Here is a 56000-nt window from a genome sequence, read left to right as displayed (position 1 = left end):
TGTCCGCTGGGTCCTGAAAGGGATGGGGCGGCCACGGCGCCATGACAGACGCATCCCCTCATTGCGCGCCCCGCTCCGACCGGCCCCGCTCCGACCGGCCCCGCTCCGACCGGCCCCGCTCCGACCGGCGCCGCTTCGGCCGGCGTGGCAATCACCGAAGAGGGGCGCACCAGTCCGGCGCACGGCCGAGAGTCGCCAGGATGGTCTCCAGTGGACCCGTGCAGTGGTCCGCGGACAGCCCCGGCCCAAAGGCGCTGCCCGGGGCCAGCCGGGAGTCGTCGTCCGGGACGGCGCGGGCGATCGGCTCCGCGGCCTGCAGGAGTTCGGCGTCGGGTGTGTACGTGAGACCCAGGGTGCGGGCGATATCCCAGCTGTGCACCACATGGTCGATGAGGTGGAAGCCGATCGCGCGGGCGGCGGGGAACGTCCGGGCGCGGCTGAATTCCGGGAGGGTGAACGCACGGTCGGGGCTTTCCACGGTCGCGAAGGCGGCGATGGCCTGTTCGGTCGCGGTGCGGTACTGCGCGACGGGGTCCTCGTCGAGCGGGCCGACCGACCAGTGCGACAGGTCCTGTCCGTGCCCGAGCGCTGCCGCCGCGAACCCGTTGTGCTGGGCCGTCATATGGGCGAGCAGATCGGCCAGCGTCCATGCCGAGCAGGGGGTCGGCCTGCGGAGGTCGCCGGGCGTCGTCCGGCGCATCAGGGCCACGCTGTCCCGTACCGCCCTGGCATTGAGGCGCCGGAGCCGTGCGAAGTCCGCATGCGGCGCGGGCGCATCCTCGCCGTCGATATTCATAGGCATGCGCTTACGATCTGAGTGAGCACATAATTTGTCAACGGGTATTTTCTTGGCCATGGCCGAGAGCGCAGCGGAAGACGCAGTCGAGAACGCAGCCGACAGCGGCACCGCATCCAGGGGGCGGCCGGCCCGTCCCGATCTGGCGGCGATGGTCGTGCCCCTGGGGCGCGCACTCATGGCCGCCGAGCAGCCGGTCCTCGACGCGCACGGTCTGACGATGTGGGCGTACTCGGTCCTGCTGCACCTCGACGAGACACCGATCCGCACCCAAGCGGCGCTGGCCGAGGCCATCCGGGCGGACAAGACCCGCATCATCGTCGTCCTCGACGACCTGGAGGCACGGGAGTTGATCCGCCGTCAGCCCGACCCCAAGGACCGTCGGGTGCGGCTGCTGTCGCTCACCCCCGAGGGCCGGCGGCTGCGGGACACGGTGCAGTCCGCGATCCGGCAAGGCGAGGAGCGACTGCTCGCCCGGCTGCCGGAGGCCGACCGCGCCGGCTTCCTCAAGGGGCTGCAGGCATTGTCGAACCTGCCGGAACTACGGCGTGGACGAGGCTCGTCGACCTCCTGACTTCCGACTTTCCAGCTTCCGACTTTCCAGCTTCGGACTTTCCGGCTCCGGCTTCCTGGCTTCCTCTTTCGGGCCCGGCACCGGCGGAACCCGGGCATCATGAGCGAATGATCATTGCTGCCGCGCAATTCCTTCCGGTACCCGGCGATATCGAGGCCAATGCGGCGCGGATGGCCGCGCTCCTCACCGAGGCCGCCGCACGGGGCGCGGGTTTGGTGGTGTTCTCCGAACTCGCGCTGACGCACTACGACCTGGACCTGATAGCCGCCGATCCATCGGGGATGACGGTCACGGAGGACGATGACCGGCTGGCACCCATACGCGAGGCGTGCCGGGCGACGGGAGTCGCGGCGGTGGTGAACGCAGCGGCGGTGAACGCGGCGGCGGTGAGTGCGGCGGCGGTGAGTGCGACGGGCCGCGCCGCCACTGACGGGGTCCGCCCGACGATCTCCTCGTTCGTCCTCGGACCGGACGGTGCGCTGATCACCCGTTACGACAAGGTCCAGCTGTTCGGGGGCGAAGGCGAGGGCGAGGGCGAGCGCGCGCTCTTCGCGCCGGGCACCGCCGACGGCCGCTTCACCCTGGGCGGGATCCGTTTCGCGCTCGCCACCTGCTACGACAACAGCTTCCCCGAGGTGCCGGCGCGGGCCGCGGCGGACGGCTGCCGGGTGTACCTCGCCAGCTCCTTCCACGACGCGGCGCAGCGGGTGGCGCAGTACGGGCAGCTGGCGCGCGAGCACGGGCTGCAGGTGCTGCTCGCCAACGGCACGGGGACCGGGCGCTCCGGCTCGGGGTGCGGCCTCAGCGGCGCCTGGCTGCCGTCCGGCGAGCGGGTGGCGGCGGCCGCCGAGTGGAGCGTGACGGTGCCGGGTGACGGTGCGGAGCTGGTGCTGAGCGATGTCCGCGACCGGATCACGCTGATGGGCGATCCGGCGGTGGCCGCGATCCCCGTCCAGGACTGCGGCGAGCCGCTGCTGGACGTGCGGACCGCGGCGCCCGGGCTGCTGGTGGCCGCGAACTGCCAGGACGCGCAGGGCGCCTTCGCCTGGCTGCGCGCGGGGGTGCTGCAGCGGCTGCTGACGGCACAGGAAGCGCTGCCGGACGGGCTGCGGCTGCAGATCGTCGAGGGCTACCGGCCGCCGGCACTGCAGCGCCGCTACTTCGAGGGGTACGCGGACGAACTGCGTGCCTCGTACCCCGACTGGGAGGCCGGGCGCATCCACCGGGCCGCCAGCCGCTATGTGTCACCGCCCGAGATCGCACCGCACAGCGCCGGCGGCGCGGTGGATCTCACCCTCGTCACCGCGGAGGGCGAAGAAGTCGACATGGGGACACCGATCGATGCCTCCCCTGAGGAGAGCAACGGTGCCTGCTACACGGGCGCCCCGGATCTGACGCCCGCCGCCCGCGCCCACCGGCGGGTGCTGAACTCCGCGCTGCACGCCGCCGGGCTGGTCAACTACCCGACCGAGTGGTGGCACTGGTCCTACGGTGACCGCTACTGGGCACTGGCGACCGGCGCGGACCACGCGCTGTACGGGCCGCGGGAGCCGGCCGAGCGGTGACGGCCGCCCGGATCACGGCCCGCCTCCCCCGCGCCTACAGCGGCAGCACCACGCGCATCATCAGGCCGCCGTTCTCGCGGGGCCGGGCCGTGATGGTGCCGTCGTGCGCGCGGACGACCGAGCGCACGATGGACAGCCCCAGGCCGACGCCCTTGTCGCTGCCCGTGCGCTCGGTGCGCAGCCGCCGGAACGGCTCGAAGAGGTTCTCCACCTCGTAGGCGGGGACCACCGGCCCGGTATTGGACACCACCAGCACCGCACAGCCCGGCTGCGGCTCCGTGGTGACCTCCACCCAGCCCTCCTCCGGCACGTTGTAGCGCACCGCGTTCTGCACCAGATTCAGCGCGATCCGCTCCAGCAGCACCCCGTTGCCCTGCACGAACACCTGCTGCCGCACCCCACGCAGCTCCACCCCCTTGGCCTGCGCCTCCCCACGGGCCTGGTCCACCGCCTGCGACGCCACCTCCGACAGATCCACCGGCTTCTTGTCCACGACCTTGTTCTCACTGCGCGCCAGCAACAACAGCCCCTCCACCAGCTGCTCACTGCGCTCATTGGTCGCCAGCAGCGTCTTGCCCAGCTGCGCCAGCTCCGGCGACGCCTCCGGATCCGCCAGCTGGACCTCCAGCAACGTACGGTTGATCGCCAACGGCGTCCGCAACTCGTGCGAGGCATTCGACACGAACCGCCGCTGCGACTCGAACGCCCGGTCCAGCCGGTCCAGCATCTCGTCAAAGGTGTCCGCAAGCTCCTTCAGCTCGTCATCGGGACCCCCCAGCTCGATCCGCCGGTGCAGATCCGAACCCGCCACCCGCTGAGCAGTCCGCGTAATCCGCCCCAACGGCGACAGCACCCGCCCCGCCATCGCATAACCGAAAGCGAACGCCACGACCGTCAGCCCCAGCAGAGCCAGCACGGAGCTGTTCAGGAAGGTGTGCAGGGCCCGTTCGCGCTGGTTGCGGAGGCAGCGGCCGATCGCCGAGTTGATCTCGTCGAGCGAGGCGACCGACGGCAGGTCGGGGCAGCTGATGTTGCCCAGCCTGACGTTGCTGCCGAACACCCTGAACTCCGGGGTGCCGTCCTTGAGGGTCTTGGCCGCCAGAAAGTAGATGATCGCGAGCAGCACGACCCCCGCCATCAGGAACATGCCGCCGTACAGCAGGGCGAGCCGTATCCGGATGGTCGGTCGCAACCACGGCGCCGGACGGTGGTGTGGCCGGGGAGGCCCGGCGGGCTGCGGAGGTGCGGCCACCGGTGCGGACGGCGGGGAGGACGGGGACCTCGGGGAGGACGGGGAAGAGATTGTCACGGTCATCAGCCCCGAGGGCCCGGTGACGCGGGCACGGTGACCGATACCGGGACGGGGGTTGGGCGCACTGCTGGTCCTTCCTCAGATCCCGTGAGGCACACGACAGTTGCCTCACAGCACCCATCCTGCCCAAAGGACCCATAAACCGGCAGTAAGCAACGGATCGCCTCCCGGTCCGGCCACCCGCGCCTGGCGGCCGGCCGTCCTCGACTGGCCCGCCTCGGCCGGCCCGCCCGAAGCCGGCTGTCCGGGGCCGGCCGTCCGGGGCCGGGTCTCAGCCCTGCGCCGCCTCGGGCGCCAGCGCCTCCAGCTCGGCCCGGGTGGGATAGGACGGCTGGGCGCCCGCCTTGGTGACGGCCGCGGCGCCGACCCGTACGGCAAAGCGCGCCGCCTCGGGCAGCGCGTCGCCACGGGCCAGCCGGGTGGCGAGGGCGCCCGTGAAGGCGTCGCCGGCACCGGTGGTGTCCACGGCCTTGACCCGTACGCCCGGGACGTCCGTGGCCCCCGAGGCATCCAGGACCAGTGCGCCGTCGCCGCCGAGGGTGACCACCACGGAGCGGGCGCCCCTCTCGCGCAGCGCCTGCGCCCAGGCGGCCGGCGTGCCGTCGGCGAGCCCGGAGAGCTGCCGTGCCTCGTGCTCGTTGACCACCAACGGGTCGGCCGCCGCGAGGAGTTCGGGGGCCAGCGCGGCCGCCTCGGGTGCCGGGGAGGGGTTGAGGACGACGCGGGTGCCGGCCTGCTCGGCGGCCGTGGCGGCGGCCCGTACGGATTCCATGGGGATCTCCAGCTGGAGGGAGACCACCGAGGCGGCGGCGATGGTGTCCTTCGCCGCCGCCACGTCCTGCGGGGTGAGGGCGGCGTTGGCGCCGGGCGAGACCACGATGCTGTTGTCGCCGTCCGGGTCGACGAGGATCATGGCGGTGCCGGTGCGGGCCGTGTCGTCCACGATCACCGGCGTGACATCGGTGCCCGCGTCGCGCTGGGCGCCCAGCAGCAGTTCACCGTAGGCATCGCCGCCGACCCGTGCCAGCAGCGCGGTGCGGCCGCCGATCCGGGCCGCGGCGGCCGCCTGGTTGGCGCCCTTGCCGCCGGCCGACTCGACCAGATCCGTGCCGGTCACGGTCTCGCCCGCGCCGGGCCGGCGCTCGACCCGTACCGTCAGATCCGCGTTGGCCGAGCCGACCACCAGGACGTCATACATGCGCCGCTCTCCCATTTCTCTCCTCCGTCATGGCCCGGCGGCCCGCCGGGCCGCACTCTCAGCCGTCGAACTTCGCGGCGTTCTTCGCCGTCACCAGCACCACCGGCACTCTGACCGACTGCGGCAGCTTCTCACCGCGGGAGGCCTTGAGCGCCCAGTCCACGGCCTGCTTGCCGAGGAGCTCCGGCTGCTGGGCGACGGTGGCGGTCAGCGTGCCGCGGCGGACCGCCTTGACGCCGTCCGGTGTGCCGTCGAACGCCACCACCTTCACGTCCTTGCCCGAGCGGCCGCCCAGCGCCTTGGACGCACCCAGCGCCATCTCGTCATTGGCGGCGAACACCCCGCCGATGTCGCGGTGCGCCTGCAGCATGTTGGTCATCACGTCCATGCCCTTGGTGCGGTCGAAGTCCGCGGGCTGCCGGGCGACGACCTTGATGCCGGGGTATTTCTTGATGCCTTCCTCGAAGCCCTGGCCGCGCTCGCGGGCGGCGGAGGTACCGGCCTGGCCCTCCAGGAAGGCCACCTTGCCCTTGCCGCCGAGCGATGCGGCCAGCGTCTTCGCGGCGAGCCGGCCGCCCGCGACATTGTCGGAGGCGATGGTCGAGCCGACCTTGCCGCCGTTGACGCCGCGGTCGATGGAGATGACCGGTACCTTCGCCCGGTTGGCGACGCCGACGGCCGGGACGGCGGCGTCCGAGTCCACCGGGTTGATGATGGCCGCCTTGACGTTCTGGCTGGTGAACGTCTCCATCTGGTTGATCTGCTGGGTGGGGTCGTTCTGCGCATCGGTGATGTTGAGGTGCAGCTGGCGGGCGTCCGCCTCGGCCTGGGCGCCCTTCTTGATGCCGACGAAGAACGGGTTGTTCATCGTGGACAGTGCCAGCCCCAGGTCGGTGTTGCCTCCGCGGTCGCAGCCGGCCAGCCCCAGGGCGACGGCCGCGGCCAGCCCGGCCGCCAGCGGCATCCTGAGCCGGGCGGCCCGCCGTGCGGTCCCGCGTGCCGTCCCTTGTGCCGTCCCGCGTGCCGTCCCTTGTGCCGTCCCGCGTGGTGCGGTCTGCCGGTCGCTCCTGCGGGCGTTCATCGCGCGCTCCGGCGGCGCAGCGTGTCCAGGAGCACCGCCAGCGCGATGACCAGTCCGGTGGCCACCTGCTGCCAGAACGCCGAAACGCTCAGCAGGTTGAGGCCGTTGCGCAGGACCGCGAGGATCAGCGCGCCGATGAGGGTGCCGGAGGCCTTGCCGGAGCCGCCGGAGAGGCTGGCCCCGCCGATGACGACCGCGGCGATCGCGTCCAGCTCGTAGCCGGTGGCGGCCTGCGGCTGGGCGGAGGTCAGCCGGGCGGCGAGCACGATGCCGGCGACCGCGGCGAACAGCCCGGACAGCGCATAGATGACGAGCTTGCGGCGCTTGACGTGGATGCCGGAGAGCCGGGCCGCCTCCTCGTTGCCGCCGATCGCGAACATCGCCCGGCCGGTGTACGTACGGGCCAGGACCAGCGCGGCGATCAGCCCCATGGCGATCATGACGAGGACGGGCACCGGCAGCCAGCCGCCGAGGGTGTCACCGAGCGCGCCGACCGAGCCGGGGAAGGCGATCGGCGTGCCGCCGGAGATGACCAGGGCCAGACCGCGGCCGACCGAGAGCATCGCCAGCGTGGCGATGAAGGCGGGCAGTTTGCCGTACGCGACCAGTGCGCCGGAGACCAGACCGGCCGCCGCGCCGACCGCCAGGCCGAGCAGCAGCGCCGTCCAGACGGGCAGGCCCTGGTTCGTGGCCGCCCAGGCGACGACGGTGGCGGAGAGCCCGGCGACCGAGCCGACGGACAGATCGATCCCGGCCGAGACGATCACAAAGGTGACGCCGAAGGCGAGGATCGCGGTGACCGACGCCTGGACGCCGACATTGAGGAGGTTCTGGCCGTTGAGGAAGTCCCTGGACAGCACCGCCATCACCACGACCAGGGCGATCAGCCCGCCGAGCGGGCCGTTCCTGAGCACCGCCCGGGAGAACCACGCTCCCGCGCCGTCCCGGTCCGGGGCCCGTCCCACCGCCTCGGCGGCGGCTCCCTTCTTCACCTCAGTGGACATCGGAGCCCTCCATCGCGCTCTCGTCGTTGTGCTTCGTGCTCGTACCGTGCGGGGACTGGAGCGCCAGCTCCATCACGGCGTCCTGGGTGGCCTCTTCGGCCGACAGCTCTCCGGCCAGCCGGCCCTGCGACATCACCAGCACCCGGTCGCTCATACCGAGCACCTCGGGCAGATCGCTGGAGATCATCAGCACCGCGCGGCCGGACGCCGTCAGTTCGTTGATGAGCTGGTAGATCTCGACCTTGGCCCCGACGTCGATACCGCGCGTCGGCTCGTCGAGGATCAGCAGCCTGGTGTCCGCCAGCAGCCACTTGCCGATGACGATCTTCTGCTGGTTACCGCCGGAGAGGGTGCGGGCGCTCTGCCCCAGCCCGCTCATCCGGACCTTCAACTGCCCGGCGACGGTGGCCGCTTCGCGCCGTTGCGCGCCCCGGTCCACCAGCCCGCCACGGGTGTCGCGGTCGAGGCGGGCGAGGGTGAGGTTGTCCTGGAGGGAGGCGTCCATGACCAGGCCCTGGCCCTTGCGGTCCTCCGGTACGAGACCGAGCCCGGCGCGCATGGCGGCGCGGACATCGCCGCGGGCCAGCTCCGTGCCGTCGATCTCGACCGTACCGGCGTCATAGCGGTCCACGCCGAAGATCGCCCGGACCACCTCGGTGCGGCCCGCGCCGACCAGCCCGGCGAGGCCCACGACCTCACCGGCCCGCACCTCGAAGTCGATGCCCTCGAAGACCGGCCCGGCGACGGCGCCGTGGCGGGTCAGACCGCGGACACGCAGCAGGGGCGCGCCCGGCTCCTCCGGGCGCTGCCGCGGATACTGCTCGGCGATGTCCCGGCCCACCATGAGGCGGATCAGCTCGTCCTCGTCCGTCGAGGCCGGCACCTCCTCGACGGAGCGGCCGTCGCGCAGGACGGTGACCCGGTCGCCGAGCGCGCCGATCTCGTCCAGGTGGTGGGTGATGAAGATGATGCCGACGCCGGAGTCGCGCAGCTCGCGGACGATCCCGAAGAGGGTCTCCACCTCCTCGGAGGTCAGGACCGCGGTCGGCTCGTCCATGATCAGGACGCGCGCTTCCAGGCTGAGCGCCTTGGCGATCTCGACCATCTGGAGGCGGGCGATGCCCAGTTCGGCGACCGGGGTGTTCGGGGAGACGTCGAGCCGTACGCGCCGGAGCAGCTCGGCGGCCCGGGCCCGCATCGTCTTGCGGTCGACCAGGCCGAGCGCGGTGCGCGGCTGGCGGCCCAGGAAGATGTTCTCGGCGACGGTCAGCCCGGGGACGAGGTTGAACTCCTGGTAGATGGTGGCGATGCCGTGCCGTTCGGCGTCCTGCGCCGAGCGGATGGTGACCTCGTCGCCGTCCACGAGGATGCGGCCCTCGTCGGGGCGGTGGGCGCCGGAGAGCATCTTGATGAGGGTGCTCTTGCCCGCGCCGTTCTCGCCGAGCAGGACATGCACCTCACCGGTGCGCAGGGTCAGGTCCACGCCGTCCAGCGCGCGGACGCCCGGGAACGACTTCGTCACCCCCTCCACGCGCAGCAGTTCGCGGCCGCCCGGTTCGTCGTCTTTGACGCCGGTCATGCGCTGCCCCTCTCTTCCTCGGGTGACTTGAGTGGTGACTGACTCGAGTGGCCTGTGAAGGCCGGCTCGGGTGGCCCGTCCGGCCGGGGGAGCCGGGACCGGAGTGCCGGTCCGGGCGCCGGGCGGGCCTGCTCAGGGGGTGGGCAGCTCGCCGCAGGAGCGGCGGGTGACCAGCCGGGCCGGCAGCAGCACCGAGTCGGCGGGCCGCCCCTCGATGCGCTCCAACAGGGTGTGGACGGCGGCGCGCCCCAGTCCGCGGGTGGGCTGGGCGATGGCGGTCAGCGGCGGATCGGTGTGGGTGAACCACGGCACGTCGTCATAGACCACCAGCGCCACATCATCGGGGACCCGCAGCCCGCGGGCGCGGAGTTCGTCCATCGCGCCCAGCGCCATCAGGTTGTCGGTGGCCAGCACCGCGTCCGGCGGCTCGGCGAGGTCGAGGAAGGCGCTCATCACCTGCCGGCCGCCGGTGTGCTGGAGGTCGGGGGTGGCGCCGACCCGCTCGTCGGGCAGTGCGATGCCGTGCCCGGCCAGCGCCGCCCGGAAGAGGGCGAGGCGCTCGTCGCCGGTGGGGGTGCCGGCCGGGGCGACGATGATCGCCGGCCGGCGGCGGCCGAGGGCGGCGAGGTGGGCGGCGAGTTCGGTGAGCGCGGCGCTGCCGTCGGCGCGTACGCAGGGGGCGTCGATGCCGGGGACGGTGCGGTCGAGCAGGACCAGCGGGGTGCCGGAGGCGACGACCTCGCGGAGCATCGCCGAGCCGGTGCCGGCCGAGCTGACCAGCAGGCCGTCGATCCGGCGGTCGAGCAGGGTGCGGATGTAGTCGTCCTGCTGTGCGGGGCGCTCGCCGGCGTTGCCGATGACCAGGCTGTAGCCGAGGCTGCGGGCCTCCTCCTCGACGGCGTCGGCCAGCTCGGTGAAGAAGGGGTTGGTGAGGTCGCTGATGATCAGACCGAGCGCGCCGGTCCGTGCGGTGCGCAGCGCACGGGCGACGTTGTTGGGGCGGTAGCCCAGCTCCCGTACGGCGGCGAGCACCCGCTCGCGGGTCTCCGCGACCGGGCTGTGGCCGTTGAGGACCCGGGAGACCGTGGCGACGGAGACCCCTGCCCGTTCTGCCACATCTTTGATGTTCGCCATGGCGCCGTTGCCGTTCTGTCCGTGCGAGCGCTTCCCGTGCGGGGAGCGGTTTCGCATGATCGATGTGTAATCGATTTCGTGAGGGATTCGCGGGGGCTACGAAATCGATTACACGGGGCGTGCGTCAAGACGGCGTGAATGTTGGCTGCGTCACATCACGGTGCGGGATGGTGCGGGAGGGGTGCGGGCAGACGCAGGAAGGCGCGGGAGGTGCGGGACTTGTCGAGCCCGGGCACTCCCCCGTTGGCCGTCCCGCCTCGACGACGGGCACCGGCCGTGTCCGGACCCACGGGGCCCCTCCGGCATTTACCGGGCGAACTGCCCCACACACGCGACGATCGCCACCAGCAGGCCCAGCACCCCGATGACCACCTGCCATCTGTCAGACGGCGCCCACCGGTCGCTCTCCTGCTCCGTGTCCTGATCGTCCATCGCTCCTCCTCGCTCCTCCGGACAGGCCCCGGAGACCAGGGCCCCCGCCGACCGACCGCCGACGGAGCTGTGGGGAGGAACGTGGTGAAGCCCCGCAAGAATAGCGTGAGTTGACGCCCCGTCGGCGGGAACCGGCAGACGCGCCAGGGGCCGCACCCCCGTTCACGGGATACGGCCCCTGGCCTCACTTCCGCGGCGGCGCCGGGTGTCAGACGACGGCCAGTGTGACCTCGATGTTGCCGCGGGTGGCGTGGGAGTACGGGCACACCTGGTGCGCCTTCTCCACGAGGTCGCGGGCGGTGGCCGCGTCCACGTTCGGGATCGCGGCGGAGATCTCGACCGTGAGGCCGAAGCCGCCGTCCGGGGTCTTGCCGATGCCGACCTTGGCGGTCACCCGGGAGCCGGAGACATCGGCGTTCTCCCGGCGGGCGACGACGCCGAGCGCGCCCTGGAAGCAGGCGCTGTAGCCGGCCGCGAACAGCTGCTCGGGGTTGGTGCCGGCGCCGCTGCCGCCCTGCTCCGTGGGCGGGTTGACGATCACGTCGAGCTTGCCGTCATCGCTGGCGACGCGGCCGTCACGGCCGTTCTCAGCGGTGGCGACGGCGGTGTAGACGACGTCGACGGGCTGGATGGACATACCGAATCCTCCTGTGGTTCGCCGCGACTCGCGCCCACGGATCGCGACGGCGTGCCGCCGAGCCTAACGGGCGGGACAAGGGGGCGGGGCGTGAGGCGGGCGGGATGGCGAGGCGGCGGGATGGCGAGGAGGGTGGGGTGGCGAGGAGGGTGCTCCTCGGGCTTCCCCCTCCCCTCCCCTCCCCGCCCACTCCCCCGGCTCTCCCCGGCCCTCGGGTCGTCGTCGAGTCGTCGTCAGCTGTCGAGGCTCACGATCATCTTCCCGGTGTTCTCGCCGCGCAGCAGTCCCAGGAACGCCTCGACGCCGTTCTCGATGCCGGCCACCTTGGTCTCGCTGTACTTGAGCTCGCCGGAACGGATCCAGGCGGAGACCTCCTCGACGAACTGCGGCTGCAGCGCGGCGTGGTCGCTGACCAGCAGGCCCTGCAGGCGCAGCCGCTTGCCGATCACCATCGCGAGGTTGCGCGGGGCGGGGCTCGGCTCCGTGGCGTTGTACATCGAGATCATGCCGCAGATGGCGGCGCGGCCGTGGACGTTGAGGGAGCTGATGGCCGCTTCGAGGTGGTCGCCGCCGACGTTGTCGAAGTAGACGTCGATGCCGTCCGGCGCGGCCGCCTTGAGCTGCCCCGCGACATCGCCGTTCTTGTAGTTGAAGGCGGCGTCGAAGCCGTACTCCTCGACCAGGAGCTTGACCTTGTCGTCGGAGCCGGCCGAGCCGATGACCCGGGAGGCGCCCTTGAGCTTGGCGATCTGGCCGACCTCGCTGCCCACCGCACCGGCCGCGCCGGACACGAAGACGGCGTCGCCCTTTTTGAAGGACGCGACCTCCAGCAGACCCGCATACGCGGTCAGGCCCGGCATACCCAGCACGCCGAGGTAGGCGGTGAGCGGAGCCAGCGACGGGTCCACCTTGGCGGCGCGCTTGGCGTCCAGCACCGCGTACTCACGCCAGCCGAGGCCGTGCAGGACGTGGTCGCCGACGGCGAGGGAAGCGTCGCGCGAGGCGATGACCTCGCCGACCGCGCCACCGTCCATCGGCTGGTCGAGCCGGAAGGGCGGGACGTAGGACTTCACATCGTTCATCCGGCCGCGCATGTACGGGTCGACGGAGAAGTGCTGCGTGCGGACGAGGATCTGGCCCTCGCCGAGCTCGGGCACCGCGGCCTCGCGCAGCGCGAAGTCCTCCGGAGTGGGCCAGCCGTGGGGGCGGGCGACGAGGTGCCATTCGCGGCCGGTCGTGGGCAGTGCGGACATAAGCGCGATCCTCCAAAAGCTTCAGGTACTGAAACAACCATGCTCCTCGATATTTCACGTTGTCAAGTAAATGGGTATCCTCGTGTGTATGACCCCCCGCGCAGACCCCCTGACCGTCGAGGTCGTCGACCTCATCGGCACCGTCGTCGCCCGCTACTACGAGGAGTACGAGCACGCCGCGGCCGAGCACTCCCTCACCGGCGCCCAGGCCCGGGTGCTCAGGCTGCTCTCCCTCGAGCCGCTGCCGATGCGCAAGATCGCCCAGAGCCTGAAGTGCGAGCCGTCGAACATCACCGGAATCGTGGACCGCCTGGAGTCCCGCGGCCTGGTCGAGCGCCGCCCCGACCCGTCCGACCGCCGCGTCAAGCTCGCCGCCCCGACCGACGAGGGCGCGCGCACGGCCGAGGCGCTGCGCACCTCGCTCCACTTCGCCCGCGAACCCCTCGGCCGCCTGACGGCCACCGAGCGGACGCTGCTGAAGGAGCTGCTCCAGCGGATGCTGGGCGCGGCGCCCGAGTAGGGCGGACGCGACACCAAGGGGGCAGGGAGGCGGCGCGGGAGTGGGCGGGGACACGGCGCCCGAGGGGGGCGGGACGCGACGCCCGAGGGGGGCGGGACACGACGCCGCATTGGCCCAGGATCACGGCGCAGGAATGTCCCGGGCGGCCGGTCCCGCGGCGTCCTAATCTCGGCTCCATGACGCACCCGAGCACCACCCGCCCCACCGTCGACTTCTACTTCGACCCCATCTGCCCGTTCGCCTGGATCTCCAGCCGCTGGATCCTGGAGGTCGAGCGCCACCGGGACCTGGAGCTGCGCTTCCGGGTGATGAGCCTGTCCGTGCTCAACGAGGGGCGCGAGGACCTTCCGGAGCAGTACCGCGAGCTGCTGGACGTCGGTTGGGGCCCCGTCCGGGTGTGCGTAGCGGCCGCCCAGGAGCACGGCGAGGGCGTGCTGCGCGATCTGTACACCGCACTCGGCACCCGCTTCCACAACGAGGGCCGCGAGGACACCGCCGCCGTCATCGCGGAGGCGCTGGCCGAGACCGGGCTGCCCGCCGCGCTGGCCGGCGCCGCCGGCAGCGACGCATACGACGAGGCGCTGCGCAAGAGCCACCACGAGGGCATGGACCCGGTCGGGGAGGACGTCGGGACGCCCACCATCCACCTCGACGGGGTCGCGTTCTTCGGCCCGGTCCTGATGGCCGTGCCGCGCGGCGAGGACGCGGTGCGGGTCTTCGAAGGCGCCCGCCTCCTCGCCGGATACGACAAGTTCTTCGAGCTCAAGCGGACCCGCACCGGAGAGTTCGACTTCAGCTGAGGGCCCGCGGAGACAGCACGTGGTGGTTTCCCTCCTCGCGAACTGCGGCGTCAAGGGCCGGAGTCGACAACCTGCTTCTCTGCGGGCCGTACGAGCTGTCCCGCAATCCTTGGCGGGGCAGCCCCCTGCCGACGTCAGTCGGTCCGGCGCCGGCGGAGCGGCCGCGGAGCCGCTCGGCCCCGGCGTCCAGGGGTTTCCCACGGCCCCCGCTACCCGGCCGGGTCCGTGCCGGCCATCGCCACCGCACCCCGCCGCGCTCCGACCGCGTCGGTGGCATCGGTGACATCGGTGACATCGGCGGCATCGGTGGCATCGGTGGCATCGGTGGCGTCGCCCGCCTCGGCACCCTGGGTCCGCAGCCCCCGCAGCAGCGTCAGCGCCGGCACCGCGGCAAAGACCATCACGCCCGCGGCACCCAGCACCGCAGTCTGCAGCCCGTCGGCGAACGCGGCCCGGGCCGCGGTCAGCAGCATCTCACCGGCCCGGCCCGGGAGTTCGCCGGCCACCGCGGCGGCGCCCGCCAGCGTCTCCCGTGCCGCGCCCGCCGCGTCCGCCGGAAGGCCGGGGGGCAGCGCGCCACCGATGTCAGCGCGGTAGACCGCGCTCCCGACACTGCCCAGGATCGCCATGCCCAGCGCGCCGCCCAGTTCGGTGCCGGACTCCAGCACGGCCGAGGCGGAGCCCGCCCGCCCGGGCGGCGCGAGGCCGATGGCCAGTTCGTTGCCGAGCGACATCACCATCACCAGACCCGAGGCGTAGACCGCCGAACCCACCAGGACGAACCACAGGGCCGAGCCCGGTTCCAGCCAGGACAGCCAGACGAAGCCACCGGCCGCGATGACACACCCCATGGCGATGACATAGGCCCGGTCCATCCGCTGGGCGAGCGCGGTGGCGGCCGGCGCCATCCCGCCCACCGCGAGGGTCGGCAGCAGATTCCACAGCGCCGCTTCCATGGGGCTCATGCCCCGTACGGACTGCAGGTACTGGGTGAAGAACACCGCGCAGCCGACCATCGCGAACATCGCCAGCAGGTTCATCAGCACCGAGACGCTGAACCCGCGGTGCCCGAACAGCTCCAGGTCGAGCATCGGATGGCGGGCGGTGCGCTGCCGGTACACGAAGGCCGCGGCTGCCGCCAGGCCGGCCACCAGGGCGAGGACGGGCGGCACCGCCAGGCCGTCGCGGGCGAGCTCCTTGACGCCGTAGACCAGCGGCAGCATGGCGAGCAGGGAGAGCAGCGCGCCGGGCAGATCGAAGCGCCCGGCCGCCGGGTTCTTGGACTCCGGCAGCAGCAGCGGACCGCAGGCCAGCAGCAGCACCATCGCCGGAACATTGACCAGGAACACCGAACCCCACCAGAAGTGCTCCAGCAGGACCCCGCTGAGCACCGGGCCGACCGCGATGCCACCGGTTATCGCGGCCGACCAGATCGCGACCGCCTTGCCGCGCTGCTTGGCGTCGTGGAAGAGGTTGCGGATCAGCGCAAGGGTGGACGGCATCAGGGTCGCACCGCCGATGCCGAGCAACGCCCGTGCGGCGATGAGCATTTCGGTGTTCTGCGCGTAGGCGGCGGCCCCGGAGGCGAGCCCGAAGAGGAGGGCGCCGGACAGCAGCAGCTTGCGGCGGCCGATGCGGTCGCCCAGCGCGCCCATGGTGATCAGCAGGCCGGCCAGGACGAACCCGTAGACGTCGAGGATCCACAGTTGCTGGACGCTGCTGGGCTCCAGCTCCGCGGTCAGGAACGGCACCGCGAAGTAGAGCACCGAGACGTCCATCGAGACGAGCAGACAGGGCAGCAGGAGGACGCCCAGGGCGGTCCACTCCCGGCGGCCGGCCACCGGCCTGGATGTGTACGGAGTAAACGACATGGGTGACACGGTAAGCAGGTTGCGCTTACGGTGCAAACAATAGCCCCGACAAGGGAGTTAGCGATGCATCACACTAGTGCACCAGTCCTGGTGCACTGCCCTGGTGGAGTACGCGTTGCTCCCCTCACGCCCCGCAGCGCTACCCTGAATTCCCCTGGTGCACTAGTACGGAGGTCCCCCGTGGAGCAGTCATCCCCACCGCCCTACCGCAAGATCGCCGACGCGATCCGGCGCCGTATCGCCACCGGCGAGCTGACGCCGGGCGACCGGGTGCCCTCGACCCGGCGGATCACCCAGGAGTGGGGGGTGGCGATGGCCACCGCCACCAAGGTGCTGACGACGCTGCGCCAGGAGGGACTCGTACGGGTCGTACCGGGGGTGGGCACGGTCGTGGCCGAGCCGCAGCGGACCGCCCGCAGCGGGCCCGCGCGGGAGCGGCGCCCGCGCGAGACGGACAGCGGGCTGAGCCGCGAGAGCGTCGTACGGGCCGGGATCAAGGTCGCCGATGCCGAGGGGCTGCGGGCGCTGTCGATGCGCCGGGTCGCCGCCGAGTTCGGGGTGTCCTCGATGGCGCTCTACCGTCATGTGGCCGGCAAGGACGAACTGGTGCTGCTGATGGCGGACGCCGCGTTCCACGACGTCGAGCTGCCCGAACCGGCGCCGGAGGACTGGCGCGCACGGATGGAGGCGGGCGCACGGCTGCAGTGGGAGCTCTACCGGCGCCACCCCTGGCTGGCGCAGTACCTGTCGATCACCCGGCCGCAGCCGATGCCGCGGGCGATGGCGCTCATCGAGTGGACCATGGCACGGGTCCGGGGGATGGACCCGGTGACGCTGATCCACATGGCGCTGACGCTGCTGGGCTTCGTGCTGTCCACCGCCGCCGGCTTCGAGGACGATCTGGAGGCCGAGCAGGAGACCGGCATGGACCAGGACCGGTGGATGGCCACGATGGAGCCGGCGTTCGAGGGGATCCTCGCCTCGGGCTCCTACCCCATGTACGCGGGGGCCTCGGCGATCGGCGAGGACGTGGTGAATCAGGACTCGCTCTTCGAGTTCGGGCTGGCCCGTCTGCTGGACGGCATGGCGGCGCTCGTCGACGGCCCCCGTCCCGGCGCCCCCGGATCGCCCGCCGTCCGCGACCATGGCCCTCATGAACGGCACCGCTGACACCGACCCGCCCGCCGGCTCCGGAGCCGCCTCCGGCCTGCCGGGACCGGTCGCCTTCCAGCTCGTCCTCCTGCGCCGGATGGCCGACCACCACCCCGGCCTGGTCGAGGACGCCCTGCGCACCCTGCGGGCCTCCCGGGCCGATCTGCGCGAGGCCAACCGCCGCTGGCAGGCACGGATGCACGCCCCGCGGGCGCGCGGCGGCGTCCAGCCGTATCGTGCGCTGCTCGGCACCCCCGAGACCGTCACCACCCGCCGTATCGGCGACCTGACCTGTGAGGCCCTGAACTGGACCGTTCCGCTGTGGCCCGATCTGCGCTTCGAGGTCCTCACCGGCACCCGGGGCGCCGTCTGGAACGCCTGGCTCGTCCGGGCGCCCGGCGCCACCACCCCTGACCTGCGGACGACCGACGATCTGACGCCCTGGTCGTGCACGGTCGACGAGGTCGCCCGCGCCTTCGCACCGGCCCGCCCGCGGGAGGGCAGCGCCCCCACCCGCTGGCAGCTGGCCTGTACCGCCCCCGGTCCCGACGGCACCCCCCGGGACATCGTCGCGGAATTCACCTGGGGGCTGTACCAGCGGCTGACCGGTTCGGCCCCCGCCACACCGGCGGACCGCCGCGACATCACTCCTTCGCCCTAACCGCCCCCGGTCCGTCCCCGGCCCGTCCCCCGAGCGGACCTTTCCAGCGGGCGGGCGGCCGCGCACGACCGGAGGATGGCGCACGAGCGGTCCCTGCGAACAGGCCGCACGAGCGCTTTCGTCCATACCGGCCCGTCGGGGAGGAATCATCCATGACCATCAGCCTCGCCCAATTGCGGCGGTGCTCGGCCGCCGTCGACCTCGGAGCGGCCCGGACCAGGGTGTATGTGAAGAACCAGGGGCTGGTCGTCGATGAACCGACCGTCGCCGCCATCAACACCCGTACCGGGGCACTGCTGGCCGTCGGCGCCCAGGCCGAGGTGATGGACGGGCGCACCCCCGACTACATCCGGGTGGTGCGCCCGGTCTCCCACGGCACCATCGTCGACATCGACATGGCCCAGCGGCTGCTGCGCACCCTGGTGGGCGACAAGCTGCGCAAGACCTGGCGGCGCCGCCCCACGACACGGGCCGCGGTCTGCCTCCCGTACGGCAGCGAGCCGCTGGCCCAGCGGGCGGCCGTGGAGACGCTGACGGGGCTGGGGGCACGGCGGGTGGAGCTGGTCGACACCCTGGTCGCCGCCGCGGTGGGATCCGGGCTGCCGGTGGAGCAGCCCGAGGCCACCATGATCGTGGTGTGCGGCGCGGGAACCACACAGGTCGCGGTGCTCTCGCTCGGTTCGATCGTGGCGGCGGAGACCGTTCCGGTGGGCGGAAACGCCATCGACCACGCGGTGATCCAGCATCTGCGGTTGCACCACGAGCTGATGCTGGCGGGCCAGGCGGTACGTCCGCTGCAGCTGATCCTCTCCGGCGGCGACGGTCTCACCCCCGGCTCCACCGAGGTGCACGGCCGGGATGTGGTCAGCGGGATGGCGCGCTCCGTGCACGTCGACACCGAGCGGGTCCGGGACGCCATCACCACCCCGCTGACCGCGATCCTCGACGCCATCGGGTCGGTGCTGCGCCGCTGCCCGCCGGATCTGGTGGCGGACCTCGGGGAGCGCGGCATCGTGCTCGCGGGCGGCAGCGCGCTGATCCCCGGACTGGAGCCGATGATCCATCAGGCCACGACCATGCCGGTGCACACCGCTGACCGCCCCGACACCTGTGCCGTCATGGGGCTCGGCGCCATGATCGAGGGCAAGGTGCAACCCCTGCACCTCGATCCGATGGATCCGTAAGGACGCGCACACGCCGGGCCGGGCCGGTCAGCCTGCCGCTCGGGGCGTCACAGACCCTGTCAGCCTGTCGACTCGGGACACCACAGACTCCGGGCGCTACAGGCTCCGGGCGCTACGGGCTCCGGGCACCACAGACCTCGGGTACTACAGACTCAAGGCGCTACAGACTCCGGGCGCTACAGACTCCGGGCGTTCCAGGCGACCATGGCGGGGCGGTCGTGCTCGGTGCCCAGGACACCCACCGCCCCGGTCTCGAACGTGAACAGCCCGCCGGCGCCGGGCGGCAGCCCGAGCCTGCGGGCGGCCAGCACCCGCAGGAAGTGGGCGTGCGCCACCAGCGCCACATCCCCCTCGTCGGCTGCCAGCTGCGGCACGATCCGCGCCAGCACCCGGTCGGCACGCGCCCCGACCTGCTCCGGTGACTCCCCGGGGTGCCCGTCGGGCCCCTCGGGGACACCGTCGGAGAACAGATACCAGCCGGGCCGGCTGCGGTGGATCTCGGCGGTGGCGATGCCCTCGTAGCCGCCGTAGTCCCATTCCCGCAGGTCGGCGTCGGTCTGCGGGCGGGCGAGGCCCGCCAGCTCGGCGGTGCGCAGCGCCCGCTCCATCGGGCTGGCGTACACCTGCCCGATCTTCCGGTCCGACAGCAGCGGCCGCAGTGCGCGGGCCTGCTCCTCACCGACCGCGGTCAGCGGCAGATCGGTCCAGCTGGTGTGCCTGCCGTCCCGACTCCACTCGGTCTCGCCGTGCCGGACCAGAAGGAGGTCGCTCACGAGCCCTGCGCCTGCTGCCCCTGCTCGGCGGCCTCGGCCTGCTCGCCCTGCTGGGCCTCGGTGACCGAGGCACGGACCTCGTCCATGTCCAGCGCGCGGGCCTGGCCGATGACGTCCTCCAGGGCCTCCGCGGGCAGCGCGCCCGGCTGGGCGAAGACCGCGATGTTCTCGCGGACGATCATCACGGTCGGGATGGACTGGATCTGGAGGGCCTGGGCCAGCTCGGGCTGCGCCTCCGTGTCGACCTTGGCGAAGACCAGGTCGTCATGCGTCTCGGACGACTTCTCGAAGACCGGGCCGAACTGCTTGCACGGCCCGCACCACTCGGCCCAGAAGTCGATGAGGACGAAATCGTTGCCGGAGACGATGTCGTCGAAGTTTTCCTTGGTGAGCTCGATGGTGCTCATGCGTGTTTCCCTGCTTCCGGTCTGTCGACGATTGCCAGTCGGTCTCCGGCTGCGGTAACGGGCACAACCCGTGACGTATTCCGCACGCCGGACCGTCCCGCACCCCTGCCCACCGATCGCGTTCCTAGACATCGCAATTCACGTGGCAAACCCCACGCCGCCCACCGGCCTCCGGCACGGCGCCGAGAGCGCCCCCGCCCCCCTTGATTCCGCTCCCGGCGCGCCCCCGGGAAGCGTCGCCCTCCACGTCGCCCTCCGCGTCGCCCTCCGCGTGATCCCCGAAGCGCTCCACGCCACCACCCGGTGAGACACCCCTGGCTCTCGCTGGCTCTCCCCGGCTCTCCCCGGCTCTCGCTGGCCCTTCCTAGCTCTTCGCCTTGGCGTAGTCGGTCGCCATACCGCCTGCGAAGTCGTACAGGATGACCTGTTCGTCCCCCACGACCCAGGCATCGTGACCGGGCGGACAGACGAACACATCGCCGGGGCCCACCTCGGACTCGGCGCCGTCGTTCATCCGCAGACGCATCCGGCCCTGGACCATGTAGCAGTTGTGGTGTACCTCGCAGCTGTCGGTTCCGACGATCGGCCCCACCGACTCCGTCCAGTGCCAGCCGGGCTCGAAGGTGGCCACGGCAAAGTCCAGTCCGGTGAGGTGCAGGGCTTCGAGGTGGCCCCGGGGAAAGTCGCGCCGTTCATCCGGCTTGTCGACCGTCTTGACTTCCATCATGAGGGCTTCCTCCATCCACCCCCCTGGCCATCCGGGCATACCCCCCGGTCCTTCCATGGTGCGCCGCGCCGGAGCACCCGGCCACCGGGTCCGGACCGGGAGGCGCACCGTGGCAGAACCGGCCCGCGCCCTCCCCGGCCGGCCCCTCCCCCGCGATGTCCCCCCGCACCCCGCAACCGGCACCCCGCAGGTACACGAGGTGTCCTTCGCGGCCCCGGGCCGGACGCGCACGGCGAGCAGCCCCCGGCCTGACGAGCACGACAACGGGCACGACAACGGGCACGACAACGGGCACGACCGGCGGGCCCCCGGGAAGGGCTCCGCCACTGCCGCCCGACGGGATGTCGCCGGGGAGGTGCCGTAGCACGCAGTCACCCCCCTGGGGGGCTAGCATCGCGAAAGGACTGCCAAGAACGGAGCATTCTTCTGTGCGTCATCTGCGCGTAGGCGTCGCCATCTTGACCATGGGAAACCGTCCCGCCGAACTGCAGGCGCTGCTGGATTCGGTCGCCAAGCAGGACCTCCCGCCGGCCCACATCGTGGTCATCGGAAACGGCTCGCCGCTCCCCCCGCTGCCGCACGGCGCCGTGGGCATCGAGCTGAGCGACAACCTGGGAGTCTCCGGCGGCCGGAACGTCGCCCTGGACGAGCTGCGCAAGCTCGGGGACCTCGACGTAGTGGTCGATCTGGACGACGACGGCCTGCTGATCAGCCCGGACGTGTTCAGCCGGCTGGCGGAACTGCACGCCCGGGACCCGAAGTTGGGGATCGCGAGCTTCCGCATCGCCGACGAGCGGGGCCGCACCCAGCGTCGGCACGTCCCCCGCCTGCGCGTCGGCGACCCGGCACGCGGCGGTCTGGTCACCACGTTCCTCGGTGGCGGACACTCCCTGTCCGTCCCGATGCTGGACAGAATCGGCGGCTGGCCGGACGAATTCTTCTACGCGCACGAGGAAACCGACCTGGCCTGGCGGGCCCTGGACGACGGCTGGCACATCCGCTACGCACCGGAGCTGGTGCTCCAGCACCCGTACACCTCGCCCACCCGGCACGCCGTCTACCACCGCATGGTCGCCAGAAACCGCGTCTGGCTGGCCAAGCGGCATCTCCCCGCGCTCCTGGTGCCGCTCTACCTCGGCGTATGGGCCGCGCTGACGGCCGTCCGCAGCCGCTCGGCGGCGGGCCTGCGCGCCTGGGCCGCAGGTTTCGCCGAGGGGGTACGGACCCCGTGCGGACGGCGGCGGCCGATGCGCTGGCGCACGGTATGGCGCATGACGAAGCTGGGCCGCCCCCCGGTCATCTAAGGGGCCCTTCCCGGCCCCGCTCAGGGCCCCCGGCACCACTCAGGGCCCCTCCTGGCTCCGCTCAGGGGTCCCCTCCTGGCTCCCTTAGGGCTCGCCCCTTAACGGAGCGTCCCTTAAGGGGTCGCCCCTCCTGCCTCCCCCTCCCTCCGCAGATACGGGTCCGTCACCCCGCCCGGGCAGGCGAGCCGTTCACGGTCCCATCCCGCACGGCGGGCCCCCGCCTGGTACGCGCTCTCGTAGAAACCGAGCACGGCGGCACGGGGATCGGCCGCGGCGCGGGCCTCGTCGTACGGCAGCACCGCCAAGTGGCTGCCGCCGCGGTCGGCCCACTGTGCCGCGGCAGGCTCCAGCGGCTCCTCGGCCAGCCCCGCGGGCTCCGGAGCGGTGTAGGAGTAGAACGCGGGCGCGGCGAAGGAGTCGTCGCCGAACCAGAAGCCGAAGCTGATGACCTCCCGGGAGTACGCCTCACGGGTCACCGAGTCGACCTGCCCGGGCTGGTCGACATGCCGGTCGGAGAACCGGGTGTGGGCGATGTCGAAGGTGTGCCAGAAGTGATGCACCGGGCTGACCTTCCCCGAATAGCCCGCGGCGAACTCCTCCAGTACCGAGGCCACCTGGCTGAGGACCTGCCAGTAGCGGGTGGCCTGCCCGGCGTCGTAGGTCGCATGCTCGGTGTCCTCGGCGAACGGCCGGGCGGCATCGGGCAGGTCGAACGGCCGGGGGATGTCCAGCTCCACCCGGACGCCCAGCGCGGCCAGCGACTCCATGACCGCGCCGTAAAAGGACGCCACGGACTGGCCGACGAGCGGAAAGGAGAACGCCCGGCCGTCCAGCGCCGTGACGACCAGCTGATGACCGACGAAGTCAAAATCGACCGTGAAGACCGGGTTACCGTCGACCTGCCCCATCGGCCGGCTGGTGATTCCGCGTCCGGTGAGGTGGAACGGCACGTTCCACCAGTGATTGCGCCGCGGACCGGCGGCCAGCCGGACCTTCCCCACGATCTGAGCGAAGCGATGCAGCGTCTCTTTGGTGTCCCGCCACTCGGCCAGCGGGATCGGCGGGAACAGCTCCACCGTCATCACCTTCCCCTTCCCGCCCCGCGCTCCTGACGGCCGGGCGGACTGGATGCCCATGATGGCCACGCGAGGGCACAACGGCATGCCGCCTCCCCGCAACACCTCTACACGGACGCACAACACCACCCGGCCAACCCAAAGCCACGACGCTACGCATGCGTCCGGCAGCGACGGCTACGGCTACGGCTACGGCTACGGCTACGGCTACGGCTACGGCTACAACTGGTACCGCGCAGAAGCAGCAATCAAGTGACTCGGAAAGCGACTCAGCCCTACCGTCGCGTCAGAACGCCAGGCCGCCGTTCGGCTCGACCGGACGGAGCCCGTCACTGCGCTCCGGCTGAGGAATGCTGAGGAATGCTGAGGAATATCAGCAGCGGCCCTCCCCGCGTCACCTCACGCACGCCCTTGCCGGCATCAGGCGCGCATACCGCCGTCGACGCGGAGGACCGTACCGGTGACGTAGGAGGAGCGGTCGCTGAGGAGCCAGGCGGCGGCCTGGGCGATCTCGTCCGGATCGGCGGCGCGGCCCAGCGGGGTCAGGGCGTTGAGCTGCTCGATGGTGCCCGGGGACTTCTCCTCCCACTCGTGCAGCATCTCGGTGAGTGTGGTGCCGGGCGCGATGGCGTTGACCCGGATCCCCTCCGGGCCGTAGGTGACGGACGCCGACGCGGTGAGACTGTTGACCGCCCTCTTCGCCGCGCCGTACGCGGGCAGCTGGGGGTTGCCCATCAGGCTGCCGACGCTGGAGGTGTTGACGATGGCCCCGCGCTTCGACGTGGCGCGAATGGCGGCGATCTCGGCGGTCATGGCCAGCCAAGGACCCTTGAGGTTGACGGCGCAGACGTGGTCGAAATCGGCCTCCGACAGCTGATCCATCGGGCCGGGCGGCTGGCCCGTCGCGCCGTTGTTGAAGGCCACGTCGAGCCGGCCGTACAGCTCCACGGCCCGGTCGACGGCGGCCCGGATGCTCGCCGCGTCGGCCAGGTCGCACACCACATGGTCTGCGGTACCGCCGGACGCCCGGATCTCCTCGGTCACCGTCTTGAGCTGGGCCTCCGTGCGGGCCGCGAGGAGCACCCTGGCCCCCTCCCGGGCGAACAGCCGGGCTGAAGCCGCGCCGATGCCGCGGCCGGCGCCGGTGATGAAGGCGACCTTGCCGGCGAGCAGGCCCGAGTTCGTGCTTGACGTGATCGGTGTGTTGTTCATGCCGACGAGCCTGTGTCCGGCCGCCCCGCTCATCCAGGCCCCGGGAGTACCTGGCTGGGACCTCGGCCCCCGCGCACACTGGGCAGGTGAATCGACGAGTACGACGAGAGCTGGGTGACTTCCTGCGCAGCAGACGCGAGCGCATCACCCCCGCAGACGTGGGGTGGCCCGCCGGGCCGCGCCGCCGCACCCCGGGACTGCGCCGCGAGGAGGTGGCGCAGCTGGCCTTCATCTCGACCGAGTACTACACGCGGCTGGAGCAGGCCCGCGCCCTCCATCCCTCCCGCGAGGTGCTGGCCCAACTTGCCCGCGCGCTGCGCCTGTCGGACACCGAGCGCGACCACCTCCACCACCTCGCCGGGGCCCCGCCCCTGCCTCCCCCCGGGCCTTCGCGGGAGGTACGGCAGAGCATCGTCGACCTGCTGCACCGGCTGCCGGGGGCCGCGGCGATCGTGATCTCGGCGACGTACGAGGTCATCGCCTGGAACGGCCTGGCCGCCGCCCTGATGGAGGACTTCTCCGTCCTGTCGCGCCGGGACCGCAATCTCCTCCGACGCGCCTTCCTCGGCCCGTACCGGCACGGCCGACGGCTGTACGGCGTCGCGGACGCGGACGCATTCACCCGGACCTCGGCCCAGCACCTGCGCGCCGCCGCGGCGCGTTACCCCACCGACCCGGAGCTGACCGGTCTGGTCAAGGAACTCCTGGCCGGCAGCGAAGAGTTCGCCCGCATCTGGGCAGCCCATGACGTGACCGCCCGGCCCACCCTCTGCAAGACCTTCGAGCACCCTCTCGTCGGCCCCGTCAGCGTCAACTGCGACATCCTGGACATCACCGACCGCGACCAGCGGGTCATCATCTACACCGCACCCCCCGGCTCCCCCTCGGAAGAGGCACTACAACTGCTGTCCGTCATCGGCACGCAGCGCATGGACGTACCCGGCTGACCTCCCCGGGCTGCCGTCCAGCTCGGGATCCGTCACTGCCTACGGGGCAGCGGATTCCGCTTCCCACGCGCAGAGGCTCCGCCCCGGGCCGGGCGGAGCCTCCGACAAATCCTGCGCCGTGGCGGCCGTCCCATCGGGCCCTACCTGTCGTCGCCCCTGTCCACTCGCCAGAGGCCTGCCACCGACTGGGCGTAGGCGATGCGGTGGTCGAGGTGTTTGCCGTAGACGCGGTAGGTGGGCTCTCCTATCCGTTGCTTCAGTGCCGTGCGTTTCCACAGTCCTCGGGTGGTTTTCCAGACGGTGCGGGTCGGGGGGTCGATGACGATGTCGCCGTCGGTGAGCAAATAGGAGATGAACTCGATAATGATGAGGGGAATGCAGAGCACCGACTTGATGATCGAGCCGATGGAGGCTCCGCGAGCCCGCAGAAGGGGCTGCTTCGGCCGCACGATCTCATGGACGCGGCGCCACTTCTGCTCGGGTGGTGGCAGTCGGAGCTCGGCCAGGACCTGGTGGTCGGGCGTCAGGACCGTGAAAAGTTCGCCCTGTGCGACGAGGACGACGACGGGCTCTGAGGTGTCCTTGGTGCGGTACAGGGTGTAGCGCGGTTCGGTGCCGGGAGGCAGTGCCCAGTTCGGGGGCGTGCCCGTGGCGGCGTAGGCGAATGGTTCGCCCCGAAAAGGTGCGACGACAAATTCGAGAGGGAAGGCGCATTCCCCGGGTTCGCTGTTCGAGGGGTTCCGAGCGTGGAACCAAACCTTCGTGGAGCTGTTCATGATCTTCTCCTAGCCGAACACCGAGCGGACATCGGTGGGTGTGCGGGACTCCTCATCGGGCTGCGCGGCGAGGCGGAAGGCGAAGGTTTCACCGATCTGCCGCAACCATCCGACGTAGCGGGGGAGTTCGGCGAAGCTGGGCGTGGAGAGGGAGAGGACGGCCAGCCACCCGGGCACGGAGGAGGGCACATACAGCTCCACATGGGCGAAGGCGAGCGAGGAGAGGACTGAGTCGCCGTCGAGTTCGGTGGAGTGGAAGGAGAGCACGGCGGGGCCGCACGGAAGGTCCACGTGATGAACGTCCCGGTGCTCCTGAAGTGCCAGTTCTTCCTGGACCGAGGCGGCGACGACGGCGGGTTCCTCCTCGTCGACGCTCTCCACACGGGCGATGAGGTTGGCGGTACTGACCTCCCCGTCCTCCGTTTCGAAGAGCCCCAGCGAGGCGTACATGACCCCGTCGGCCATCAAAGTGTCCGTGAGGTCTGCGTAGACCAGCGCGGTCGCCTCGCGCTGGAACTCGGTGCCCGCCGGCCAGATCTTCTCGGCCAGTTCCCACAGAGCGGCATCAAGGACTTCGGCAGGGAGGTGCAGCGGGAGTTCGTGAAAGATGTCGGGTGTCTCGAACTCGATCGACACCTCGGGGTTCAGGCCACTCATCACAGCCTCCCGGCGGCGGGCGTACCCGGAGAGGTGAGGGCGGTGTGGGCATCGATCGCGATGCCCGGCACCTGCTGGGCAACCTGCGGGCCCCTGCTCCACCACGATATGGGGTCGATGGAGCCGTCGGCGCGGAGGGCGGCGCCCAGGGAGTCCTTCACCGCTGTCGGAGTGAAACGACTCTCCATGGCCTTGGTCAGGCCCTTGCTGAGGCCCGCCTCCTTGATACTTGCGCCCACGGTGTCCTGTACGTGGCTGGTCCATGCGAGCTTGGCGCGATCGCCGAAGCTCAAGCCCTTGGCGGAGAATTTTTCGGTCCCCTCCACGATGGGGCGGCGCAGCAGGTTGGTTCCGCTCAGTCTTTCCCCCGTGAAGCCCGCGTTCTTGAGTGCTTCGATCTTCTTCACCTTGTCGATGGACTTGACCGCCTGTCCCTCGATGCGGGTCACCTTCATACCGACCTTCACCCCCTTCGTTGCCGCCGCGCCGAACTTCCCGACCGGGAGCACCCCGAGACCGTCGCCGACCAGGTCCATCACGCCCACGTCCGCCCCACCGAGCTTTGCCGCGCCGTGCGCGGCCAGCGCTCCCAGGGACATTGCGCCGCCGGCGAGCGCGAGGGCGCCGGAGAGCGGCGGGCACCAGAGCGTGAGGAGGGAGGCGACGCCGAGGATGCTGGAGGCGATGCTGAGCGCGTCGCCGATCGACTTGAGAAGGTCGGCGTGCTTGGTGCACCAGTTCTGGATGTTGTGGCCGATGCGGGTGAAAGCATCGCCGAGGCCCTCCCAGAATCCGGGGTCGGGAGCGCCTTCGGTGGCCTTGCGGATGCGGTCGGCTATGCCACGCGCCTCATCCTGGTGGTCGCCGAGGAGATCCTCCGCCTTCTTGATGATGGACTCCAGCTCGGCCGTCGCGGAGTCCAGTCGCTTCTGGGTGAGGTCGAGCGCGTTGTTCGCCTTGTCCAGGCGGTCGTTCGCCGCGTCGATCTTCGCCTGAGCGGAGTCCAGTTCCGCCTTGCTGGTGTAGTACTGCCCGGCGAGACTCAGGGCAGGATCGGAAGCGGCCCTGTTGTAGGCGGCCTCCGCGCGGCCGTGCTCCGCAGTGCGGGTTTTCTGCTCATTCTTGGCCGCGGCGGCGTCCGCCTCGTACTGGCGGCCCTTGTGCTGGTACGACGCCAGCGCGGTGTGCCAGGACTTGAGCTGGGTGGCGGCGTCGCGCATGGCGTCGCGACTGTCGCTCACGTACTTCGGCAGGTCTCCGACCTGTCCCGCAAAGGCGCGGGCAGCCTCGCCCTCCCACACTCCGGCTCCCCTGCCGAGGCGGTGCAGGACGGAGTGAGCCGAGCTCAGGGAACGCATCGCGGTATCGAGTTTGCCGGTGAGGTCGTCGACACTCTCCAGGTGGCCGGGAGCGGGGTTGAAGCCGAGCGCGGGGAAGTTCTGATTACTCATGAGACACCTGCCGAAGTGATCGCGGAAAGGAGCTGTGCGCCGAAGGAACGGCGAGAAGAGCGTGCGCGGCAGGGCTACTTGGAACCCTTGTGGAAGGCGTCGCGCAGGGCGTGTTCGACCGCCTCGTAGTTGCTCTTCGTCTGCTTCAGCTTCTCCTCGATGGCCTGGGTGCCGTCGGCGATCTTCTTGATGGCGTTGTCCCAGCTGTCGTGGAACTCGTCGCAGGCGTTGTCGAGTGTCTCCGCGCCGGTGCTCTTCGGCCCCACGTCCTTCAGGGCGCCGAGCGCCTTGCGCATGTTCTCCTGGCTGTCGTGCAGGTCTTTCAACAGACGACCGAGATCGTCAGCTTCGACCTTGAAGTACCCGCCCATGTATCCCCCGGACCCCGATTACAGTTCGTCAAAGGATTGTAAAGCGGCGAGTGGAGGTGCAAGGCACAAGGGCCAGGCCCCCGACCCGGCGGGCGTCGCGGGAGATAGTGGTCCCCGCGCAGGCGGGGTTGGCCCCGCGATTGTGGCGGCGGTCAGCAGCCAGGCGGGGTGGTCCCCGCGCAGGCGGGGTTGGCCCCCACGACGGCTGGGTGGACGGCAAGAAGGGCAAGTGGTCCCCGCACATGCGGGGTGGTCCCCAGTCCACCGCGCCAGCCTTGTCCAGCGCATCGTGGTCCCTGCTACCTCCCGGAGAAGCGGAGGCGTCGGCGCTCCTCCCCGCAGTCGCGGGGTTGGTCCCATGGACCAGCGGTCGTACGGCTTGTGGTTGACCTTGTACGACGCCCCGGGCGCCGCTCACGGCGAAATCGCGTCGCGGTAGCGGTCGAACACCGCATCCCGCTCCCGCTCCCAGGTCCAGTCCGGCTCCCGACGGCGGAACTCGGTAACGGCCAGCTCGAAGAATTGGCCGGACGGCTTCTTGCTGGATCCATTGACCACCAGTGCCGACAGCATCGGCTCGGGACCAGGGTCCCCTCCCCCAGGGGGGGCTCGCCGTCTCCGCACGGGCGGAGACGGCGGCAGGCGCTACAGGGAAGCGGAAACCGATGCACCTGGTGACTCGTCTTGGGGAGCGGGGGCGAGCGGATGGGAAGCCAGGTGGAGCGGGCGGACAGCGGTGTGACGTCGACGGTGAAGGCAGCAGTGGGCCGGTGCGCGCAGCGCCGGGCTGGGCGGTGGGTTCCGGGCAAAGGCGCGAAGGGGGGTGGGAGGGGGCGGTCGGTCTGGACGCGGGGGCGGGTGCTCGCAGCGTTCGCGGTGCTGACGGCCGGGCTGCTGGCGTTCCACGGGGCAGTGCCCAACTCCGCCGGGCGCCTGGGCAGTTTGCTGGAAGCGTTCCTGCCTTGGCTTGGCCTGGTGGTCGTGGCGCTGCTCGGCCTGGCCTTGCTGCGCCGTTCCGCCACCGCGCTGGTGGCCCTGCTGCTGCCGACGGCGGCCTGGACGTATCTCTTCGGCGGGCTGCTCCTGCCCGGGGCGAAGTCGGGCCTGCACGACGTGGTCGTGGTGCAGCACAACGTCAGCGACGAGAACCGCGACCCGGCGGGCACGGCCCGCGCCCTGGCGGACGCCGAGCCCGACCTCATCGCGCTGGAGGAGCTGGTGCCCCTGGCGCTGCCGGCTTACGAGAAGACTCTCGCCCCGGAGTACCCGTACCACACGGTCCAGGGCACTGTCGGACTGTGGTCGAAGCATCCGCTCACGGGTGCTCGCCTGGTGGACATCAAACCCCGTGGGATCACGGAGACCTGGAGTCGCGGGCTGCGGACCGTGGTCCACACGCCGGACGGCGACATCGCGGTGTACGTCGCACACCTGCCCTCGATCCGCGTCGGGGCGAGCGGCCTCGCATCCTCCTGGCGCGATGAAAGCGCTGACCTGCTGGGCAAGGCCGTCGCCACCGAGAAGCTGAGCAAGGTGATCCTGCTGGGCGACCTCAACAGCACGGTCGACGACCGTGGGCTGGCCCCGCTGACCTCACGGATGAACGTGGCAGAGCAGGGTTTTGCCTTCAGCTTCCCTGCCGCCTTCCCGGTGGCCCGAATCGACCAGATCATGGCCCGTTCAGCGGCCGTCGGCCACATCCGCACCTTGCCCCCACCGGCAGCGACCATCTGCCGGTCGCCGCCCGGATCGCACTGCGCTGAACCGTCTCGGCCGTCAGCGAGCAGGCCATCCGCCGGACACTGCGAATCAGAGGTCCGCCGCCCCAGAGAGGCCCGGCGCCGCTTCACCCAGGGCACCGTTGAGCGTTCTCAGCGCGGCGATCACCGCGTCGGCGTCCGCGTCGGGCAGTGCGGGGAGCAGCTGCCGCAGAGTCGGTTCAGCGTCCCGGCTCCTGGCCTCCCGGGCCTGCGTACGGGCATGGTCGGCGATCGTGGCGACAGTGCGGCGCCGGTCGGCCGGGACGGCGGTCACGTCGTCGGCGCGGAGTGGGGTCTGCTCGACGAAGAACCGGCGACCTCGACCAAGGCTGGTAGCAACTGACCTCTGACGGGCGATCCTCCCCCTTGTCAGGCGGCTTTGACCACCCGGTTCAGGTTGCTCGTCCGTTCCGAGCTAGTCGCGGCCGCTGGTGGTCCCCGAGCGCCGTCGCCGGTTCTTCTTCTCGGAGCGACGCACCACCTCGCTCGCGGCGAGCGTCACGCTCGCCACACCGCGGACCCAACGGGGCCCGCCGCGCTCCGCCCACACCACACATACACACCCGCCGATGGCGAGGACCAAGACGCCGAGCAGCACCAGATTGATCATGATCTCCACCCCTGTTCGTTCGTACGACCCTGCCGATTGTCTCAAGCCCAGGGAAGAGCCGGGATGTGCCAGAAACCACTGGTTGATTGAGTGTGTCCAAGCCGCGGCCGGCTGACGGTCGCTTGACCTGTACCGAGGTCCAGGGGCGAGGCTTGAGGCATGAGTGAGGCAGCTGAGCTGTTGGGTATCGCGGAGGTCTCGGCGTGGATCGGTCTGGCGCCCGACACGTTGCGGTACTTCGAACGTCAGGGGGTCGTACCGTCTCCACGGCGCGACAGTGCGGGGCGTCGTCAATACACGACGGCCGACGTCGACCTGATCCGCATGCTGGTTCATCTCCGTGAGACGGGGATGCCACTGGCCGACATCGCGCAGTTCACAGGCGCCGACGACAAGGTGGCCGATCCGGCCAGGCTCCGAGTGGAGTTGCTGACGGCTCATCGCCGTCGCGTTCACGAGAGGCGCGAGGAGCTGGACCGTGCGCTCGATGTGATCACTCGGAAGATCGCGGACTTCAATGATCGGATCACGAGTTCGGTGGACCTTCTCGACCGGCCAGACTGCACGATTGCCTTCGGTGTCCAGGGTGAGGGGCCACTGCTGTTCCTCGTCGGTGCGCCGGCTGGGCGGGCCGGTTTCGCAGCGCTGGCGCACGAGCTTGCAGGCCGGTTCACCGTCGTCACCCACGATCCGCGCGGTATCGGTGCCAGCCGAGCGGTCCCAGGGATGGCTGCGCCCACGCCCGAGGTCCTTGCTGAGGATCTTGCTGCGCTTGTCGACAGGTTCACCGGAGGGCCCGCCCTGTTTGTCGGTACCAGTGGTGGTGCCGTGACGCTGCTGGAGCTGGGCAAGCAGCATCCTGACGTGGTCGGCCGGGCCGTCTTGCATGAGCCGCCCCTTGTGTCCCTCCTGGATGACGCAGACCTGGCGGGCCGAGCCGCAGCAGCGTTCGAAGCCGCGGAGGCTGATCCTCAGCGGGCAGTGCAGGAATTCTTTGACCTCAGCGGCGCTGCCCACCACACAGGACCAGATCAGACGCCTCCCGCCCATATGGCGCTACCCGAGCTGCCGGTCGAGGAACTCGACAAGAACCGCTACTTCCTGGGGCGGATGGCCGGCCCCACGGTCTTCTACGTCCCCGACATCGAGGCCACCCGTCGCGTTTCGGTGACGCTGTGCGCCGGCTCCCTGAGCCATCACCAGATGGCGCGCCGGGCGACCCAAGCACTCGCTGAGCTTCTGGGGCTACCTCTGATCGACATGCCCGGCAACCACCTCGGCGCAAGCGCCGAGCCGGCAGAGTTCGCCCATGTCCTCGGGCCCCTGCTCGAACCCTGAGCACCACCCACTGGCCCCTCCTGGGCCGAACGGCCCAGGAGGGGCCTTGCCGTGTCGCACCGCAACGCCGCACTGACTCCGCGCCACCACCTGGAGGTCGCACGACTCGTCGTCGAGGACGGGTGGCCGATCAGCGAGGTTGCCGCTCGGTTCCAGGTTTCCAGGCCTACCGTGAAGCGGTGGGCCGACCGCTATCTCGCCGGCGAGCCATGCACGACCGCTCGTCACGTCCGAAGACGTCGCCGAGCAAGACGAGCAAGGCGGTAACGAAGCGGTGCGTCAGCCTGTGAACTCGCTTACGGGAAGGCCCGATTCAGCTCGCCACCCGGCTTGGGACCGCGCCGTCGACCGTGCAGCGCATCCTTGCCGCTGCACGACTCAACCGGCTGTCGCATGTCGACCGCGCGACCGGTGAGCCGATCCGCCGCTACGAACACCCGCACCCAGGGTCGCTCGTGCACGTCGACGTGAACAAGCTCGGGCCCGCCACAAAGACCCAGGAAGCCCCTCGGGGTACTCCGGGGGCCGGCCTTTGAGACCGCCGTTTCCGGGATGGTTGCTCGATCCTTCCGCGCCGCCCTCGCCGCCGTTACCCGGGGTGATGGTCTGCTCGGTGCCCATGCACATGCTTCCCAGTGCGGCACCGCCCGCTCCTCCGGAACTGCCGAAGCCGCTCCTCCAGGTTCCGGACGCATCGCCGCCACTCCCCTGGTGGCCGTGCCCGGCGACGGCCAGAGGCAGGAAGCCGATCACGGGGTCCGGGACGCCGACGTAGCTGCTGAATCCGTCCCCGCCGGAGGCACCGTCGTTGTTCTTACCGCTTCCGCCCTGGCCTCCCGCGCCACCGCGGCCGACCGCGAGGCTGATCTGCGAGCCGCCGGCGACGGAGACGAGGCACGACACTGCGGCGGCGCCGCCGCCTTCACCGCCCCCGCCGCCGCTCAGGTGCCCGTCGTTGTTGCCCCCACCCCCGCCGCCGCGTGCTCCGCCCAGCGCCGTGATGCGGATCTGGCTGACGCCCTGCGGCACGGTGAAGGTGTGGTCGCCGGGTGAGGCAAACATGAGGAGACGAGGCTCCCCTTCACCGTGCCCTCAGGCATGTCCTGAATGCGGTCAGTCCGGTGGGTGCGCAGGGTCGGGGTTCTGCCGGCGGGTTGCTTCGGTGGCGAGTTCGACGCGTGAGGTCATTTCCAACTTGTGGAAGATGTTGGACACATGTGTGCTGACGGTGCGCCGTGAGATGTTCATGCGGGTGGCGATCTCGGGGTTGGAGTGCCCGTCGGCGACATGGCCGGCGATGAGGCGTTCGGTGTTCGTGAGGGACTCCCAGCCCCGGCGGGCCTTGCTGTGTGGTCTTCGGGTGCCTCGGTGGACTGCGAGGTCGCGTAGGCGAGATGTGGCACGGGCAGCATCCCAGTGAGCGTCCAGGCGGGCGTAGATTTCCAGCGCCTGATCGAGGAGGGCACGGGCCTGGGCCGGTAGCCCGCGGTGGGCGAGGAGTTCGGCGGCGTCGGCGAGGGCATGTGCCTCGCTCAGTGGTCTGGGGGCTTCGTGATAGCAGCGAGCCGCTTCCACGAGCAGGTCGGGGTCCCGGTTCAGCAGTCCCTGGCACCGGTAGGCGTCACCGAGGTGGTATGGCGCACCGCTGTGTTCGGCTCGCTCCTGAGCGGCGTGGGCGTAGCGTTGTGCGTGGGTGGAGTCGGCGTGGGCCAGGGCGAGTCGGACGAGGTCGGGCGTGAGGAAGCAGAGGGTCAGTTGGCCGGGCAGGTGGCCGATGCCTCGGTCGAATGCCGTCGCGAGCCGGGTGTAGGCGCGCTCGGCATTGTCCCGGGCCTCGTCCATGAGGGCACCGGCGCACAGCGGCAGGTACTCGCTGAGCCAGGCGAGGGTTCCACTCTCGGAGGCCGCCGCCTCGGTGGTCAGGTGGGCTGCGGCGGTGCTCTGCCGGCCGCGGTGCAGCGCGATCAGTGCTGCCAGCGCCCGCAGGGCTCGGCTCATCGCGGCATGTTCGCCGGGGTCGAGCCCGGCCTCGATGTCGGTCAGGGCATCGTCCCAGCGGCCGGTGTTGAACGCGAGGATGGCGCAGGAGAGGTGGTACCAGGGCCGGAAGATGCCTCCGGTGCGTTCGGTTTCCGTGCGTACGGCTGCGAGCGTGCGCTGCGCATCGCCTGTGCGGTCGAGGCCGGTGTAGTGGTTGGCCAGGGAGAGTTGCAGCCAGATCCGTTGCGCCGGATGGCCCGTTTCCGGTAGGACCCGCGTTGCCTGCCGGGCCAGTTCCAGCGCTTCGGAGCCCGGCGCCTCGAGGAAGCGCTTGGCGGCCAGGACGTGCAGGGCACTGGCCAGGGCCAGGCCGTCGCCGGCCTCCTCGGCTGCGCAGCGGCTGGCCTGCGCGACAGCTCCGGCCTCAGTCAGCTTGCCCAGGGCGAACAGGCACAGGGCGCCGAACGCCCGGAACCGGGTGGCCTCGGCCACCGGCAGGTCCGCGCTGCCCCCCGCGGCGCGGGCCTCGGTGAGTGCCAGGTCGGGCCGGCCACCCGCGAAGGCGGCATGGACGATGGTCCAGCGCAGAGCGAGTTCCGCCCTGGGGTCAGGGGTCCTGGCCAGCGCGCACCGGGCAGTCTCCTCCGCCTCGGCCAGGCGACCGCAGGAGAGCTGGGCGAGGGCACGGTGCAGTTGGAGACGCCCGTAGTGGGCGTCGTCGGGGTCGGCGAGCGTCAGGGCCTTGTCGATCAGCTGAAGAGCCATGACGGGGGCGCGGGCGGTGAGTCGCGCCGCGGATGCCACCAGCCACGGCATGAGGAACCCTCCGGCCGCCGGGGCGGCATCGAGCAGATGCTCGGCGACCTGTTCGGGTGCCGCGCCCGCGCCCGCCAGGGCCTGCGCCGTCCGCAGGTGCAGCATGGCGCGGGTCGAGCCCGGCACCGCGTCGTACAGGACATTCCGTATGAGGTCATGGCGGAAGACCAGCCGATCACCGGCCTCCCGCAGCACCCCGGCCGACTCGGCCTCCGCGACGATACCGAGCAGCTCGTGCGTCGGCCGCTCCAAGACCGCCGCGAGATGAGTGACCGTGCAGTCGGCCTGCATCACCGAGGCGACGCGCAGCGCCTCCAGCACCTCCTCGCGCAGGTACCGCAACCGGTGCGTGATCAGTGTGGTCAGCGACGGCGGGGGGCAGCCGACGGAGACATCCGCGATCCCGTCGTGTACCTCGATCGCCTCCTCACGCAGCAGGGCAGCAGCCAGCTCCCCGGCGTACAACGGGTTTCCTGCCGTCCCCTCGGCCATGCGCCGTAGCCGCGGACCGGGCGCGCCCCCACACACGCCGGCCAGCAGGGCCGACACAGCGGGCGGGCTCAGCGGCTCCAGCTTCAGCACCGTGCCGTTGCCAAAGGCAAGACTCTGGCAGAGCCGTTCGATCTCCCCGCCGGTCACCGGCCGAAAAGCCCCGACAACCAGCAGCGGCAGTTGGTGCACCGACCGCATCAGCCGGTGCACCACCACCAGACTCGCCGGGTCGGCCCACTGCAGGTCATCGAGAATCAGCGCCAAGGGCCCCTGCGCACACAAGTCATCGACCAGTCCCAGCATCGCCTCGACGCCGACGAAGTCCACTTCACCCGTCGAGCCCGTCGAGCCCGTCGCGCCCATCGAGCCCGGCATCCCATACCGTGCCTCGCCGCGCAGGATCTCGGCCACCCGGTCCCGGGAGGCGTCGGTGGACGCTGCATCCACTCCCAGACAGGCCGAGATCAAGGCAAACGGAAGCTGCCGTTCCAGCTCCTGGGCCGCCATGTGCAGCGTCCGCATCCCCAGCGACTCCGCACTCGCCGCAGCCAGCTCCAACAGGGCCGTTTTGCCCAAGCCGGCCTCACCGACAACGAACGCCGCCTGGCCGGCCCCCGCCACCGAGGATGCCGTCAGCCAGGCCAGCACCGCCGTCTCGGTCTCACGGCCGACAAGGCGTCCCGAGAACTGCTCCATGCCCTCACCTCTGCGCGCGGACCTCTACGGCCCCAGGACAACGTTCACCCCATACACCGCCCGCGGTCGATGGGGTCGTCACAGCCATTCACAGCTCCAGGCCGAACCAGACTGCTTTGTCTCTCCCGTAGACGCAGCTACCCATTCGTTGGTTTACCTGCCGGGCATGTACGGCTGCCTGGTTCACCACGCAGAATTCCACCCCCACCGCCGGTCACTGATCGTTTCCGGCCCGGCCGGAGACGGTGCTGTCTCACGCAGCCGATAACCGCCATGGCACTCCGCGTGAACGAGCGGCGACAATAACGAATCTTCTTCCCCCTGCCCTTTATGATGCGCATCCTTCCGGGAGTCAGCCCCTGTTCTCGGATGCTCCTCCGAACGGAACGTGATCCATCACGTGACGCAAGAATCTGCGATGCGCAGCATTCCTCGCCCTCTCGCACCGTCGGGTTGGCGGCGCTCAGGGGCAACATCGGGATGGCCGTGCTGGGAACGTTCACCGAGCAGCAGCCGGCGCACACCGCTCACAGAAGCCCGGTCCACCTGCTGGCGGGGCTTGCCCGGGCACACAAACTCGCCCCCGAGACGAACATCATGATCTCCGGCTCGCCCCGGGCGCGGTTCCGCCTCAGGCACCGGCCCTCTCCGGCACTTCCTCGATCGGGCGACCGGCATGGAGATGAGTGCGGCGGCAGTTCGGCATACCAACGAACCGGTGCGGACGCTGGTCGAGTTCACGCTCGGGCCGGAACACCGTCGTGGTAACGGAGCTCTGCACAGCGGGGCCCGGACAACGAAAACGGCCCGCAAGAGACCCCGCTCGGTTCACATGAAACGTCGAGATTGGCATGTGTGACGCAGCCTTCGAAGATCACACTGCCTCCGGACCGCTGGGACCGTTCTCTACGTCAACTGACGGATGTATCGCCCCCCACGTCGGCCTACGTTTACGCCGACATCACAAGCCGGGAAGCGGGCAAATGCCCGGCACGCCTTCCACACTCCGGGAGTAGCACCCGCCCCCTTCCCCCGAACCCAATGACGTTGTCGCCACGTGCACCTTCCTCCATCGGCTATCCAGCAGATTGGCAACCGGACCGCTCATGCGCGGTGCCCGGTCGCCAATCGCGGGATGACGGGGAGACGGCCTGGTGGTGAACCTGAGTCGGATAGGGCGATTCCTCAAGGGGACACAGCCCAACACCCATACGACGTTCTGCGCCTCCAGATCGACCGTCAACATCTACCGCCGGTGAGGCCGAATCAGATGTCAGTGAACGTCTCCGTTGCCGCACGACTCCGCCTTCGACCACGCCGTTGGCTGACTGTCCGACGACGGGCCCCCCTTCCAAGAAAGACAAGGAGAATCTGTGAATCCCACACTGCTCCACAGACGCACTCACCCTGCAGCTCGGCTGATCGCTACCTTCCTGGCGGCCTGCTGCGTCGCCCTAGGTGTCACCGTGTCCCCGCTCGGCAGCGGCGTCGCGCATGCAGCCGACTGCACAGACAAAATCTCGGAGTGCATGGTGATCGCTCCGAAAAATGACGTATCCAAAAGGATGAACGTACAGGGAAGCGGTACAGGCAACGGCGACAAGGTCATCACGTACGCGTCCCAAGGCGGAAATAACGGACCTGCCCCAAATGAGCAGTGGCACCTCTCGGCAAATAAAGACGGCACCGCTCAGATCGTCAACAACAACAGCAAGAAGTGTGTCGATCTCTCCAGCCCCACCACGTGGGGGGTCGAAAGTTACTATCTTGCCTATCAGTGGGATTGCGGAAACACTGATGGGCAGAAGTTCTACACTGAACCCACAGGCGACTCGAAAAATATGATCAGGCTGCGGCAAGCGTCGAGTAGCAAGTGCTTGACGTTCGTTCCTAACGATGGGAACGGGGGTATTCAACTCAAAGACTGCGCCAGTGACGATAACCAAGTCTGGGCTACCGACGTTCAGGACAATAGCCTCCGCGAGTTGGCGGCTACGTACGCGGTAGGAAAGTGCGGCACTGACTCGGCCAACTGCGATATCGACGGTGCGTCGGCCACTTACGCCAGGGGCAACCCTGTCTGTGTGGCGTACTTCCACAACGGGGACGACGCACCAACTCCACCACTGGTCCACACGATAACTGAGACGGTCGCTGACGCCAAGATGACCGGACAACAGACCACAGTTGGGGGAACCGCAGGCGTTAGCGCCACCTTTGCCAGCGCCACATTCAAGGCCGAGTTCAACAAGTCCTGGCAGACTTCAGTCCAGGACACCAAAACCAACACGACCGCCGGTGGCACCACCTACTCCACAGCACCGGTAAAGCCGCACCACTACGCCTATATTCTGGCCACCCCCATGACCAAGACCTACACGGGGAAGTTCACGTTCAACCCCAAGAAGTGGAACGAATGGACTTACAACGCCGGCAGCCCGATCACCGTCCCTGTTCCCGCAGACGACCAGGGCAACGCCACCCTCATCGATGCTGGCTCCGCACCCGACTCCGACCCCAAGAACGACTGCGGCGGACAGCCGCGGACCTTTACCGGCAGCGGCGGCAGCACGGATGTTCCGCCCGGCACGGAGCCGGCGACTCCGGTCAGCTAGAACTGAGCCCCTCATAGGTCCACGGGGATGACCGCTCGGCAGCGGTGGACGACCGATGCATCGACGATGTCGTCTGGCAAGCCCAGGCGGAGGACCTGCAACTGAACAAGAACGCGGTCTCCAGCAACGGCTGACAAGCGGTTGCTGGAGACCGCGCGCGTCGGCGAGATGACCGACCTCGGCCATGAGTAACACTCCAACTACTGATCGTTTCAGAATGGAGGCATCACCAGCGGGTGACGGGCAGACTCTCTGGACAGCTTGGCCGAGCGCCCCGTGATCTTGTTTCTGATGTCCTGTGGGAACGTATAGCGCCTCCCCTCCCACCACGTCCCGTGCAACAGACCCGACACCTGGGACGCTTGCCCGCTGGACCGGGTGGCGCTGGGGGGATCGTCTGACGTCGGCTGCGGGACCGGAACCAGGGCGCGTCTGAACCCGGCTAACTCGGGGCCATCCCCGCGGGAGCGGGGAGCAGTCTTCGTGACCTACATCGTTACGCGCGCACGGGCGGGACCCACTTTCACCAACTCCGGCAGTCACCACATTGACGCCTCTCCGGCCCGGTTAGACGGTGCAGCCGCCATCGGCCAGGTCATTCCCGTTGGCGCGACGCCCCACCGAATTGCCGTACTTCTCGGGCAGGTGCACCCACTGCGACCCGGTCCTGGAACTTCCAGGCGATCGCGTCGATCACCTCACGATGATTGCGCCACCGACCGACCCGCTTCGGAGTCCGGTCCGGGAGCACCGGCTCGATCCGCGCCCACTGCGCGTCAGCCAACGGCACACCCGGATCAATGCTCCGATGATCAGAACGAAACGGTCCGGGCAGCCGTCGCAGCCGCCACACCAGTACGTCGCTGACCGACCTGGCGGTTCCAGCTCCCGTTCGTTCGGCGGCCTCGGCCAGGAGCCGCTGCAGCGTCGTGTCCCATGCTTTCGGCGTCCGCGAGCGTGGTTGCCAGGGCATACCAGCCGGGCTCGGCCAAGATCCGCTCGGCCAGCTTCGGCACTGCTGCATACAGCACCGACGTCTGCCGCTGTCGCAGGAGACGGCGCAGGCGCCTGCCACGCGGGTAGAGCCCGCCGAGGGGTTGTGCAACGGCGGCCTGGTCGGTGGAGCGCAGGTGTTCGGCGGCCTGGCGGGCGGCGTTGGCCTGCTGCGCGTGTCCCAGCTTTCCGCTCCTTGTAGAGGTCGGCGTCGTGGGTGAGGGCCGGCCGCCCCCGGAGCCCTTCATCTTCCGGTTGGCTGCCTGGTCCTTCTTCTCCGGGATCACAGCCTTGATACCGCGTCCGTGCAGATGGGCCCGGTTGCCACGGGATGAGCAGGCCTTATCTGCGGCCACTGCGTCCGGTCGGGTGCGGGGGCGGCCGACGGGGCCGCGGACCCTATCTTCCCCAGCACGGGGATGAACTGCGGGCTGTCCGCGGCCTGGCCCGCAGTCAGGACGAACGCCAGCGGGCGGCACTTGCGGTTGGCGGCAAGATGGACCTTGCTGGTCTGCCCGCCTCTGGAGCGTCCGAGGAGAGCGGCCTCCAGCCGCAGTTTTCGCCGACGCCGGATGCGTCGCCGCTCCTCTCGCTCGGAGTCAGCTTCTGCGTCCCGCCCGCTTTGTTCTTCGAGGGGTCACGTTCCTTGCGCCCCTCGACGTGCGTACTCGGCAGCGAGTTCGGCGCGCGATGAAAGATTCAACTTGGTGAGGATGTTTGATACATGGCTCTGGACAGTGCGCCGAGAGATGAAGAGGCGCACCGCGATATCCGGGTTGGAATAACCCTGCGCAACGTGTGCGGTCACCTTGAGTTGGGCTTCGGTTAGACCACTCCAGCCGTGAGAAGGACGTGAGTGGCGCCGGTGGCCGCACCGTACACCAAGGGCCCGCAACCGCGCCTCGTCGCGGCGGGCGACCCAGGTGGCGTCCAACTCGGCGTAAATGTTCAGGCTCCGCCTGATGAGGTCGCGTGCTTCGGTTTTGCTTCCGGCATGCGCGAGCAACTCGGCGGCATCGGAATAGGACTGTCCTTGGCTCAACGGTCTCGGTGACCTTCCGTAGAATTCGGCGGCTTTGAGAAGCCGGTCCGGGGCGCTTTCCAGGAGCCCTCGGCAGCGGTGGGCGTCTCCCAAGTGATGAGGCGCCCCGCTGGTCTCGGCGATTGCTTCGATGCCTAGCGTGGCATGTCGGGCGTAGTCGATGTTGCCGCGAAGCAGAGCCAGTCGCACCAGATCGGGAGCGAGGAATGACACGAGCGGGTGCCCTCGGCTAGCTCCCGAATCCGCCTCCGATGCCGCAAAGAGTACTTCGAAGGCCTGTTCTGTAGCCCCTTGTGCCTCGTAGTCAAGTGCCGCGGCCAGCAAAGGTATGTGCTCGTAGAATGGGGCAATGGTTTCTGTGTCGGCATCTTCTCGGGACGCGGCCAGATGCATTGCAGCCTTTGGGGTTTGACCTCGGTGGATGGTGATGAGTGCGGCCAGGCCTCGTAGTGCCCGGGACATTCTGAAGTGCTCTCCCGGTTCAAGTCCGGCTTGGATCTCTGCCATGGCATCGTCCCATCGGCCGGTATTGAAGTACAGCAAAGCCTCCGAAAGGTGGTACCAGGGTAGAAAGAACCCACCATGCTGTTCTGCCGACTTGCGCCCGGCGCGCAACGTCTGTCCTGCGTTTTCGGTGCGGTCACTTTCGATGTAGGAGTTGCCCAGGGAGAGTTGGAGAGCCAGTCGCGGGCAGGAATGGAGTGTCTCTGGAATGATCCGCAACGCCTCCTGTAGAAGGTCTATCGCCCCGTCGTAGTGAGATTCGAGGATTCGCGTGGCGGCCAAGGTCTGCAGGGCGTAGGCTCTCGTGATGCCGTCGTTTGATTCGTTGCCGGCCGTTGACAGAGCCGCTTCCGCGACGACTTCTGCCTTTTCCAATTCACCCAGGGAAACGAGGCAGACCGATGCGAAGGCGTGGAACCTGGATGCCTCGATCGCGGAGATCCCGACTGATGAGGAACGGGCTTGCTCTGTAACGCGCATCGCGAGGTCGGGGCGTCCGCGAAGGAAGTGGGACTGAGCCAGGATCCAGTACAGGGCGGATTCCATCGCTGGCTCGTTGTTATGGGCCAGGGCATGACGGGCCTGCTGCTCGGCTTCCATTGCGCGGCCGGAACACAGCAGTGCGACGGTGAGATGTAGCCGCAGTTGGTTGCATCTCCCATCCTGAGGACCAGCGATTCGCAAGCCCTCTTCGAGTAGCCGTACCGCCAACTGAGGCGCACGGCCGGTGAGTTGGGCCGCTGATTGGGTGACCCAGGACACCAGCCAGGCGCCGTCGGCAGATGCCCCGTCGAGCAGATGCTCGGCGATCTGCTCGACGGGGGACCCAGCCGACGCCAATGCCCGACTCGCTTCAAGGTGAACTTTGACGCGCACCGAGAGTGGCTGGGCGTCGCACAGAACGCGACGGATAAGATCATGTCGGAAAGTAAGATGCTCGCCCGAGTCCACGAGGACTCCGGCGTCGATGGCCTCCATGACGTTTTCGAGTGTGCCGCTTACGCTCCTGCCGAGCACCGCTGTCAGGGTCGCGACAGAGAAGCAGGAACCCAAGACGGAAGCCACTCGCAGTGCGTTCAAAGCGTCAGTGGAAATGAAGCTTAAACGGTGCAGTATCGCGTCTGCCAGCGAAGCGGGTGCTTGGGCTGTATTGACCTCTGCCACTCCGGCATCGAAAGTGATTGCCGAGTCTCTTGAAAGCGCATTGATAAATTCCGTTATATACAAAGGGTTTCCGGCCGCTTCGGCGACAAGAGCTTGAAGCCTTGGGCCTGGCTGCCCCCCAACAAGTTCAGTTACCAGGGTGGAGACACCCGTCGGCGCCAGCGGTCCCAAGAGAATCGGTGTGTTTCTCCTACTGCTGAGACTGAGACGCAATTGAATGAGCTCCGGGACTTTGGGCACGGTGCGATAGGAAGCGATGATCAGGAGCGGCAGTTGGGACAGCGACCTAGCCAGCCGGTGCAGCACGAGCAAGCTCGCGGAGTCGGCCCAGTGGAGGTCGTCCAAAATCATCAAGAGCGGCCCCGCCGCACAGAGTTCGTCAACAAGGGCGAGCAGGGCTTCGACGGTTGCGAAGTCCACCATGGCCGGTCCGGCCAGCGCCCCTGCTGTACCGAATCGGCCCGTGCCGCACATGATCTCGGCGACGCGTACTCGCCGCGGATCCGTCGACGTCCGTTCCACATCAAGGCAGCCCGATATCGCCGAGAACGGCAAACACCGCTCCAGCTCTTCGGCAGATCCCCTCGCGATCTGCATCCCCAGCTGCTCGGCACGTTGCGCAGCAACTGTGAGGAGAGTGGTCTTGCCGATTCCTGGCTCGCCCGTCACGATCAGGGCCTGACCGTCGCCGCCGGCGGCGGCTTCCAAGAGCCGGGATATCTGTTCCAGTTGCGGGGAACGTCCAACGCAGATATTTGAGTGTGGGGGGATCACGATTCCGTCACCTGCTCAATGGAAGTGTTTTGTTGTGAGCAATGGGCGCGTGGGGGGCCCGGCAGAATGCGATGGTGCAATGCAGGCGATGCCATGCCAATACCTTGGATTCCAAGGCGATAGGCTGGGGGCCCTACTCCATCAAGAGGCGTGATGCTAGCACGGTGACTAAATCAACGGGACGCCGGTGGTGGACTGGGGTTGTTGATATTTATGTCAATGCTGAGCTCCGGCAGGAGAATGGTCGGCCTTCGTTTTTGAAGCGGCGGAAGATTCCGTGACTAAGGCACTGAGACCGGAAGCCTTTTATCTGAGAACCGATACGAGGAGCGTGGAGGTCGACCGCCCGGAGGGGCGACTCGACCGACGGGCGTTGAGGTTCCGCCGGTTGGCGGATACCGGTGGGAGCCGCGCGGCGTGTCGTCGGCCACCACGTTACAGACGGAGCAGATCACTTACTACGGGGATCGTTGCCGTACCCCACAAGCACGTAGCAGGACAGGTATTTTCCCCGGCTCCCGTGTACCGGCCTGGAGCGACGCTTCTCCTTGTTCTGGCCCACTTCCTGTGGTCGTGTACGCAAGGTGACTATTGATCTTTGTGTGATGTCGGGTTGAGGTCGCCCGAAAATCGTCCGGCCGGAATGCGGTGCGGTCGACAGTCCTTCGTCGTGAGCGACGTGCTGCCGCAGCTGGATGAGCTGCTGTTCGTCTCGGTTGACGATGTGTCGGTGGTGTCGGTCGAGGCGACCGCCACGGCCGTCAGGATGGAGGCCCGCACTTCGGCCAGGCAATCGGCCTGCCCGGGATGCGGGTACTGATCAAGGCGAATACACGGCTCTTAGCTGCGGTTCCTCGTGATCTGCCAGCGGCCGGCAAGCTCGTTGTGATGTCTCTGCGGGTGCGTCGCTTCGTCTGCTCGGAGGAGACCTGCCAGCGCGGGACGTTCGCCGAGCAGGTGCCGGGACTCACCCGTCGGTCGGCCGACGGACCGAGCGGCTGCGCTCCGCACTGGTCGCGGTCGGTCTCGCGCTCGCGGGCCGGGCCGGCGCCCGGATGACGAACGTCTTCGAGGCGCCGGTCAGCCGCAGCACCCTGCTGAGGCTGATCTCCGCGCCGGATCCTCCCGTCACGACGCCCCGCGTGCTTGGCGTGGACGAATACGCCCAGCGCAGAGGCCGAATCCACGGCACTGTGCTCGTCGACGTCGAGACACGTCGACCGGTGGACCTCCTGCCGAACCGGGAAGCGGACACGCTCGCGGCCTGGCTCGCCACCCGTCCCGGCATCGAGATCGTCTGTCGTGACCGCGCTCCCCTCTTCGCCGACGGCGCCACGCGCGGGGCCCCACAGGCCCTGCAGGTCGCCGACCGGTGGCACCTCTGGCACAAGCTGGGCGGGGCTGCCGAGAAGTGCGTCTACCGGCACCGCGACTGCCTCCGGCCGGCCTCGGCTCCGCCGAACAAGCAGCACGAGGAAGCGGAGCCTGCGGTGTCTTCATCCTGGCCAACGGGCCACCGGTTCGCTGCACGCACCCGCGCCAAACACGCCACCATCCACGCGCTCCTGGCCGCCGGTCACAGCAAGCGGTCCGTCGCCCGGCAACTCGGCATGACCCTCAACACCGTCATGCGTTTCTCCCGAGCCACCACCCCGGAGGAGATGTTCATCGGCCAGTGGCAAAGCCGTGCGACCCCGCTTGACGCCTACTTTCTGTGATCGTATACCCAAGGATCTCCTTGATCTCCCTGCTGTTCTTCACCCGCTCGAAGCCTCTCCAAGCAGGACCCGTCGGGGCGATGGGGAGAAAAATTGGCCGTACGCGGGGAAGCCCGTGGCCATAGATCGCGCGAGAAGTGGCCGCCTACGGGGAGCTTGCCATAGCCGCGTCATGGGGTGCGTGGTGGCGGGGCAGGCAGGTACTTAGGTAGTTTCCCGGTCCTCGTCATGCGACCGGGGCCTCAGTGTGGGCGGTGTCACCCCCAGACTCGCGAGCACTATTCCCCGGATGTGATCGTCATGGCCGACATCGTCGTCAAATGCGCAAGCCGGGCCGACGGCACACCCGATTGCACACCGGTCACGGCCCCCGCTCCATGCACCGGTGTCAACTGCACCGCCTGGCCTCTCACGCACCGGTCCGAGGCGGCAAAGAGTGCGCGACAGCTCTCCCGGTCGACTCTGGACGGCTGGAGGGTGGGCGAGGATGCAGCCGCTTCGGTGCTGTTGGTGGTATCCGAGCTGGTGACCAACTCTGTGCAGCACGCGCGGCCACCACTTGTGCTGCACATACACCGCGAGCACGCGGATGGGCACATCTGGATCGGGATCACCGACGGCGGTCCCGCCGCGCGCAAGGGGGCGTGGACAGCCTCATGCGAGGGGGACGAGCATGGCCGAGGCTTGGTCATCATCGGCTCTCTGGCGATCGCACACGGCACCCTCAGCCACGCTCGGGGCACCACACGCTGGGCCCGCCTGCCCGCGACAACCTGACCTCAGTTCCGGTCGGGGTCTCACCTCGGGCAGCCCGGTTGAGCCGGACGGTCAGTGGGGTTGCTGGACGGCGGCCCAGGATGCGATCTGGGCGCGGGAGATGAAGCCGAGCTTGGTGCGGAGGCGCTCGACGTGGCCTTCGGCGGTGCGTGGGGAGATCCCCCAGTCCGGCGGCGAATTCCTTGTTGCTCAGTCCCTCCGCGACCAAGGCGGCCGCCTAAAGCTCCCGCCGGTCCGGCGCCGCTGTCTCTCCTGTGACAGGTCCGGCCGCAGACGTGGCGGAAGGCGTCGCCTGCTCGGCCAGGGCATAGGCGTAGGCGTAGGCGTAGGCGTAGGCGTAGGCGTAGGCGTAGGCGTAGGCGTAGGCGTAGGCGTAGGCGTAGGCGTTCTGAGCGAGAACTTTGCGCCAGATGCAAAAGCCGCTTGGGACGCGACTTCCCCCACCACCCGGCACGCCCGCGCCTCACACTGTTCGTGGGCGGCGAGGCCAAACGGGTTGAGGAGACAACTGCGCGTCGATGCCGCAGCCTCGCGCCGTAGGCATCGAGCCGTGCCGAGAAGCCGGGCTGCCCGCTCGTGCTGACCGTCCTCGCCCGCGATCCAGGACAGTACCTCTACGCCGAACGCAGCGCCCATGGGGTCACCGAAGCTGCGCTTGAGCCGCAGGCTCTCTCGCAGCAGTGTCGTGGACCGGCGTCGGTCGCGCTGGCGGGTCGGTCTGGAGGGGTTGCGGTGACCGGGGAATTCCCCAGGTGGTCGACAGCGGCTCGCCGATTCCGTAGGGGGTGCGAAACGAGTGCGCCGACCGTGCCCTTCTTCAAGGCCTCAGCCTTCCGAGGGCTGGACCTGTGCGCATCAAGCTGCTTGTTCATATCCGGGGTTGCCGCTGTGGGTGACAGTTGATCACCGTCCTGCTGCCCTTCAAAACCATGGGGTGACACGGGTTCGGTAGCTGGGCATAGACGCTTGGAGGAGAGGCCGAGCCGTTATCCGCCCGTTGGCGGATCTTTGGTGATGGCGCCTGCGCGGCGGCCACCTTGACAGCACGGCTCCAGGGGAAGACCTCGCGAGGTCTACTGCACAGGCACCCCCTCCCGGAGGATCTACGCCGCGGTCTCGAAGGCATCCCGGAGGTCATCGAAGCGTGCACGGTCGGCGCCGCGGGCGTGGTGGTGCACATGCTGGGCACGGACATCCCACACCTCGTGCAGGCGATCGGACGGGTCCGCGAGGCCCATGCTCGGCCGGCCGCCAGAGCCTGCCGACGACGGCCGCCGACCACTAATGATCTTCGTGTAATGCGGTGCTGCGGATACCCGTCCCCGCAGTTCAACGCAGGCTGCCAGCCCGCGACATCGCGCGGCGAAGCTCTGTAGCCCCGGACCGGTCTCCGACGCCAGGCGCAACTTCCCACGGACCCGAAAACGCTGATGTTCGGCGGTCGAGGAGGTAGCGGACCTGCGTGGCGCGGAAGTGGCCCTGGGCGATGTGGTCCTCGCGCTCGGGGAGTCACACGCGGACCGCTTTGTGCGGTGGACCGAGCGCCGGTCGACGACGAGGTGGATCTTCCGGTCGAACTGCGGAACCAATCGCAGGAGCAAGCCGAGGAGCACCGTGGCAGTGAACGGGCCGTGAGAGGCGGCGAACCGGATCTTCCCTCGTGCGCTGACGGCCGACATGGCGTTCACCGGAGAAGTGGTTTCCCGTGCGCCGGCTAACCGGGGCGCTTCTGCGCTCGGCCAAAGCGCGGCGTGAGACCTGGTCCGAGCGGACACCGACCTGGTCGGCGAACAGCACCTCGGCACCGTCCTCGGCGGCTCGCGCGCGGATGGCCGACCAGGTCTCATCACACCATGTGTGACGGCCTCAGCGTCCTGTTCGTTGCGCGCTTGTCCGGTCGGTGGAAGGACAGTCCCCACCGTCTCAGGTACTTGCCCACGCCCCTGCTCGGTCAGCCGCACCCGATACAGCCGGGCCACCAGGTCGCCAATCATGGCGCGGGTCCGCAACCGGCCGCCCAGGCCGAGGCCCTCGGACCGGTGGTCGCACAGTGCCTGCCGGACGCGCTGCTGCTGGTCCGCGTCCAGCACCTGGCGCTCGCCCGAACTTCGACCACGGCGGCCCGAGACCAAGGCCTCACGGCCGCCGACCCGCCCACCAATCGGCGACCGACTCGGCCCTCTCACCAAGGAATTCGGCCACTTCCTTCCGGTCCTCGACTGAACAGCTGCCACGGCCCGCAGATTCAAGCGCCTCCTGCGCGTCCGGCAACAGCCGACACACATCCCCAACCAGATACCTCACGCCCAGATCAACGAGACCGGAACCCTACCGCTTCGCGTCAAGATGGCCATTTCCCGTCCTTGACAGATGTTGAGAACCCGCCAGATGGCGGATGCCATGCCTCACGACGAAATCCACAATGAGTCACCAGAGAGACCAACCCGCCGAAACGGCACCAGGACGATCTTCGTCACTGATAGATCGCGGGTGGGGGCGGCTGGGCTCTTGGTAGGAAAGTCACAGGCCGTTGCGGCTGCCCTCAGCCATGACGGCGCAAATTCGAACCTACTGGAGTGGACATCGTGATTCGACGTACGTATGGGACGCGACTGTGCAGCGCCACGGTGGTGGCAGGTGTCGCGACAGCACTTCTGGGGCTGTATCCCTCACCGGCCTCGGCAGCAACTTCGCCAGGACTTGACGAAATAAACTCAATCTGCGACACGGGCATGAGCGCATCATGGCCACACCTCCGTTACCGCTGCGCCTTCCATGCCGTGCGCACGCAAGAGATTAACGGAAGACCGTTGGATGGCAATCCCGTTGCAAACTGCCAGGGTTCGGGTGACGCGACTGAAAGCTTCACGAATTCCTTCGCAGTCGACCAATCAACGGCCTACTCCATACAGTTCGGGGCCGCAGCAGTGTGGGGGCTCGCTGGTCTATGGAGCCAGACCACGACGTACGGAACCATCCGCACCGTCAGTCAAACCGTAACCGCCACAGCCAAGCCTGGCGAGGTGGTGTGGATTGAGTTCGTTCCCACGCTGACCAAACAAGAAGGTTGGATTGAAGCCCGGACCCTTGGCACGGATTTCCAGCCCCATGCCTGGTGGACTCCAGACGACAAGGCCTACCCCTCTCAAGGGGGGACAGATGTGGTAGTGACATCGCCGAAAATGAGTCAAGACTTGCCCGTGGGCACCTGGCGCAAGATGACGAAGAGCTGCGGCGCGGCTGATTCAGCAGCTACGTCGGCCCCGCTCACGGCGCCCTGAGGGTGCTTTCGCCTTGGCCGACATCCTCGCCTATCCCACCGTCTGTGGGGGCAGGGCTCCGACGCAGCCCATCAGCGTCCGCTCTTTGATGATCCGCCAACTCCGGAGATGTCCGGAACGTGACAGGCACGGCTTCCAGGATCATGGAGTTCTCAAGGCGCCTGTGATCACAGTGGAAGACCGTGCCTGCTGCCGCATCATCGTCGAACCCGCCCGCCCTTGATTCACTCTGGGAGCATCCCAAGGCCGCCACCGAGGAAGTGCCGGGCCTGCTGGAGCCAATGACGGAGGTGCAGGATCCGCGCGGGGTGCGCCCTACCCTGGCCGTAGCGCTCGCGCGCTGACCGCGTGAGCAGTGCCGGCCGGAGCGACCTCACTGCCGGCGGTCGGCCAGTGGATCGCCGACGCCCCCTCCCACGTGCTCGAACGGCTCGGGGTGCTCCCACGTGCTCGAACGGCTCGGGGTGCGCCCGACCCGCTGCTGCCCAGATGGCTGGTTCCCGCGGAGAGGACGGCCCGAAGGCTGCTACAGAGTCCGTCTTCAGAGTCCGTCTTCAAAGATCATCGGGTTGGCGGATCATGGTGGGGTGATACGTCGCCATGAACTCACCGATCAGGAGCGGGAGTTACTTGCTCCGCTGATACCGCGGGCCGCTACGGGACGGCCGCGTGTGCCGGACCGGCAGGTCATCAACGGCATGGTCTACAAGATCCGGACCGGGATCTCCTGGCGTGACCTGCCGGAACGCTACGGGCCGTGACAGACGGTCTACACGCGCTTTCACCGTTATGCCCTGGACGGCATGTACACCAGGGCTCTCCAGCACATCCAGGCCGAGGCGGACGCGGCCGGTGACATCGACCGGCTCGTCCGGATCGACCGCACCGTCGTCCGTGCTCATCAGCACGCTGCCGCCACCGGCTGAATAGGGGGGCCGGCAGGACGGACGAAACGGATGATCACGCCCTTGGCCGGTCCCGTGGCGGGCTGACCACCCACCTCGCCCGCGACGGTCGTGGCCGGCCACTCGCGATCCTGCTGACACCTGGCCTCCAACCTGGTCCTCTACCTCTTCGGCACTCCGGGCCGGCAACGCTTCTGGTTCATGTGGCACGACCTCGCCGTCGGAGCCCTGGGCGGCGTCGTCTTGATCGACACCCGGCGCCCGGAAACCGGCTTCGCCGCAATCGACTTCTTCGAGAGGCGCGACATCCCTTTCGTGGTAGCCATCAACTGCTTTGACGGGCAGCAGCCCTATCCCGCCGACCAGATCCGCCATGCTCTCCGCCTCCGCCCCGACATTCATTTGCGTTTGTTCGACGCTCGTGACCGTTCCTCCTGCCGCGATGTTCTGCTGGCCCTGATGGACCATGCCATCACCACGGTCACTTCTCTGATCGCAGCACGGCTCCGAATTGCCTGTGGATTGTTAACCTCAATTCCAGCGAATATCGACCTCCGCTCCCCTGAAAGGAGCCTCACGCCTCCCCGCGGGCAGGGCCCCGCGTTCGATCCGAACCGACCCGCGTCGCGCGTTTCGGGCTCGCGGAGATCATGTCGCCGAGAAGACACCATTCGGGGAATCCATCTCGCCAAATTCGAATAACGGACATGAATCGGAAGAGGGCGAGTACAATAGTGCTATGAAAGTTAAGGCTCCCCGGGGGAGGCTGCCGGCAGAGATGACGAGCTTCGTGGGGCGGCGGCGTGAGCTATCGCAAGCCAAGGACGCGCTCTCCGGTAGCCGTTTGGTGACGTTGACGGGTGCAGGGGGCATCGGTAAGACCCGGCTGGCACTGCGGGTTGCTTCGCAGGTGCAGCGGGCCTTCCAGGACGGCGTGTGGCTGGTGGAAGAGGCTGCCGTCACTGCCGGCACACCAGTGGATCAGAGTGTCATGGACGCTCTCGGGCTGCGCGAGCAGTCGTCCCGGCCGCCCCTGGACATCCTCCGTGACCGCTTGGCCGACCGTCACATGCTGCTGGTCCTGGACAACTGTGAGCAGGTGATCGATCCCTGCGCCCTGTTGGTACGCGCTCTACTGGAGGCGGCTCCGCGCCTGAGGGTCCTGGCCACCAGCCGCCAGACCCTGGGCGTGCCCGGCGAGCGGGTCCTGCACGTGCCACCACTGGACCTGCCCGATCTCGAGCGCGTCCGCGCACCGCAGGTCGTGTCAACTTGCGAGGCGGTGAGCCTGTTCACTCAGCGCGCCGACACGGTGCGCCCCGGCTTCATGCTGACCGCGGACAACACTCGGCAAATCGCCGAGATCTGCCACCGGCTGGAAGGCATTCCCCTGGCAATCGAGCTGGCAGCCGCGCGGCTTCGGACCCTGTCGATGGAGGAGATCCTGGAGCGGCTCGACGACCGCTTCGGGCTGCTCACCAGCACCTGCCGTGTCACCGTGCCGCGTCAGCGGACCCTGCGGGCAGCTATCGACTGGAGCTTCGGCATGTGCTCCAGCCAGGAGCGACTGCTCTGGTCACGCCTGTCGATATTTCGAGACGGCTTCGACCTGACCGCGGCCGAGGAACTCTGCTCCGGTAAAGGAATCAGCCGGCGCGACGTCCTCGACCTCGTCGCAGCCCTGGTGGATAAGTCAGTCCTGACCTGCGAGGAACGCGGTCCTCGCATGCGCTACCGGATGGCAGAAACGATCCGCGAGTACGGATATGAGCAGCTGGCAGCCGCGGGCGACGAGTCCAATCTCTCGGAACGGCACCGTGACTGGTACCTGGACCTGGCCGAACAAGCCGACTCCGAGTGGTTCGGACCGAACCGGACGCGGTGGCTGGAGCGCCTGCAGGACGAATGCCCGAACATCAGGGCAGCGCTGGAGTACTCCCTGAGCGAGCCCGGCCAGGCACGGGCCGGACTCAAGATGGCGGGTGACCTGTGGGGGTTTTGGCTGGCCCGCGGCGCCTTCACCGAGGCCCGGCGCTGGCTCAGTAGGGGTGTCTCGCTGGATACGGCCGACAGCCCGCCGCGCGCCAAGGCACTTTGGTTCTTGGGTTGGATCACCAGCGAACAGGGTGATCCAATCCGTGCCCTGGGTTTGCTGGCAGAGGCTCAGAGCCTGGCCGAACGCCTCGACGACCAGAAGGCCCTGGCCTGGACGATGCAGTTCGCCGCCTTGGCCACGATGCATCAGGGGGATATCGCGGGCGGAGTCGAGCTCGCCGATCAGGCGTTGCAGCGCCAGCGGGCTCTCAACGACCGGGCCGGGATTCTCGTGTCCATGCACCTCTTGGCCATCGCGACTTCCTTGCACGGTGACCCCCGCTCCGCCGCTATCGGGGAAGAGAAGCTCGCCCTGTGCGAGGAGATGGGCAGTACCTGGGCCAAGTCATACGCGCTGCGAGACCTCGGCCTGGAAGCGCGCCGCCAGGGCGACATGACCCGTGCCAAGAGGCTGCTGAAGGAGAGCCTGCGGCTCAAACGCACGCTCGGCGACCCGCTCGGCAGTTCCTCTTGCTTTGAGCTCTTGGCCTGGATCGCCGCCGACGAGGACGACCATGAGCGGGCAGCCCGACTGCTCGGCTCGGCCCAGCTCCTATGCCGGTCGCTGGAGACCTCGAACGCGCCGCTGCTGGCCACGCACCACCAGTACATGGCCCAGACGCGCCAGGCTTTGGGCGAGGCCCGGTTCGACACGGCCTTCGCACTGGGCGAAAGGCACCCTGTCGACGATGCGTACGCCTATGCCCTGGATGAGGAAGCGCCACCCGAGGGCTTTGCAACCGGGGTCCGCGCGGGCGGAGTCTTTTCTCCGACCAGACGTGAGCGCGAGGTGGCCGCCCTGGTCGCACAGGGGCTAAGCAACAAGGAGATCGCCGCCAAACTCGTGATTTCCTTGCGCACCGCCGAAGGCCACGTTGAGAAAATCCTCACCAAACTCGGTTTCACTTCTCGCGCGCAGATCGCCGTCTGGGCCACGCAACATCTGACAGACCCCACCGCCGGGTGAGCGCTGCCGACGCCCAAGGACAGCCCCTAGACGGAAAGTGCCGGTCGGACGCAGGCGCAGAGCACGCCACCGCGAATAGCCGGATCTCCGGAGTTCCTCCCGCGCCTGCGTCATCGAGGTGCGAGAGGAGTTCGTCGGCATAGGGGCGGAAGTCCCGCCGCGGGCTCCACCCTTCGGGCACCGCCCCGACCCCGTCCACGAGGTCGTCGTCGTTGGTCAGCCAGCTCAGCAGCCAGGTCAGCAGGGCTGCGACGACCGCGATCAGCGCCGCCAGCCCGGCCTCGTCGGACTCGCCGTTGTCGACGATGTCCTGGGCCCAGTCCGCGGCCGTCCCGGCGATCTTCCACCGGTGCTTCTGGATCTCGTCGAGGATGTCGCCGTTGTCCTCCTCCCCGCACTCGATGTTCAGCAGCACCACCTGCTGGTAGGAGCCCCGGTACAGGCTCGCCTCACCGGGGAAATCGGCCCAGCGGCCGGTGCCCAGACCCCCGAACACCTAGGAGCGACAGGTCTGCTCGGCGGCCATGTCACTGCCGGCCCCGCCGACCCAGTCCGGGCCGGCGAGCACCACTCGACACCGAGAGGGGCACCACCGTGAGTACCGCAACGACCGAGCTGCGCCGATTCCTGACCATCACCGGCCAGCGCTTCAACAACGGCCAGTCGGCACCCGAGATGTTCTCTCCGGCCGTGGACGCGGTCCGGCACGAACTGCTCGGCAGCCCGCAGTACGCGGCCCTGTGCCAGGAGACCGGGGGCGGCTCCGCGCTGCTCGGCGATGCCGGACCCGTCGTCGTCGGGCAGAAGGCGCGGTCCGGGTGACGACGCACCCGGTGACGGCGCTCCGGAGCGCCGCCCGGGAGGTGTCTCCCGGGCGGCGCCTGGTGAGGCTCCCTCGTCCCTGCAGGGGAACTCAGTCCTTATTGGGGTCGGTCTCCTTGCAGTACGGGTCCGGGCTGTCGGAGGTGCAGGCCACCAGGTGGCTCGACTTGTTGTCGGTGCCGTCTATGGCGGGGGCGGTGGCCGTGCCGTCGCCCCACCACTGCGTGTCCCGGTCCGTGCTGAAGATCCACTTACCGGTCACCTGCTTCACCAGCGGGGCCCGTGCCATCCATCCGTAGGTGCCCGGCTTGACGGTGATCGTGGCCTTGTCCGCCACCGTCGAGGAGTTCATCCAGCTGTTCTGCCACATGCCCATGACCGCCAGGGAGAGGGTGGTTTTGACGGGACTCTCCTTGCCGCCGATCTCCACGGACACGGTCGTCGTGACCGAGCCTCCGTTGGTGTAGGTGTATCCCGTGGTCTGCGTCCAGCTGCGTTCCTGGGTCATGTCCGACGTGGTCTTGTTGTCGACCGTTTCCGAGACCCTTTCCGCCTTTCCGAGAGTCGCCACACTCTGACTGTTCGGCTGGTAAGTGGCCGAGACCGCTTTGGACTTGTTCCCGATGATCTGCGCCAATGCGTACTTGGTCGCCAGAGCGTTCAGAATGGTGCTGTCGGCTGCGGGCAGCCGCCACTTCTGAGCTTCCGATTCAGGCGCCCAGTCCTTCGAGCAGGGATGGATCTGCACCTCGGTTCCCGGACTGGCGTGGCCGTCCACCATGTCAATGCACTGATCGTCCGTCGCATGGCGGATCACAAAGGAATCCCCCGTCGGCTGGATGTACCACTTCTGTGAGTCGCTGTTGTTGCAGTCCCCTTGTGCCACCCGCGACCAGTTCTTGTCGACCGTGGCGTCCAGGCACTTCCCGCTCTCCTTGTTGTGGATCGTGAAAGACCCGTTTCCTTCCGTGGCGAACGACCATTTCCCCCGGTCGGGGGCCTGCTGCTGGTCGCCGTGGTCGCGGGTCTGTATCCGGTCCTTGTCGTTGTTCTGTACGGACTTGTTGGCCGGGTCGCCGTTCGCGCCCTGGCCCGGACTCGCCTCCAGATAGAGGCTGCCGTTCCCGTATCCGTCCTCGTAGTACGCCGTTTCGCCGGGGTTCTTTCTCCGGTCCGTCCACCAGGAATCCACGCCCTTGACGGACTTGATCTCGCCGATGTCGAAGGTGGGGCAGCCGGATTGCTGGCAGGTTGTTTCTTCGGCGTGTGCCATTCCGGTGCCCGGAGGGGCCAGGGTGAATCCCACTGCCATGAGTCCGGTGGTCGCGACCATGGCTGGGAGATGGAAGCGCGCTCTGGGTGAGCCAGTTTTCACGAGTGATTCCCTTCGGGCAGGTCCTTCGGATTTCCCCGGGTCCGGGAGGCGTTCCGTGCAGCACCCTCCGCCGCTCGCCGAAGACGGACGCAAAGCGGGTGGTGGCGTATCCGGAAACACCGGAAACCCGCACCGAACCTAGGCCGACGGGCCGGTTTCGGTATCCGCCACCTGGCGGATGTTTGCGACAGGGTTCTGTTGGCCCCCCGTGCCGGAGTGGAGCGCGCGGGCGGGCCCCGGCCCCCGTGACGGGACGCATAAGGCCAGGGCCGCCGACCAGCGCGAGAGGTCCACAGCCGGTCAGGACGGCGCCGTCTTCGTCTCCCGTCCGGTGCACAGAGCGGCGAGTGGAGAGCGCTGGCCCTCGCTCAGGGTGCGCAGTGCGGGCCAGTCGATGTCGGGGTGCTGCTGGGGCGGGTCGTCGATGTGTCCGGTGGAGAACCGGGGCACATGCGCGGCGCCGGCCTCGGTCGCACCGAACCGCACCCGGCCGTAGAAGACCGGATCGATCCAGCCCAGGCGACGCATCCACTCGAACTCGACCCTGCGCACGCCCAGCCGGTCGGCGGCCTGCTCCGGCCCGAGCCGCGCCTCTCGGGCCAGGATTGCCGGGAGGTCCGCGCGGGCGCTGAGCTCGGCGACCTGGTCGGGATGGTTCTTCGGGTACTTGTGGTCGCGGCTCAGGTCGAGCAGCAGACCGAGCGCGATGAGCCGCTCCACCGCGTACCCGGACACCGCCGGCACCCGATCCGCCTCGTTCGGCGTGCCCAGGGCCTGCGCGAGCCGGTTGCCCGCCTCCCACGGACTGACCAACTCCCGCGGC

50 protein-coding genes and 5 pseudogenes (1 of these 55 cut by a window edge) are annotated in these 56000 nt (G+C 69.0%); 25 read left to right on the top strand and 30 right to left on the bottom strand.

What is annotated here, in order from left to right; all coding sequences use genetic code 11:
• Positions 1 to 151 precede the first annotated feature (151 nt).
• Positions 152 to 802: a TIGR03086 family metal-binding protein gene (locus ACF088_RS19820; protein WP_392377064.1), complete on the bottom strand. Its 651-nt coding sequence runs from the start codon at positions 800 to 802 to the stop codon at positions 152 to 154.
• A gap of 52 nt (positions 803 to 854) precedes the next feature.
• Between ACF088_RS19820 and ACF088_RS19815 the strand changes: the two genes are divergently transcribed.
• Both ACF088_RS19815 and ACF088_RS19810 read left to right on the top strand, forming a co-directional pair.
• The gene (locus ACF088_RS19815) at positions 855 to 1370 is read left to right on the top strand and encodes a MarR family winged helix-turn-helix transcriptional regulator (RefSeq protein ID WP_392377063.1); all 516 of its coding nucleotides are present in this window, start codon (positions 855 to 857) and stop codon (positions 1368 to 1370) included.
• Positions 1371 to 1477: 107 nt separating this feature from the next.
• Positions 1478 to 2935 carry a nitrilase-related carbon-nitrogen hydrolase gene (locus tag ACF088_RS19810; protein ID WP_392377062.1) on the top strand — a complete coding sequence of 486 codons (1458 nt, stop codon included), beginning with the start codon at positions 1478 to 1480 and terminating at the stop codon, positions 2933 to 2935.
• A 34-nt stretch (positions 2936 to 2969) separates the two neighbouring features.
• Here ACF088_RS19810 and ACF088_RS19805 read toward each other — a convergent pair whose 3' ends face one another.
• The 8 genes and pseudogenes from ACF088_RS19805 to ACF088_RS19770 all read right to left on the bottom strand — a co-directional run bounded on the left by ACF088_RS19805 (position 2970) and on the right by ACF088_RS19770 (position 12565).
• Positions 2970 to 4250, bottom strand: coding sequence for a sensor histidine kinase (locus ACF088_RS19805; RefSeq protein WP_392377061.1), 1281 nt, complete (start codon positions 4248 to 4250; stop codon positions 2970 to 2972).
• 268 nt (positions 4251 to 4518) lie between these two features.
• A complete protein-coding gene (locus ACF088_RS19800) occupies positions 4519 to 5445 on the bottom strand; it encodes a ribokinase (RefSeq protein ID WP_392377172.1) in 927 nt (308 codons plus the stop codon).
• A 58-nt stretch (positions 5446 to 5503) separates the two neighbouring features.
• A pseudogene (locus tag ACF088_RS19795) lies at positions 5504 to 7392 on the bottom strand (substrate-binding domain-containing protein).
• Positions 7393 to 7519: 127 nt separating this feature from the next.
• The gene (locus ACF088_RS19790; protein ID WP_392377060.1) at positions 7520 to 9109 is read right to left on the bottom strand and encodes a sugar ABC transporter ATP-binding protein; all 1590 of its coding nucleotides are present in this window, start codon (positions 9107 to 9109) and stop codon (positions 7520 to 7522) included.
• Between the two features lie 132 nt (positions 9110 to 9241).
• Positions 9242 to 10243 (bottom strand): LacI family DNA-binding transcriptional regulator, encoded by a 1002-nt coding sequence (locus tag ACF088_RS19785; protein ID WP_392377171.1) that lies wholly within the window; start codon positions 10241 to 10243, stop codon positions 9242 to 9244.
• A 306-nt stretch (positions 10244 to 10549) separates the two neighbouring features.
• Complete coding sequence (locus tag ACF088_RS19780) at positions 10550 to 10675, bottom strand: hypothetical protein (RefSeq protein ID WP_018088072.1); 126 nt, start codon at positions 10673 to 10675, stop codon at positions 10550 to 10552.
• Positions 10676 to 10883: 208 nt separating this feature from the next.
• Positions 10884 to 11312: an organic hydroperoxide resistance protein gene (locus ACF088_RS19775; RefSeq protein WP_392377059.1), complete on the bottom strand. Its 429-nt coding sequence runs from the start codon at positions 11310 to 11312 to the stop codon at positions 10884 to 10886.
• Between the two features lie 233 nt (positions 11313 to 11545).
• Positions 11546 to 12565 carry an NADP-dependent oxidoreductase gene (locus ACF088_RS19770; RefSeq protein WP_392377058.1) on the bottom strand — a complete coding sequence of 340 codons (1020 nt, stop codon included), beginning with the start codon at positions 12563 to 12565 and terminating at the stop codon, positions 11546 to 11548.
• Positions 12566 to 12653: 88 nt separating this feature from the next.
• On the opposite strand from ACF088_RS19770, the gene ACF088_RS19765 reads away from it, so the two are divergent.
• Positions 12654 to 13085, top strand: a complete 432-nt coding sequence (locus ACF088_RS19765; protein ID WP_392377057.1) for a MarR family winged helix-turn-helix transcriptional regulator — start codon at positions 12654 to 12656, stop codon at positions 13083 to 13085.
• Between the two features lie 176 nt (positions 13086 to 13261).
• Positions 13262 to 13885 (top strand): disulfide bond formation protein DsbA, encoded by a 624-nt coding sequence (locus ACF088_RS19760; protein ID WP_392377056.1) that lies wholly within the window; start codon positions 13262 to 13264, stop codon positions 13883 to 13885.
• Positions 13886 to 14094: 209 nt separating this feature from the next.
• On the opposite strand, the gene ACF088_RS19755 is transcribed toward ACF088_RS19760, so the two are convergent.
• Positions 14095 to 15756 (bottom strand): MFS transporter, encoded by a 1662-nt coding sequence (locus tag ACF088_RS19755; protein ID WP_392377055.1) that lies wholly within the window; start codon positions 15754 to 15756, stop codon positions 14095 to 14097.
• A gap of 180 nt (positions 15757 to 15936) precedes the next feature.
• Here ACF088_RS19755 and ACF088_RS19750 point away from each other — a divergent pair, with 180 nt between their 5' ends.
• The 3 genes from ACF088_RS19750 to ACF088_RS19740 all read left to right on the top strand — a co-directional run bounded on the left by ACF088_RS19750 (position 15937) and on the right by ACF088_RS19740 (position 18753).
• The gene (locus ACF088_RS19750) at positions 15937 to 16926 is read left to right on the top strand and encodes a TetR/AcrR family transcriptional regulator C-terminal domain-containing protein (protein WP_392377054.1); all 990 of its coding nucleotides are present in this window, start codon (positions 15937 to 15939) and stop codon (positions 16924 to 16926) included.
• On the top strand, positions 16910 to 17569 hold the full coding sequence (locus ACF088_RS19745; RefSeq protein ID WP_392377053.1) for a hypothetical protein: 660 nt from the start codon (positions 16910 to 16912) through the stop codon (positions 17567 to 17569). Before ACF088_RS19750 ends, ACF088_RS19745 begins: the two co-directional genes overlap by 17 nt.
• A gap of 152 nt (positions 17570 to 17721) precedes the next feature.
• Complete coding sequence (locus ACF088_RS19740; RefSeq protein WP_392377052.1) at positions 17722 to 18753, top strand: rod shape-determining protein; 1032 nt, start codon at positions 17722 to 17724, stop codon at positions 18751 to 18753.
• 176 nt (positions 18754 to 18929) lie between these two features.
• On the opposite strand, the gene ACF088_RS19735 is transcribed toward ACF088_RS19740, so the two are convergent.
• From ACF088_RS19735 to ACF088_RS19725, 3 genes are all read right to left on the bottom strand, one after another.
• A complete protein-coding gene (locus ACF088_RS19735; protein WP_392377051.1) occupies positions 18930 to 19526 on the bottom strand; it encodes a histidine phosphatase family protein in 597 nt (198 codons plus the stop codon).
• The gene (trxA, locus tag ACF088_RS19730; protein WP_392377050.1) at positions 19523 to 19933 is read right to left on the bottom strand and encodes a thioredoxin; all 411 of its coding nucleotides are present in this window, start codon (positions 19931 to 19933) and stop codon (positions 19523 to 19525) included. The genes ACF088_RS19735 and trxA overlap by 4 nt, the downstream gene beginning before the upstream one ends.
• A 364-nt stretch (positions 19934 to 20297) precedes the next feature.
• A complete protein-coding gene (locus ACF088_RS19725) occupies positions 20298 to 20660 on the bottom strand; it encodes a cupin domain-containing protein (RefSeq protein WP_392377049.1) in 363 nt (120 codons plus the stop codon).
• 109 nt (positions 20661 to 20769) lie between these two features.
• Here ACF088_RS19725 and ACF088_RS19720 point away from each other — a divergent pair, with 109 nt between their 5' ends.
• The gene (locus ACF088_RS19720) at positions 20770 to 21024 is read left to right on the top strand and encodes a hypothetical protein (RefSeq protein WP_392377048.1); all 255 of its coding nucleotides are present in this window, start codon (positions 20770 to 20772) and stop codon (positions 21022 to 21024) included.
• 64 nt (positions 21025 to 21088) lie between these two features.
• Positions 21089 to 21964 (top strand): glycosyltransferase family 2 protein, encoded by an 876-nt coding sequence (locus tag ACF088_RS19715; protein WP_392377047.1) that lies wholly within the window; start codon positions 21089 to 21091, stop codon positions 21962 to 21964.
• Between the two features lie 113 nt (positions 21965 to 22077).
• Here ACF088_RS19715 and ACF088_RS19710 read toward each other — a convergent pair whose 3' ends face one another.
• Positions 22078 to 23040, bottom strand: a complete 963-nt coding sequence (locus ACF088_RS19710) for a DUF5996 family protein (protein WP_392377170.1) — start codon at positions 23038 to 23040, stop codon at positions 22078 to 22080.
• 58 nt (positions 23041 to 23098) lie between these two features.
• On the opposite strand from ACF088_RS19710, the gene ACF088_RS19705 reads away from it, so the two are divergent.
• Complete coding sequence (locus ACF088_RS19705; RefSeq protein WP_392377046.1) at positions 23099 to 23296, top strand: hypothetical protein; 198 nt, start codon at positions 23099 to 23101, stop codon at positions 23294 to 23296.
• Between the two features lie 164 nt (positions 23297 to 23460).
• Here the strand turns inward: ACF088_RS19705 and ACF088_RS19700 are convergent, their stop codons facing one another.
• Positions 23461 to 24252: an SDR family NAD(P)-dependent oxidoreductase gene (locus ACF088_RS19700; protein WP_392377045.1), complete on the bottom strand. Its 792-nt coding sequence runs from the start codon at positions 24250 to 24252 to the stop codon at positions 23461 to 23463.
• A gap of 86 nt (positions 24253 to 24338) precedes the next feature.
• Between ACF088_RS19700 and ACF088_RS19695 the strand changes: the two genes are divergently transcribed.
• Positions 24339 to 25199, top strand: a complete 861-nt coding sequence (locus ACF088_RS19695; protein ID WP_392377044.1) for a helix-turn-helix transcriptional regulator — start codon at positions 24339 to 24341, stop codon at positions 25197 to 25199.
• 140 nt (positions 25200 to 25339) lie between these two features.
• On the opposite strand, the gene ACF088_RS19690 is transcribed toward ACF088_RS19695, so the two are convergent.
• The 5 genes from ACF088_RS19690 to ACF088_RS19670 form a co-directional block, all read right to left on the bottom strand.
• Positions 25340 to 25975, bottom strand: coding sequence for a hypothetical protein (locus ACF088_RS19690; RefSeq protein WP_392377043.1), 636 nt, complete (start codon positions 25973 to 25975; stop codon positions 25340 to 25342).
• A 9-nt stretch (positions 25976 to 25984) separates the two neighbouring features.
• On the bottom strand, positions 25985 to 26632 hold the full coding sequence (locus ACF088_RS19685) for a hypothetical protein (protein ID WP_392377042.1): 648 nt from the start codon (positions 26630 to 26632) through the stop codon (positions 25985 to 25987).
• Positions 26632 to 28083, bottom strand: a complete 1452-nt coding sequence (locus ACF088_RS19680; RefSeq protein WP_392377041.1) for a putative T7SS-secreted protein — start codon at positions 28081 to 28083, stop codon at positions 26632 to 26634. The genes ACF088_RS19685 and ACF088_RS19680 overlap by 1 nt, the downstream gene beginning before the upstream one ends.
• A 74-nt stretch (positions 28084 to 28157) precedes the next feature.
• Positions 28158 to 28454 (bottom strand): hypothetical protein, encoded by a 297-nt coding sequence (locus ACF088_RS19675; RefSeq protein ID WP_392377040.1) that lies wholly within the window; start codon positions 28452 to 28454, stop codon positions 28158 to 28160.
• Positions 28455 to 28868: 414 nt separating this feature from the next.
• The gene (locus ACF088_RS19670) at positions 28869 to 29027 is read right to left on the bottom strand and encodes a hypothetical protein (protein ID WP_392377039.1); all 159 of its coding nucleotides are present in this window, start codon (positions 29025 to 29027) and stop codon (positions 28869 to 28871) included.
• A 285-nt stretch (positions 29028 to 29312) separates the two neighbouring features.
• Between ACF088_RS19670 and ACF088_RS19665 the strand changes: the two are divergent.
• A pseudogene (locus ACF088_RS19665) lies at positions 29313 to 30217 on the top strand (endonuclease/exonuclease/phosphatase family protein).
• A gap of 46 nt (positions 30218 to 30263) precedes the next feature.
• On the opposite strand, the gene ACF088_RS19660 reads toward ACF088_RS19665, so the two are convergent.
• Positions 30264 to 30488 (bottom strand): hypothetical protein, encoded by a 225-nt coding sequence (locus ACF088_RS19660; RefSeq protein WP_392377038.1) that lies wholly within the window; start codon positions 30486 to 30488, stop codon positions 30264 to 30266.
• Between the two features lie 141 nt (positions 30489 to 30629).
• Positions 30630 to 30824, bottom strand: coding sequence for a hypothetical protein (locus ACF088_RS19655; RefSeq protein ID WP_392377037.1), 195 nt, complete (start codon positions 30822 to 30824; stop codon positions 30630 to 30632).
• 159 nt (positions 30825 to 30983) lie between these two features.
• Between ACF088_RS19655 and ACF088_RS19650 the strand changes: the two genes are divergently transcribed.
• From ACF088_RS19650 to ACF088_RS19640, 3 genes and pseudogenes are all read left to right on the top strand, one after another.
• Positions 30984 to 32162 (top strand): alpha/beta fold hydrolase, encoded by a 1179-nt coding sequence (locus tag ACF088_RS19650; RefSeq protein WP_392377036.1) that lies wholly within the window; start codon positions 30984 to 30986, stop codon positions 32160 to 32162.
• A gap of 51 nt (positions 32163 to 32213) precedes the next feature.
• A pseudogene (locus ACF088_RS19645) lies at positions 32214 to 32644 on the top strand (helix-turn-helix domain-containing protein); the annotation flags it as partial.
• Positions 32645 to 32714: 70 nt separating this feature from the next.
• Positions 32715 to 33215: a hypothetical protein gene (locus tag ACF088_RS19640; RefSeq protein ID WP_392377035.1), complete on the top strand. Its 501-nt coding sequence runs from the start codon at positions 32715 to 32717 to the stop codon at positions 33213 to 33215.
• A 60-nt stretch (positions 33216 to 33275) separates the two neighbouring features.
• Here ACF088_RS19640 and ACF088_RS19635 read toward each other — a convergent pair whose 3' ends face one another.
• A complete protein-coding gene (locus ACF088_RS19635) occupies positions 33276 to 36146 on the bottom strand; it encodes an ATP-binding protein (RefSeq protein WP_392377034.1) in 2871 nt (956 codons plus the stop codon).
• A gap of 1373 nt (positions 36147 to 37519) precedes the next feature.
• On the opposite strand from ACF088_RS19635, the gene ACF088_RS19630 reads away from it, so the two are divergent.
• Positions 37520 to 38761, top strand: a complete 1242-nt coding sequence (locus tag ACF088_RS19630; RefSeq protein ID WP_392377033.1) for an RICIN domain-containing protein — start codon at positions 37520 to 37522, stop codon at positions 38759 to 38761.
• A gap of 1167 nt (positions 38762 to 39928) precedes the next feature.
• Here ACF088_RS19630 and ACF088_RS19625 read toward each other — a convergent pair.
• Both ACF088_RS19625 and ACF088_RS19620 read right to left on the bottom strand, forming a co-directional pair.
• A pseudogene (locus ACF088_RS19625) lies at positions 39929 to 40378 on the bottom strand (transposase); the annotation flags it as partial.
• A gap of 13 nt (positions 40379 to 40391) precedes the next feature.
• A complete protein-coding gene (locus tag ACF088_RS19620; RefSeq protein WP_392377032.1) occupies positions 40392 to 43238 on the bottom strand; it encodes an ATP-binding protein in 2847 nt (948 codons plus the stop codon).
• Between the two features lie 670 nt (positions 43239 to 43908).
• Between ACF088_RS19620 and ACF088_RS19615 the strand changes: the two genes are divergently transcribed.
• From ACF088_RS19615 to ACF088_RS19605, 3 genes are all read left to right on the top strand, one after another.
• Positions 43909 to 44058, top strand: a complete 150-nt coding sequence (locus ACF088_RS19615; RefSeq protein WP_392377031.1) for a hypothetical protein — start codon at positions 43909 to 43911, stop codon at positions 44056 to 44058.
• A 235-nt stretch (positions 44059 to 44293) separates the two neighbouring features.
• Positions 44294 to 44956: a transposase gene (locus tag ACF088_RS19610; protein WP_392377030.1), complete on the top strand. Its 663-nt coding sequence runs from the start codon at positions 44294 to 44296 to the stop codon at positions 44954 to 44956.
• 228 nt (positions 44957 to 45184) lie between these two features.
• Entirely contained in the window at positions 45185 to 45733 is a 549-nt protein-coding gene (locus tag ACF088_RS19605) for an ATP-binding protein (protein ID WP_392377029.1), read from the top strand.
• Positions 45734 to 45950: 217 nt separating this feature from the next.
• On the opposite strand, the gene ACF088_RS19600 is transcribed toward ACF088_RS19605, so the two are convergent.
• Positions 45951 to 46187, bottom strand: a complete 237-nt coding sequence (locus ACF088_RS19600) for a hypothetical protein (RefSeq protein ID WP_392377028.1) — start codon at positions 46185 to 46187, stop codon at positions 45951 to 45953.
• Between the two features lie 649 nt (positions 46188 to 46836).
• A complete protein-coding gene (locus ACF088_RS19595) occupies positions 46837 to 46971 on the bottom strand; it encodes a hypothetical protein (RefSeq protein ID WP_392377027.1) in 135 nt (44 codons plus the stop codon).
• Positions 46972 to 48309: 1338 nt separating this feature from the next.
• Between ACF088_RS19595 and ACF088_RS19590 the strand changes: the two genes are divergently transcribed.
• From ACF088_RS19590 to ACF088_RS19570, 5 genes and pseudogenes are all read left to right on the top strand, one after another.
• Positions 48310 to 49014: a hypothetical protein gene (locus ACF088_RS19590; RefSeq protein ID WP_392377026.1), complete on the top strand. Its 705-nt coding sequence runs from the start codon at positions 48310 to 48312 to the stop codon at positions 49012 to 49014.
• A gap of 587 nt (positions 49015 to 49601) precedes the next feature.
• Positions 49602 to 49775 (top strand): transposase, encoded by a 174-nt coding sequence (locus ACF088_RS19585; protein ID WP_392377025.1) that lies wholly within the window; start codon positions 49602 to 49604, stop codon positions 49773 to 49775.
• Positions 49776 to 49817: 42 nt separating this feature from the next.
• The gene (locus ACF088_RS19580) at positions 49818 to 49940 is read left to right on the top strand and encodes a hypothetical protein (protein ID WP_392377024.1); all 123 of its coding nucleotides are present in this window, start codon (positions 49818 to 49820) and stop codon (positions 49938 to 49940) included.
• Positions 49941 to 50060: 120 nt separating this feature from the next.
• A pseudogene (locus tag ACF088_RS19575) lies at positions 50061 to 50393 on the top strand (ATP/GTP-binding protein); the annotation flags it as partial.
• 304 nt (positions 50394 to 50697) lie between these two features.
• Positions 50698 to 52980 carry an ATP-binding protein gene (locus tag ACF088_RS19570; RefSeq protein WP_392377023.1) on the top strand — a complete coding sequence of 761 codons (2283 nt, stop codon included), beginning with the start codon at positions 50698 to 50700 and terminating at the stop codon, positions 52978 to 52980.
• Here the strand turns inward: ACF088_RS19570 and ACF088_RS19565 are convergent.
• On the bottom strand, positions 52916 to 53476 hold the full coding sequence (locus ACF088_RS19565; protein WP_392377022.1) for a hypothetical protein: 561 nt from the start codon (positions 53474 to 53476) through the stop codon (positions 52916 to 52918). The genes ACF088_RS19570 and ACF088_RS19565 overlap by 65 nt on opposite strands.
• Before the next feature lie 98 nt (positions 53477 to 53574).
• On the opposite strand from ACF088_RS19565, the gene ACF088_RS19560 reads away from it, so the two are divergent.
• Complete coding sequence (locus ACF088_RS19560; protein ID WP_392377021.1) at positions 53575 to 53802, top strand: hypothetical protein; 228 nt, start codon at positions 53575 to 53577, stop codon at positions 53800 to 53802.
• A gap of 91 nt (positions 53803 to 53893) precedes the next feature.
• Here the strand turns inward: ACF088_RS19560 and ACF088_RS19555 are convergent, their stop codons facing one another.
• The gene (locus tag ACF088_RS19555; RefSeq protein WP_392377020.1) at positions 53894 to 55114 is read right to left on the bottom strand and encodes an RICIN domain-containing protein; all 1221 of its coding nucleotides are present in this window, start codon (positions 55112 to 55114) and stop codon (positions 53894 to 53896) included.
• Between the two features lie 363 nt (positions 55115 to 55477).
• Positions 55478 to 56000, bottom strand: the 3' portion of a protein-coding gene (locus ACF088_RS19550) for a hypothetical protein (RefSeq protein WP_392377019.1). It continues 179 nt past the right edge of the window; 523 of the gene's 702 nt are visible here — the last part of the coding sequence; its start codon lies off the right edge, out of view — the gene reads right to left on this strand; it ends in the stop codon at positions 55478 to 55480.

This window comes from Streptomyces sp. NPDC015125 (genome assembly GCF_043080045.1).
In the GTDB taxonomy this organism is placed as follows: domain Bacteria; phylum Actinomycetota; class Actinomycetes; order Streptomycetales; family Streptomycetaceae; genus Streptomyces.
The sequence above is the reverse complement of the archived record's forward strand: the minus strand, read 5'-3'. Positions and strand labels throughout refer to the sequence as shown.

What these genes read in the sequence shown, in the direction of transcription:
- ACF088_RS19595 (WP_392377027.1), bottom strand. Translation starts at nt 46,971, where the DNA reads ATGGGCCTCGCGGACCCGTCCGATCGCCTGCACGAGGTGTGGGATGTC.
- ACF088_RS19705 (WP_392377046.1), top strand. Translation starts at nt 23,099, where the DNA reads ATGATGGCCACGCGAGGGCACAACGGCATGCCGCCTCCCCGCAACACC.
- ACF088_RS19815 (WP_392377063.1), top strand. Translation starts at nt 855, where the DNA reads ATGGCCGAGAGCGCAGCGGAAGACGCAGTCGAGAACGCAGCCGACAGC.
- ACF088_RS19745 (WP_392377053.1), top strand. Translation starts at nt 16,910, where the DNA reads ATGAACGGCACCGCTGACACCGACCCGCCCGCCGGCTCCGGAGCCGCC.
- ACF088_RS19800 (WP_392377172.1), bottom strand. Translation starts at nt 5,445, where the DNA reads ATGTATGACGTCCTGGTGGTCGGCTCGGCCAACGCGGATCTGACGGTA.
- ACF088_RS19580 (WP_392377024.1), top strand. Translation starts at nt 49,818, where the DNA reads ATGTACACCAGGGCTCTCCAGCACATCCAGGCCGAGGCGGACGCGGCC.
- trxA (WP_392377050.1), bottom strand. Translation starts at nt 19,933, where the DNA reads ATGAGCACCATCGAGCTCACCAAGGAAAACTTCGACGACATCGTCTCC.
- ACF088_RS19610 (WP_392377030.1), top strand. Translation starts at nt 44,294, where the DNA reads ATGACGAACGTCTTCGAGGCGCCGGTCAGCCGCAGCACCCTGCTGAGG.
- ACF088_RS19650 (WP_392377036.1), top strand. Translation starts at nt 30,984, where the DNA reads ATGAGTGAGGCAGCTGAGCTGTTGGGTATCGCGGAGGTCTCGGCGTGG.
- ACF088_RS19675 (WP_392377040.1), bottom strand. Translation starts at nt 28,454, where the DNA reads ATGGGCGGGTACTTCAAGGTCGAAGCTGACGATCTCGGTCGTCTGTTG.
- ACF088_RS19765 (WP_392377057.1), top strand. Translation starts at nt 12,654, where the DNA reads ATGACCCCCCGCGCAGACCCCCTGACCGTCGAGGTCGTCGACCTCATC.
- ACF088_RS19570 (WP_392377023.1), top strand. Translation starts at nt 50,698, where the DNA reads ATGACGAGCTTCGTGGGGCGGCGGCGTGAGCTATCGCAAGCCAAGGAC.
- ACF088_RS19760 (WP_392377056.1), top strand. Translation starts at nt 13,262, where the DNA reads ATGACGCACCCGAGCACCACCCGCCCCACCGTCGACTTCTACTTCGAC.
- ACF088_RS19810 (WP_392377062.1), top strand. Translation starts at nt 1,478, where the DNA reads ATGATCATTGCTGCCGCGCAATTCCTTCCGGTACCCGGCGATATCGAG.
- ACF088_RS19775 (WP_392377059.1), bottom strand. Translation starts at nt 11,312, where the DNA reads ATGTCCATCCAGCCCGTCGACGTCGTCTACACCGCCGTCGCCACCGCT.
- ACF088_RS19670 (WP_392377039.1), bottom strand. Translation starts at nt 29,027, where the DNA reads ATGCTGTCGGCACTGGTGGTCAATGGATCCAGCAAGAAGCCGTCCGGC.
- ACF088_RS19635 (WP_392377034.1), bottom strand. Translation starts at nt 36,146, where the DNA reads ATGGAGCAGTTCTCGGGACGCCTTGTCGGCCGTGAGACCGAGACGGCG.
- ACF088_RS19685 (WP_392377042.1), bottom strand. Translation starts at nt 26,632, where the DNA reads ATGAGTGGCCTGAACCCCGAGGTGTCGATCGAGTTCGAGACACCCGAC.
- ACF088_RS19780 (WP_018088072.1), bottom strand. Translation starts at nt 10,675, where the DNA reads ATGGACGATCAGGACACGGAGCAGGAGAGCGACCGGTGGGCGCCGTCT.
- ACF088_RS19740 (WP_392377052.1), top strand. Translation starts at nt 17,722, where the DNA reads ATGACCATCAGCCTCGCCCAATTGCGGCGGTGCTCGGCCGCCGTCGAC.
- ACF088_RS19605 (WP_392377029.1), top strand. Translation starts at nt 45,185, where the DNA reads ATGCGACCGGGGCCTCAGTGTGGGCGGTGTCACCCCCAGACTCGCGAG.
- ACF088_RS19725 (WP_392377049.1), bottom strand. Translation starts at nt 20,660, where the DNA reads ATGATGGAAGTCAAGACGGTCGACAAGCCGGATGAACGGCGCGACTTT.
- ACF088_RS19790 (WP_392377060.1), bottom strand. Translation starts at nt 9,109, where the DNA reads ATGACCGGCGTCAAAGACGACGAACCGGGCGGCCGCGAACTGCTGCGC.
- ACF088_RS19555 (WP_392377020.1), bottom strand. Translation starts at nt 55,114, where the DNA reads ATGGCAGTGGGATTCACCCTGGCCCCTCCGGGCACCGGAATGGCACAC.
- ACF088_RS19680 (WP_392377041.1), bottom strand. Translation starts at nt 28,083, where the DNA reads ATGAGTAATCAGAACTTCCCCGCGCTCGGCTTCAACCCCGCTCCCGGC.
- ACF088_RS19770 (WP_392377058.1), bottom strand. Translation starts at nt 12,565, where the DNA reads ATGTCCGCACTGCCCACGACCGGCCGCGAATGGCACCTCGTCGCCCGC.
- ACF088_RS19785 (WP_392377171.1), bottom strand. Translation starts at nt 10,243, where the DNA reads ATGGCGAACATCAAAGATGTGGCAGAACGGGCAGGGGTCTCCGTCGCC.
- ACF088_RS19820 (WP_392377064.1), bottom strand. Translation starts at nt 802, where the DNA reads ATGCCTATGAATATCGACGGCGAGGATGCGCCCGCGCCGCATGCGGAC.
- ACF088_RS19655 (WP_392377037.1), bottom strand. Translation starts at nt 30,824, where the DNA reads ATGATCAATCTGGTGCTGCTCGGCGTCTTGGTCCTCGCCATCGGCGGG.
- ACF088_RS19640 (WP_392377035.1), top strand. Translation starts at nt 32,715, where the DNA reads ATGGTTGCTCGATCCTTCCGCGCCGCCCTCGCCGCCGTTACCCGGGGT.
- ACF088_RS19690 (WP_392377043.1), bottom strand. Translation starts at nt 25,975, where the DNA reads ATGAACAGCTCCACGAAGGTTTGGTTCCACGCTCGGAACCCCTCGAAC.
- ACF088_RS19805 (WP_392377061.1), bottom strand. Translation starts at nt 4,250, where the DNA reads ATGACCGTGACAATCTCTTCCCCGTCCTCCCCGAGGTCCCCGTCCTCC.
- ACF088_RS19700 (WP_392377045.1), bottom strand. Translation starts at nt 24,252, where the DNA reads ATGAACAACACACCGATCACGTCAAGCACGAACTCGGGCCTGCTCGCC.
- ACF088_RS19755 (WP_392377055.1), bottom strand. Translation starts at nt 15,756, where the DNA reads ATGTCGTTTACTCCGTACACATCCAGGCCGGTGGCCGGCCGCCGGGAG.